Source organism: Vibrio sp. OPT20, from assembly GCF_963889365.1.
Lineage (GTDB): Bacteria > Pseudomonadota > Gammaproteobacteria > Enterobacterales > Vibrionaceae > Vibrio > Vibrio splendidus.
In genome coordinates this window covers 4,206-55,929 of record NZ_CAWPOA010000035.1, presented here as the reverse complement: position 1 = coordinate 55,929, position 51,724 = coordinate 4,206, and the positions used below count along the sequence as shown (strand labels likewise).

Sequence of the window (51,724 nt, the reverse complement as noted above, 5' to 3'; positions counted from 1 at the left end):
ATCGTGTGATTGTGTTGAGCAAGCGAACGCCAATCAATATCTTCACCATCTTTCTTTAGGTGACCAGTAATGAATTGAACGCTTTGTGCGTGATCTCGATGTGTTAGCGGAATGCCTGCGTAAGCCGTCGCGCCCGCCGCTGCCGTGATTCCGGGTACCACTTCAAACTTCACACCATTTTCAGCGAGAGTTTCACACTCTTCGCCACCACGACCAAAGATAAACGAGTCACCGCCTTTAAGGCGAACAACATGCTTGTTTTCTTGCGCTTTAGTCACGAGCAGTTGGTTGATCTGATCTTGTGGTACACAGTGATGGTCGAGCTTTTTCCCCACATACAGCATTTCTGCATCGGAGTTAGCCATTGCCAAGATATCTTTAGATACTAAGCGGTCATAAACGACCACATCAGCCTGTTGAATAACGCGTGCCGCTTTTAGGGTAAGTAAGTCTGGGTCACCAGGGCCCGCGCCTACTAATGAAACCAATCCTTTGGTTACTTCTTTAACATTCGATGACGATACTTCTGACATGCTGTGCTCCGAAGGTTTGCTTGTTTTATCTCAAGCTTCAATCTATGTGATAAGTCACTGTATTCATGATGACTTATCCAAATCCTTAACCCTTAGACTATCAGGTGTTGAGTTAAATATTCAGTCTAAATACTAACGAAGATAGAAGTAATTATAACAAAACAGTCTATTGCGGGTATTTTATACCAATCGTAGTAAATAACTGTTCATCCTAGCTGGTTAAAACGCTCGATAACTTCGTTAGAATTTTTGATTGTAGAATAACTACTTATCGAAAAATTCCGCCTTGTTCTCAAGCCTTTTTCCTGCGCTATTTCTGATCACTTACTTACTGTGATTGGTATTACTCAATAAAAATCAGCGCATTGATGATGTTTAAGGCTTTCGAACTAAAAAAGCCCCAAACATGTTGTTGGGGCTCTTAATCTCATACCAAATTACGTTTCACCGTATTCAGAATTACTTAGCACCTAAAGAAGGAGCGGTTCTAGCGTGTGTTAGGAACAAAGGTACACATGTTAAGAACAAACCACCTACGATGTTACCTAGGATTGTTGGGATAAGGTTGAAGTTCAACCATGTCGCGATACCGAAATCAGCGCCTAGAATCATACCCAGTGGGAATAGGAACATGTTTACTACTGTATGCTCGAATACTAGTGCGAAGAAGATGAAGATTGGGAACCACATCATTGCGACACGACCAGACACAGTACGTGCTGTCATGTTACCAATCACACCTAGACAAACCATTAGGTTACAGAAGATGCCGCGCACGAAACATGTGATCCAGCCGTCCATACCCATGTTTTCAAAACCTAGGCTGCGACCAGTAGAAACAGCGATGAATTTCTGCGCTACTGCATTTGGTTCTAGAGAGAAATTACCCGTTAATGAGATAGCAACCAGTACCGCAACGATTAGAGAACCGATAAGGTTACCAAGGCCAACGATACCCCAACAACGCAGTATACGACCCCAAGTCACACCTGGGCGGTTATCGAATTTCGCTAAAGGAGCAAGGCCGAATACACCTGTTACTAGGTCATAGCCCATTACGCTTAAAATGACAAAACCCACAGGGAACACAAGTGCGCCAACGATGCCGATACCTGTTTGCACGATAGCCGTGATTGCTACAACAACGGCAAGAGAAAGAATGATGCCTGCCATTGTGCTTCGAATCAGAAGATCACGAGTACTCGTTTTCGTTTTCGCTTCACCCACATCGATCATCGTTTGAACGAATTCAGCTGGTTTAAAATCAGGAGACATAAGGTTGTCCTTAAAAAGTTAAAATTAAAAGTTAAAATCGGATAGGAAAAGGTTCTAGTTGCCGAACTAAGGCAATGTCGATAACTAGAACCCTTGATCTATCAAATCTTGTTACGTATTCGATTATGCTGAGATTTCAACAGCACCTTTGGTAATACGAGCTTTATACGCTTTAACGCTGAAGTTCTCGTCTTCCATGCACACACCTGTTGCTAGGTTAAAGCGTTGTTTCTTAAGTGGGCTCGCCACCCAAAGCTCACCTTTGTGCTCAACCGTTAAACCGCGAGATAAAACGTTTGATTGGAAAAACGGGTCAGTATTACTAATAGCGAACACTTCTTCGGCTTTTGTTGGGCGGAAAATAGCAACTTGCTCACCACCAACCAATGCACAAACACCGGTACCTGGAATAATATCTTCGATCTTACAAACTTTGGTAAATGCCATGATGTCGTCTCCCAATTAAACCAGTTCAACGTGAAGGATGTCGCCCTTCGCTTCTGGGTGTTTTTCAGTAAATGTTGCTGGGCGGTGTTGTTCACGGCCATCGTTAACAAACACAACGTTTTCATCACGGTCATCAGCATTGATGAAGTGTGAGAAGCGCTTAAGTTGAGCTTCATCGTTGATAGTGTCAGTCCACTCACACGCAAAGTTACCCACTAGGCCAGCGACGTCAGCTTCAAGCTGGTCGTTGATGCCAAGTTTATTATCAACAATCACTTCACGTAGGTAGTCAACGCCGCCTTCTAGGTTGTCCATCCATACCGAAGTACGTTGTAGTGGCGCAGCCGTGCGGATGTAGAACATCATGAAACGGTCGATGTATTTCAGCAGTGTTTCTTGGTCTAGGTCGCTTGCCAATAAATCTGCGTGACGAGGCTTCATACCACCGTTGCCACACACATACATGTTCCAACCAGCGTCCGTTGCGATAATACCTAAATCTTTACCTTGAGCTTCAGCACACTCACGAGTACAGCCCGACACACCGAACTTCATCTTATGAGGAGTACGGATGCCTTTGTATCGGTTCTCGATCATCACGCCTAGGCCAACTGAATCTTGAACGCCGTAACGACACCAAGTTGAACCAACACATGTCTTAGCCATACGAAGTGCTTTTGCGTAAGCTTGACCCGTTTCGTAACCTGCAGCGATTAACTTCTTCCAGATTGCTGGTAAGTCATCTTTCTGAGCACCGAATAGACCGATACGTTGTGCACCAGTGATCTTCGTATATAGGTTGTATTCAGCCGCAACATCCGCAAGAACGCTTAGAGCTTGAGGCGTTACTTCGCCACCCGCCATACGAGGGATAACCGAGTAAGTACCATCTTTCTGAATGTTACCTAAGAAGTTGTCGTTGGTATCGTGCAGTTTTACTAGTTCAGGCTTAAGGATGTGGTCACCCCAGCAAGAAGCAAGGATAGAACCCGCTAGAGGCTTACATACTTCACAGCCGTAGCCTTTACCGTATTTCTCAAGTAGCTCGTCGAATGTTTTGATTTCTTCGATACGAATCAGGTGGAAAAGCTCTTGGCGAGAGTAAGCAAAGTGCTCACAAACGTCGTTCTTCACTTCTACACCCGCTTTTGCAAGTTCAGCGTTTAGTACAGAAGTTACAAGTGGAATACAACCACCACAACCTGTACCTGCGCCGGTCACTGCTTTGATATCACCAATGGTATGGTGACCTTCAGCGACCGCTTGAGCGATCTTGCCTTTGGTTACGTCGAAACAAGAACAGATAACGGCAGTTTCCGGTAATGAGTCGGCGCCAAGCGTTGGTTTTTCACCACCAGCGTGTGCTGGAAGAATCAATGCATCTGGGTGTTCTGGTAGGTCAATTTCGTTCAACATAAGTTGAAGAAGGTCACCGTAATCAGAAGTATCGCCAACCATTACTGCGCCAAGCAGTTTCTTGTTGTCTTCAGAAACGATTAAGCGTTTGTAAACTTCTTGCTCTTCGTTTTGGTAAACGTAGCTTTTACAACCAGGAGTACGACCGTTTGCATCACCGATTGAACCTACTTTCACGCCCAGAAGCTTAAGCTTCGCAGACATGTCAGCACCTTCAAATGTGCTTTCGTTACCAACAACGTGGTCAACGGCAACTGTCGCCATCTTGTAACCAGGAGCCACTAGCCCGTAGAACGTTTGGTTCCAAGACGCACACTCACCGATTGCGTAGATATCTTTGTCTGTCGTTTGACAGTGATCGTTGATCTCGATACCACCGCGAGGCGCAATACCTAGACCCATTTGACGAGCAAGTTTGTCTTGTGGGCGAATACCAGCAGAGAATACGATGAAATCAGTTTCTAGCTCAGTGCCGTCTGCAAAACGCATCACGTTACGAGCTTCAGTGCCTTCAGGAGCAATTTCAAGCGTGTTCTTGCTTGTATGGACATTGACACCCATACGTTCGATCTTTTGACGAAGCTGATTACCACCTGCAAGATCAAGCTGCTCTGCCATAAGCTTTGGAGCAAACTCAACAACGTGAGTGGTTACGCCAAGCGCTTTAAGTGCGCCTGCTGCTTCAAGGCCAAGTAAACCACCACCAACAACAACACCAGATTTAGAATTCTTAGCGGTCGCTTCGATAGCTTTTAAGTCTTCGATAGTACGGTAAACAAAACAGTCTTTACCTTCGTGGCCTTTAATCGGCGGTACGAATGGGAAAGAACCCGTAGCAAGGATAAGCTTGTCGTATTGAATTTCACGACCAGTGCTTGAGTAAACTGTTTTCTTTTCACGGTTAACGTTGATAGCACGTTCGCCGATCAGCATATTGATGCCGTGTTTCTCGTAGAAACCTTCTTTAACTAAAGAAAGTTCATCTGCAGTGTGGTGTGAAAAGTAAGAAGAAAGGTGAACACGGTCATACGCAACACGTGGTTCTTCACAGAACACCGTAATGTCCATGTTTGCAACATCTGTCTTCTCGACTAAATCTTCGATATAGCGATGGCCTACCATCCCGTTACCGATTACGACTAGCTTCATCTTGCTCATAAGAATTCCTGAAGGTTATATATTTCTTAACTACACGAATAATGAATTATGAAAGAAAATGAAAATATGATGTAAATCAATTACGAAAACGAACTACCCGAAAGGGGTAGAACAAAAGAGGTAGATCTGCTTATTTATCGAGCTAAGCAAACGAATAGCCTTGGTTTTGATAGGGTTTAGCGGGATTTTATATACACTTTGGCGCACTTGAGAGAGTGTTGTAAAGTTTCACAATAGGTTAGCAATAACGCAAGTAAATGACAATCATTTTCATTTACTTACTTAACACAACGCTGAAACTTACGTTAATTTCCAAATTCATGAAGAACTATGTGCAGTTATGAAAGGGTTTAGCCGAATGAATGATCAAAAAATGAACATTGAATCATAATGTCATCCATTTTATTAAATCCGAATCGTGACAAACAACTCGCAAAATGTCCTTAGATTATTAACGAGCCTTGAAGACAAAGCTTTCCCAGTTACCAAACTGTTAATTTAATTGATCCAGCACATATAGCGTTCAAATTCACCGAGGCTATATCAAATCAAGCTTTCAACCAAACGGTGAATAAATTAAAATTATTGGAAATAATTCTCATTTGATAGAGCCAACTACTATGCGTGTACTTCTACTGATCTTAACTATCATTGCCACTCCTGCACTTGCTGAAACAAAAGTCATCAAACAAGTGATGGACATGAATTCTGAGAACATCGACAAGATGTATCAATTTATTCCTGATTACGTAGAAATCGAACCTGGTGATAAGGTGCTTTTTAAAGGAACCGTTGGCTCTCATACAGCCCATAGTATTCAAGGGATGCTTCCTAACGGCGCTAAACCTCTTATGATATCCGGGTCAAACGCTCAGGAAGTCACTTTTGATAAGCCCGGAGTTTATGGCATAAAATGTAAAGTACATCACCGACACGGAATGGTGGCGCTAGTGGTCGTGGGTGACCCAAGTGTTAACTTAGAAGAAGCTCGCACTGCGGCCAAAAAACGTGTGAGTCGCCGAGCTCAGAAGAAGATGCAAGGCTTGCTCGATCAAGCAGAGCAAAAGGTTCAATAACCTTTGTCCCTACTTTTAAAGCACCGACTCTCCATTTGGTATTGAGATAGGAATGCCTGTCTGAAAACGATTTTCGGGAGTCAGTAACAAGAAACAGCGCCGAATTAGCGCTGTTTCTTGTTATCTACTTAGACATGGTCAAATATTTCGCACTAAACGTACAAACATATCAAACTAACCACCCCGTTCTAAATGAAACTCCGACAACCACAAACAAAATTGAAATAATAGTCACTGGCACAATGTGCAGCGCCATATCAACCAAGTTGTCCTTCGATAGTTTTGGAATCACACGAAAGCGTGCGTCTAGGGCTAGCAATACCGTCAGAGACAGCAACGTCAATTTAGCGGCAATGCCATGAGCCAATGGAATCGACATATCAAACCATAAGCTAACGTCCGGCAACATATGATAAGCGAGCATCAACCCGGTCACCACTTGAATCACCAAAGCAGGCATTCCCACTTTTTCGTACCCTTGCTCGAATTCCAATAACATTTCTGGAGAACGGTGTTTCAAGACTTTAGGAAGGATAACGACGCTGAGAATAATGTGCCCTCCCGTCCAAATGGTGGCAGCCAATACATGCAAAACCAATAATACGCCAAACATAAACTTCCCTTACACAATGTTACGTGGTGCAAAGGAGAACCCTTCAAACTCACGCTTATATTTTGATTCACCAATTTTCTTTATTTTGGCGACGCCCATTTTGTAGTTGTAGTTACCACTGATTTGGTCAACTACCCTTGTTGTTAAAGCATTCGCTGGGTTCTTCATGTCCATCATATTGCAATACAACACACCTTTTTTCGTGGCTGAGGTGACAATCGCAACGGCTTTAATCTCCGCGTAATCCAGTTGAATGTGACCATTTTTCATTAGGTTACTAAACTGGAAATCGTCTGACTCGATACCCAGAATCGTATCTTTAAAATTGGCCACCCGCTCCGAATACACCAGTACTTCATCTCCAGCTTCTATGCCCCGTTTTTCCGCATCTTCTGGGTGTACTTCAATCCAGTTTTCAGGCCAACGATGCGTGATGTAAGGCCTGCGCTCGGTATCATCAAAACCTGACTGCCAAATTTCGTTAATACGACCATTCGAAAACCATAACTCGTCCTGTTTTGGGGTAAGCCAAGCGTGGAAATCACTGAACAGATCCCAAGGGTGTTTTTGAAGATTGACCTTCCCCGTCTGACTATTAAATTGAGTAAGCTGTTTACGCATAATATTGGCGCCTTGAGGCCCATCTTGCAGCCCTTTGTCGACCAGATCACCCCAACTCATTTCAGTATCATGTAGGCGTTTAGTGCCAATCAGCTTTTTGGTGTCATAGTTATAAAATACAGGGCCTTGGATCCCTTCGGTACCAAATTCAGCGAGCTTTTGATGAAGTGTTTTTCCTTCAGAATGTGCTGCAACTTTGATCATATTGAAATCTTTACGGCTACCGCGACTAAATCGCGATGACTCTTCGGCTACGTCATTCGAGTTTTGCCAATCAAACCCGTCATACCCCATCCGGGAAGCCATTTGAGCAACGATCCACCAGTCTGGCTTAGCCTGACCCGGCGCATCAGCGAACTGTTGGTAAAGGCGCAGCCGACGCTCACCATTAGCGCGTATGAAATCCTCTTCCCCCCAAGTCGCAGCCGGAAAGATGATATCGGCAAACTGTTTACCTATAGGATCACGTAAGTAAATATCTTGATTGATGACGACCATTCCACCGGAATCTGCACGCCTTTTGAGTGTATCTATAATGTGCTGTTTATCACGTCGCGTCGCTTGGTGAGGGTTACGTGTCGTTAAGTCGGTGAATTTCTCTTTCAACCCATAACTACCACACATAGCTTGAATCCATGTTGTACCAATGACATGTGCCATACGGGTATGCCCGGAATAGAGGTACCTATCGGTGTCTATTGAGCGTCTGCGTCTGCCTGCCACTTTTTCAGGAGACTTGTTCCTTGGAAGTTTCCCACCCGCTAACCCACCGCGTTGATGCCCACCAAATCGACCAATAACACGCCCTTCTCGGCCACCAGTACCGATGATCGTTGCAAGGGAGGCGATGGCGTTGGTATTTCCGGTATTGTTCGACCAATAAAAGCCCTTCTCTATACCAATTGATGTTTTAACTCTTTGACCATTCACTGGCATTGCCAACATCTCGGCAGCTTTGTGGATCTTCTCGACGTCGATACCCGCTATCGACGCGGCATACTCAGGTGCGTATTCTTTCTGCTCTAAATTCCATTGCTTATAATCATCAAAGCCATCGGTTTGGAACTTGCCCCAAGTGGTTCTCCACTGCCATGGCGTATTACGAGTACCCTGACCAAAACCTGAACTCGATTCCCATTTATTATTAACCCAGTTTTCAATCCACTCATTGTCTTGCCAGCCTTGCTCTAAGATCACTCGAGCAATTGCACCAACCACAAGATTATCGCTGCCGGGATTAATATCGAGGTGCAATCCACCTTGAGATTTAAGCCACGCTATGCCTGCGGTTTCACGAGGGTTCAAAATTACGGTTTTCATTCCACGATGCACCGCAGGCATAATGAACTGCGTAAAAATGATGGTTTTGGTCTCATACGGATCCGTTCCGCAGATCATCAAAGTATCTGCCGCGCCCCAGTCATCATAACTTGGAGCAAAATTATCAAAACCCGCATCTCGAAAGCCCGGGGTTGCGGTGACATCTGACGGCGTGTCATGAAACGAAAAATTCGCGGTATTGACATGACGCAATGCATACTTTGTTATTGCATAGGTGTTTTCAATATACTGATAAGAATAGGTTTTTACGCAGTAACTGTTCGAACCGTGCGTATCAATCACGTGACGACCAACTTGGGCCGCAATATCCAGCGCAAAATCCCATTCTACAGGTTGTAACTGACCGTTAATTCGAACAAGTGGTTGTTTCAATCGATCTTTGGTTGGTGTTTCTGGGTTATAAAGCTTTCTTGCGAGCAGTCCACCACGAACCGAAGAGTCACCGCCTTTATTGACAACCTGTATGTCTTTATCTGCCACTACAACCACATGGTGTGGTTTGCCATTATGCGAAACAATATTATGTTGCTGTGGCGAAACCCAAGCTTGTAATGCATGAACCGGGAAGTCGACAGCAAACGCATTTTCGTTAGCGCGAGCTCCACCTGAAGGGCTATTTACAGGCCAACGATAAACCTTATAACCGCACGCCACGATACAATAGTCACAGGCTGTTGTGATAACTTCAGCATGAACAGGAGGCAGTAAAGTATTAGTCGGTTGGAGGTACTGACGGTTTAAAGGAGATTGATTGCTTGAAGAAGATTCACTCATTAATCTACCTCCACATCGATCAGGTTTTCCATGCGACCAAAGATCAACCCCATAACGCCAACTGCATAGATGTCGTCACCTTCGAGCTCGAGCAGTACTTGAGGTAAGCTCTCAAAGGCTTGACCAGAAACCATAATGCCATGACGTCGTAAATCAAATGTAGACAGGTGGAATGGACACTGCCCGACAATGCGATGCTCTCCTGTTGCTTTGTAAGCACCTGTTAAAGGCCCACCTTGATGAGTACACGTCATCGAGTACGCCACAATATCGCGCTGTAACCCTATCCCACCACCACATTCGATGTCGGATTTAACCAGCATCGCAATCGAGTTTTTCCCTCCATCTGGATATTGAAAGTGAACCGGAATGTGGTTACTAAGTTGGCTTAACTGGGCGATTTTCTTACGCGGGTAACCGACAACACGACCTCCAACTTGAGTTTCAGAATCAGTCCCAGCAAATAAGGTAAGAGGAACCATAGATACGGCAGTAGCCGCACCGGAATAAAGTAAAAAATCACGTCGTGACATCATGCATTTGTTGTGTCGTTTACTCGAATTTTGCTCTGAGTTGGCGATCATTTTTCTGCTCCAGCAAGTTCTTCTTTAGTAAATAGCGGTTGGTATTCTGGAATGGTTGGCTCTTCAATAAAAATCTGTTCACCTGAAAATGCTTCTACAAAGCTCAGTAAGTTCTTTTTATCTTGTTCCGTTAAACCAAGAGGTTGAATCAAAGCAGATTTGGTCTGAGGGTATCCAGTAGTGCGCCCATCATCTGCCACACCACCTCGATCGTAGAAATCAATCACCGCTTCTAAAGTTGGAATAGTGCCATTGTGCATATAGGGCGCAGTGTATTTTGTATAACGTAGGCTCGGTGTGCGGAACTTACCTAACATCTCTTTGCGTTTAGCTCGAAAGTAAGCACCGGGGTCGGCCTTTGTGGTGCGGTACATCTCTTCGGTGACACCTTTAGAATAAAGCTCAAATCGAAACGTTATCTGCGCTAATCCATCATCATTCCACCAAGGGCTTGGCGGCACGCCAATGTTGTAGAATTTCTGGTCAGATGCCAAAGCCCCGTTGTGACAAGCAATGCAATTCGCTTTGCCCTCAAACAGTGCTTTTCCCTTCAATTGGGACTCAGACAAAGCGGTTTTGTCACCGAGTAAATAGTTGTCTATTGGTGTGTCACGTTGAATCATCGTACGTTCAAATGCGGCTATAGCGCGCCAAGCGTTGTGTATTTTCGGAGTATCATCACCAAACACTCGCTTAAAACGTTCAACATACTCAGGTACTAAGGCCAAACGCGCTTCCATGATGTCATCTTCACCATTACCCGCGACCGCGCCCTTCGCTGCATCTTTGGCTTGCGCTTCCAATGACATAGCGCTGCCCGCCCAGAAAAATTTGTCGTAATAAGCCGCATTAATAATCGTTTGGCTATTGCGCCAATGTACCGTACCTGGGTACCCCATAGATAAGTCATCAGGAAAACCCCAGCCCTGAGATTGAATATGGCAACCAGCACATGGGCTCGTCGTATCACCGCTGAGTCGTCCGTCATAAAACAAGATCTTTCCTAAATCTACTTTTTCAGGCGTTTGTTTATTGTCCGCTGGCACAGGTACTTCCCCGAGAGGCTCAAGCTGTACCTTTGCATCAACAACCTTAGGAAGACCCGCCATCCCAATAAGAATAAAGAGTGCCGTCTTTAATACAGAGCGCTTAGTTACGAGCATTTGACCAATCCTCCGTGTATTCGTAGCCGAAGTCATAGTCTAACCATTCGTATTCTTCGCCTATAAGGGCGTCTCCAGATAACGATTCCAAAAAAGCCACCAGCGCCTTTTTTTCATAGTCCGTTAGGGAAAGCGTGGTGAGTCGAGAGTCTTTATATGAGTCTTCGCCACCGCCTTGATTATAAAACTCAACCACATCTTCAAGCGTAGCCAGCATACCATTGTGCATATACGGCGCAGTTTGAGTCAGCTCTCGCAGCGTTGGCGTAATGAACTTACCGCGATCGCTACCATCCGCTTTATGAGTTTGAACATGCGCACCAACATCGCGCTTTAACGTTAAGTAATCTTGCACACCCATAAACATGTTGTAGGCAAGGAAAGATTGATGCCGCATTGGGTCTAAAAATATCTCATGATTTTCTGGCACTCCGGTATTGTGTGCCTTTCCGTCCGAAAACAGAGCGCCACGATGGCATTGGCTGCACCCCGCTTTGCCTGTGAACAGCTTTTCTCCCTGGCTCGCTAAGTCGCTAAGCTCACCCTTGTCAAAAGGGACGTTTTTCGAAGTCAATGTTTTTAGATATTCAGGCAGGGCTTTGCGCACTCCGCCATTTGAAGGTTCTCCTAGATTAGCCGCTTTAAACATCTTGACGTATATAGGGTCTTGTTTGAGGCGTTCCTGCATCAAACGCATGTCCATATTCATCAGCCAGTCTTCAGTGATATTCTCCCGCACCACATCGTTTAGATTGGTGCCAATACGACCATCGTGAAACCACACCTCCTTATAGGCTGCATTAATAAGTGTTGGAGCATTGCGAAATCCATCACTCCCCGTATACGCAGGGCTTAACGGTTCAGGATAAGAAAAGCCATTCGCCGGAATATGGCAACTGGAACACGATATCGAGTCATCCCCGGACAAGCGAGTATCAAAAAACAGTCGTTTACCGAGTTCTGCTTGAGCTGGATCGATATCTAAAGGAGGCAAAGCAGCATGTAAATTCATCGTAAAAAAGGAGCACAATACTACGCAGACTTTTCGAGCGAAGCTTTGAAGTGTGGACTGTGCTCGTAAAACACTCATCGGCATTCCTTTTTAAGGATTATTATCAATGAAGCCTATTATTAATACGTGAAACATTAAAGATATGATTAGGATCATACAATTCGGAATGATAAGAGTTATTATTCAAACTTGTTAGTTCAGTGGTACTAAAACCTATGTCTCTCGATAAATTCCTTCTCTGTGTCGAACATACCTATCTTGCTGGGAACGTATCCGATCAAATTCTAGCAACTCAGTTTCTCGCTCAATTTTCGCAAACTAAACACCTCTTGCTTACAGGTTTAGAATCCAACGTTGTAGATGTTGTTATCACAAGCCTAGAATGTTTAGCTCAAGACAAGCATGCTCCTATCAAAGACATCATCCACTGCTTTCAACAGTGGGATGACAGCGAAGTAAAACTAGCCGCATTGAATGCTATTGAGCACAACAACGATTCAGAACAAGCGAAGGGATTATTGATAGACGTCGTTTGTGACGATATCGATTACTGGGAAGGTGAATGGAATGATGGTGATGATATCCGTTTGAATGCTGCGCGTATTTTGGATAACCATGAACTTAATTTAGATTACATTCAAGCGAGTCGTTTACTGCCCCTGCTTCGAAGTGACCCTGAGCCTGATGTTCAGGTCAAACTAGTCTCAGTGCTATCGCGTCACTCACCGGCACTGCTTAAAGAGAACTTTGCAGTAACGCGCACAAGTGATATGCGTATGTTATTGAAAAGCACACCGGATAAAATAACGTTATTCAAAGCCACGCAACACCAAGATCTACGTTGCCAGCAAATCGCCTTTAAACGCCTGTCTCAAATGAACAGTCGTGAGTATTTGCAAATGTTTTTAACTGGCCTTTCGCACTTAGACCCACAGATAAGACAAACATCTCTCAGTACATTGGAAAAATGGAATTACCAAGTCGACATTAAGCACCTTGGTCAGCACGACTTATTGCAAGAAATTCCAATCGATATCCTTTCGGCACTGCTTAGCGATAATCACAAGCAACAACTCGTGAATCAATGGCAAGATAAACGGCAGCCCCCTCATTCAATAACGTCGATACTTCAGTTAATTTCGAGCTTAAACCCGCAGAGTAAACAAGCCCAACTTAGCCGCTTTATGCCCGTCTTTTATGAGAAGTTTTCGAGCTTAGACGAAGCGACTCAACTTGATTGCTTGAATGTTTTACTAAGTGACATATCACAAACCCTAAGCCTTGCCTTTATCCGTCAGCAACTGCAATCGGGCACTTGCAGTAATTCAGTGAGGCGACAACTCATTGATCACCTATCTCATACTCTAGCACCGAGTTCTCAGGCCTATCTAAAAGAGCTAATTGTCGACTTACCTGTAATTATTACAACCAATCAAACCGTAAGAGAAAGAGAAAGAGAAACGGCGACAACAGAAGTACCACATCGACAACTTAACGGTCCGAATGATGACGCTAGTGCCACACAGCCTCCTATCACTTCCACGCTTGATTCGTTGAGGCAATCAGCGCATTCAAAACCTTCAACAAGACATGCTCGAACCAAACGAGTTGCAATCGAAAGCTTGTCAAACCTAGCGTTAGCGATTGAATACTGTCAAGACAAGCAATATCTGATGGAGCTTTGCTCGACTAAAAAATTTACCAGCCTATCCAACGCTGAATTTCACGCGCTAGTCATTGCCTTGCGTTGTCATCATATCAACTTGACCGACGTTGAGACGCCCTACTTCAACCAATCGGTATTAGATCTAGTCTTGAATGATGATTGTTCCAATCTCGAAAGTATCATCGATTGGCTTGGTACTCTCTGGATCGATCAACACCGTTTACAACTAATAGCCTCTGAAAGCCTCGCTCTACAAGTCTGTTTAGTGCGATATACCACTGACGAAACAGAATTACTCGGGCTACTAAAGCACCCTTATATTGGTATCCAAATCGCGGCGCTGAAGCAATTAAAACAGTCTGGTGGTTGTTCACATGAAGAGCTAGTTAGCTTGATCTTAAAAGAGCCCGTACTTTATCCTCAAATCACTCTTTTTGATGCCAATACAGTCTACAACGTACTTGCTGAGAAAATCCAAGGTTCACCTTCAATAGCTCTACAAGCTGCGCTTGCGTTCCTTTGTACACAAAATATGCAAATCACATAACCTATTAGCACTAACAATCGACCGATTTAAGGTTTGACACACTATTTTTCGATTGGTTGGCAGGTTAAAATAACAGAGCCAACAGATCACGGGCATTGTAAGACATTGTATGGGTATGTATTACGGCAACTGCAATCACCCAATATCACGCGACATCTCGGTATATTAGCACCACGTTCTAAATCATAAGATGTGTACCATGAAAGTGTTATCTTTAACTGCGTTCGCTGCCACTGTTCTTCTTGTCGGTTGTAATAGTTCAAGCCAAAGCAAGCCTGTGGCAAGCCAAGAAAATGTCAAACCATCCGTTGTTCACGGGATCACAATAGAAGCGGTCCCTTCTCAGTTCTCTGCGTATTCCAAAGCAGGTTATAACCGACATGTCGCGGTCAATGCCCCTAATGGCAAATCTATCCATATTCTAATTATGGATCGCCTGAGCAATTATCAGATAGTCAAAGCAGTCAATGTTCTCAATCACTATCTAACCCCCGTTGATGGCACTAAGTACGGGAGCGCTGACTCAAAACGCGATATTGCAAATGCTATGGCGAACAATGGCGCAATATTGAAACTAATGAATTATCACGATGAGCCCCAATATAACGACGATTTGGATGGCCAACCCTTGTTCGAAGAGGAAATTCAAGTAGAAGGCGGAGAATGGTATGTTCGACAGGACTATGAAGAGCACCGCGATGCGTCTTACGAAGAAATTCTCCACCTAGTCCATAACTATGGTATTGGTGTTCTTAACTCCCCTCAAAGTGGCGAATCGGCATTACCTTTATTTCAAAAAGAGCTGAATACAATACAGACTCAGGCTTTACATAATGCCTATACACCTCCAGTTGACACTTTGGTAGAGTGGCAAGAAGAAGTCAGTGTTGACCAAGAGTACTTTGCAGCCGTCATTGATAGCTATTACGGGCTTTGGGGGGCGTATAGTGGCGAAGGTATGTGGGGGTTATACAAAGTTAAAACTCGCGACGACTTTTCTACAAGAGATCCTAACGCGCAATATATTACTGAACAGATTTTCTCTCCAACACTGGCTTACGACGCATACATTGCTGATACATTCACCGGCACTTTTAAAATGCAATATGACCCAGCAACGCCCTACACTCATCACTCTCAATATCTGACGAAACTAACGCTATCGGGCAAGAATAACGCAAATATTGAGATCAATGGATATGATAATAAGGTAACCGGAAATTTAGGTGTTAATACGGTTGTAGTACATGGTCCTAAAAGTGAATACCAAATCCACAATCTTGGGGGCGGTAAATTTCAGCTCAATGACACCGTTACTTCGCGCGATGGCTTGAATATCCTATCAAGCATTGAACAAGTGCAGTTCACTGATCAGCGTTGGACTCTTTGACTAGCAACTTTCTCTTTGATTCAGCTCTAAATGTGTCTAACCTTTCGAAGGTAATGAATGGGTTTTACGGGCGTTCTTCTATCTGAAAAGGCAAAAGAAAAGCATTCAAAAGCCAAACCACTTTCCTGCAGACGTAAAAAAGCCCGACCATTTCTGATCGGGCTTTCTAAATAATGGAGGCGCCTCCCGGAGTCGAACCGAGGTCCACGGATTTGCAATCCGCTGCATAGCCACTCTGCCAAGGCGCCTTCAATAGTGTTTTAAGAGAACAACTCTTTTGAACATTACCAAACAAGATAACAATCAAATAGATGGTGCCCCGGGCCGGACTTGAACCGGCACAGCGCGAACGCCGAGGGATTTTAAATCCCTTGTGTCTACCAATTCCACCACCAGGGCACGCAATTCTTTATTGCGATGCCGATTACTGAAAAGTAAAACACCATCTTAATGTCAAAATGAATCAACATTACAAAATTTGGAGCGATACATCGGGTTCGAACCGATGACCTCAACCTTGGCAAGGTTGCGCTCTACCAACTGAGCTAGTATCGCAATTTCATTCTTTTAATTTCTCATTAATTAAATAAGAAAGAGAATGGAGGCGCCTCCCGGAGTCGAACCGAGGTCCACGGATTTGCAATCCGCTGCATAGCCACTCTGCCAAGGCGCCTTTATCAACATAAAAATATATTGAAGTGTTTAAAGAGAACCACTCTTTGTTCAACACTCTACTTAAAGTAGAAACTAGATAGATGGTACCCCGGGCCGGACTTGAACCGGCACAGCGCGAACGCCGAGGGATTTTAAATCCCTTGTGTCTACCAATTCCACCACCAGGGCAACGCAATCATGCGATGCTGATTACCGAAGAGTAAAACACCATCTCTCTGCGACCTAAGCCGTGAGAACGAGGTGTACTTTAACGGATAGAAAAAATTCGTCAATAGTAAATTTTATCTTTCAATTCAAGTGATTAATTATCGAACTCAAACGAATGAATTTAGTGCAGCTTGTACGGTTCTTATTCGTAGATTTTGAGTTTGAGTTGGAATTCAAAGGCCGAATTCCCATTTTCAGACTCACAAAATACTGTCAATTCCATTGAATTAGAGAAACACGCCTTCGTTTTCATGTGCTTTTCACATTCAAAGGCTAGAGTTTTAAGTAACGACTATTACGAAATGACAACGTGAAGCCACTAAAACGATACCAATATGAACGCTACGCTGTGCTCTGCAACCTCGCTTACCCTAGAGTTTTTAAACAAACTCGTTACGGTTTTGACCCTAATGGACAGCGCATCATAAAGAATCAGTTTGGCAAAACCATGATTCGAGTGTTGTGGAGCAGCGATAAAGATGAAGTGGTTGTGGTTATCAAAGGATCGCATAGTATCTCAGATTGGTTGCTTACCTTTGCTCTATGGACAAGAAGCTGTAAAAGAATTGGGCTCAACTATCGAGTGCATGCGGGGTTCTACCATCTGATGTTTCAAGAAAGCCAACCAAGCCGTAATGAAGATAAACTGGGACAAACCGTCATTGAACGCTTGGAAACCACTTTGATTCCTCTATTAGAACAAGGCAAAAGAATATCGATTACTGGCCACTCTTCTGGTGGCTCTATTGGTTGTGTATTCGCTGATTACTTGGACCAAAAATACCCAGGTTGTATTAAACGAATCGTCACGTTTGGGCAGCCCGCGGTCGGTGATTGGAGTTTCAAAAAGAACTACCGATTAAGCAAGAAAACCTACCGTATCTGTTGTGACATCGACATCGTGACCTTTATGCCCCCGGTTCCCCTATTGTATTGGCATGTAGGCAAAGTACTTTGGCTCTATAACGGCAGGATTTACGAAAACACACCGACGTTAATACGCCTAGGGCGATCAATATTCAGTTGGTTAATCCGGCCTTTCTCTTATCACCTAATGAGTAAGTATATTCGTAACAAAGACTTCTTTGACAAACATTGAGCATGTTCTATAAATAAAAAAAGAGCACACGCTTTAACAGCCAGTGCTCTTTTTAGTTTCTAATTGATCTTTGTGCTTACGCTAATATTAGCTTGCACTTAAAGCTTGAATCGTGACAGCTCTTGTTTCAAGTCACTCGCTAAATGACTTAGTTGATCGGCTTGTGAAACCGCATCCGTCGCATCAACTGCCATCACATCACTCACTTCACGAACAGATTCGGTATTCGCATTGATTTCAGCGGTAACCAATGACTGCTCTTCAGCAGCAGAAGCTATCTGAGTTGCCATATCGCTGATCATCTGAATTGCCTCACGTATTTGAGCCAAGCTCTCTCCCGCCATATCCACGTCATGTACGCTTGTTTTCGCCATATCGTGGCTTTGTGTCATCACTTTAACGGCACCACTAGTCGCTTGTTGTAAGCGCTTGATCTTGTCTTCGATCTCTTCTGTTGAAGCATGAGTTCGTTGTGAAAGTACTCGAACCTCATCGGCAACCACTGCAAAGCCTCGACCTTGTTCGCCTGCTCTTGCTGCTTCAATTGCCGCATTGAGCGCAAGTAAGTTAGTTTGCTCCGCTATTTCACGAATCGTAGCTAAGATAGACGCGATTTGTTGACCATGCTCTTCAAGCTCGCTGATGATAGACACAGCGCTTGTTAGCTCTGTTGCAAGCTCATTGATCGATGATTGGCTTTTAGCCATCTGTTGGAAGCCTTGTTCGCTCAACTCAACAGAGTGAGTCGCACTTTTGGCCGTACTATCAGCATTCGTAGCAATTTCTGCTGTTGCTGTCGCCATTTCTGTCACAGCTGTTGCAACCATTGTGATCTCGTCTTGCTGTCTGCTGACGCTATCGCTGCGTTTTAATGCGCTGCTGTTGGCGTGTTCAGCTCCGTTATTCATTGCCGTCGAAACATCAGTCACGTTTTTCATCATTGCATGAAGTCTATCTACGAACACATTAAACTTGTCGGCAAGTTGCCCTACTTCATCTTTACTCGACACTTGAAGGCGCTGTGTTAAATCACCTTCCCCTTCCGCAATATCAGCTAATGCTTCACTCACTCGACCCAGTTCAACTAATTGACGAGCCACAAACCATGAGGTTGCTGCAGCCATAACGATCAATACAATCAAACCTGTGGTGATTTGGCTAATCAACATATCGAACAACGGCTGCTCTAGTACGTCTTTATCCATTTCAATCACAAGTAGCCAGTCGGTGCCTTTAATAGGCTCAGCCATGATGACGCGCTCATCACCATCAACTTGTGTAAAAATTGTCGTTAAGTTTTGTGCAGCACTGTTTAATCCAGAAACACTTAATTCAGGTGCTATCTCTTTGACTTGCTTAAGGATGAAATCTTTATTCTTATGAGCAACGACCGTGCCTTGCTTATCAATTAGGATCGCTCGTCCATTACCTGGAACCTGAATGGCTAATACGTCTTCAATTAGCTTGTCTAAGGCAAGGTTAGATGCGACAACACCTATGATCGATCCATTCTCGGTCACAGGATCGGTCAATGTCACCACTAAGGTTTGCATGGTTACACTCACGTAAGGCTTGGTTGTTACTGCGCGGTTCTCAGCTAAGGTTTGTTTATACCAACCTCGAACTCTTGGGTCATACCCCGCTTTATTCAATGAAGGATCATGACGGAACATCTCACCTTCTTTGTTACCGTAATAACTCAATCCAAACCCACCAGATACCAAGGTTTGACGTAAATGAGGAACGATATCTATTGAAGGGTTAAGCTGTACTTGTTGTTTAAGCCCATGTACTGCTTGTTTCTTATCGTAAAACCAGTCACTGATGCCCTTTGCATGGGCTTGAAGTGTATTACGACTTTCACTTTCTATAGCTTGCCAGCTGTTTGTTTGAAAAGTCTTATAACCCATGAAAAGAAGAATGGCAGATGTAACAGCAATCGCCAAAACTACAGAGAAAACCATTTTTCTCTTTAGACTAAATTGCATATTTAAGAACCTCTTATAGAATAATTAAAGAAATATAAAGAGGGACACTATCACTCATGCGCATGTTTTAATTAGGGTTATCCCATAAAACAATGAAACAAATTGAGCATTGTGGTTAATTGTGACTTTGATTTATTTAGCGGTTTATCAACAAAGGCTCGGCTTAGGATTCCACCAAAACGGCGTTGGGCTTAGCAAATATCAAAGGGAGAAATGAAGAGGTAAGGATGAAGAAACAAGAAGCAAAGTACCAGAAACGAAAAAACCAGCCACGAGGACTGGTTTTTTCTAAATGATGGAGGCGCCTCCCGGAGTCGAACCGAGGTCCACGGATTTGCAATCCGCTGCATAGCCACTCTGCCAAGGCGCCTTCAATAGTGTTTTAAGAGAACAACTCTTTTGAACATTACCAAACAAGATAACAATCAAATAGATGGTGCCCCGGGCCGGACTTGAACCGGCACAGCGCGAACGCCGAGGGATTTTAAATCCCTTGTGTCTACCAATTCCACCACCAGGGCACGCAATTCTTTATTGCGATGCCGATTACTGAAAAGTAAAACACCATCTTAATGTCAAAATGAATCAACATTACAAAATTTGGAGCGATACATCGGGTTCGAACCGATGACCTCAACCTTGGCAAGGTTGCGCTCTACCAACTGAGCTAGTATCGCAATTTCATTCTTCTAATTTCTTACCTTATTAAAACGTAAGAGAAAGAGAATGGAGGCGCCTCCCGGAGTCGAACCGAGGTCCACGGATTTGCAATCCGCTGCATAGCCACTCTGCCAAGGCGCCATTTTTCAACACGTTAGAACCGACTAAACGTTAGCCCCGCTGTGTTCGGGTGCCTACTTTACGGATTGAGTGAAGATAGTCAAACAAAAATGTGAATTTAAATTCTGTTTGCTGACATTTAAATCAAATTGCTGCATGTTCGATCTCTTCAATCAAAAAACACACAGCAAAAACGATTTAAATAAGATGTTCTAGCGCTACCACTTCTTCATGAAGCGGCCAACGAGACTCGGATGATACGACCAACAGTGATCAAACATGGTCATAAGTTGAGGGTTACCATACTTAGAAAGACTAACCGCATGGAAACGGTTTTTGTGCTCTTTCAATTTTTCAACCTGAGCAATCATTTCATCAGATTGCTTAGGGGCAATAAAGTCAGAAAGTACGATCAAATCTGCGTTCTTGTATTTATCACCCGTCATCAGGTCAATCGACTTCATGAGTACAGGCTCAAGATCCGTACCGCCGTGGAATGAATAGCTTAAGAAGTCACTCGCTTCACGCAGGCCATCTTGCCTTGTTAACTCATAGGTAATTTGCTCAGAAGAGAACAGAATCACGTAACAATCTCTCTCTTCCGCAAGCGCGATTTGCATCAAAGCGTAAGCCATTGCTTTGGCTGACTGCTCTGGGAACCCACTCATAGAACCAGAGGCGTCTACACAGACGATGAACGGACCTTTTTCAATATCGACGTTTTTGCTATCGGGCTTTTGCGCTTTTACTTTACGTAACGTGCGTGACTTACCTTGCGAGCGATAGCTAAGTAAACGTTTGTCAGCCAAATGTTTATAAAAGATAACCTCAAGTTCAGGATAAGCTAGGAACATGGTCTCGTTCGGCAGCATTTTGTTGAGGTCATCACTTTCATGAATCCCAACAATATCATCGACCGCCTCATCACTTTTCTCTTCAACCATCTGCAGTTCTTCTACAGGGGCTTTATGCAAAGAAGGATCATCTTCCTCGCTAGCCATACGACCTAGCTTTTCAGCGATATCTTGCAGGCCTTTGTGCTTATTCAAGAACTCCGCATGACGCTTCATGATGGTGAGATCAGTTTTGCTTAATTTGGCAGATGCCATGTCCCACAAGCGCCCTACGCTACCCTCATCACCCGACTCCGTCACTTTATCCATGTTTTTCATGGTTTCCATGCGTTGATAAAGATCAGCTAAGACTTTTTCTTTGCTTGTTTCGAGTTCGGTTACTTGAGCTTGTTTAATGGCGTCTGACAGTGATTGGTACCATTGGTCGCAAAAATAGTGTGGAAACATCGCGTTATAAACGCCTTTGTTGTTTTCCATCAAGCGTCTTGCTTGTAGGTAGAACGCCGAGTGCCACTCCAGCTTTTTGATAACACTGTCTATCTCATCAAAGAACTGCGGTTCATCCCAATAGATCACTTCTTGGTAAAGTGCGATTTCCTCTTGGAAGCGATCAGTTTCACACACTTTAGTGACGCGTTTTTTTACTTTACCGCGCCATTTTACTAAGTGGTTTTTCACTGATGTTTTCACGCCTTTGTTCTCAGCAGCCATCATTACTTGAGAACGAGCGATGAGATCATTCATCGCGGTATCAATGATACCTGAATCAGCTACCATCAAAGCGAGGTTTAAGCCGTCTGCTCCTAACATATGCTCTCCCCTTACTCGAAGTACTGACTCATGAACTTAATACGTTGTGCGATCTTGCTACTCTTCACTTTTGTCGTTTCGAGATCTTGCGTTACCGCTTGCAAGCTTGATTCCATCGCTTTCGGTAAATCAGGGTCTATATAGTTATGAGGTAGCGCATCATGGAATTCAGTGCGAACTCGTTTTAACTTGAATTCAGCTTCAGTTAACTGCTCTAGGGCTTTCTCAGCACCACTCAACCACTTGTTGTATAATTCTTGGTCTAAACCGTCAGTTGTAACCACACTCACCAGTACAGAACGATTAGCAATATCTTTAATGACTAACTGGTTCGATGCATCCAAGTCGAGTTTTAAACGGCATAGGTTTTTATTTTCGTTAACGTAACCGTAAATGTCGCCATGGCCTTCTTTAAGAACTCGATCAAAATCGTCTTTGGCTACGTATACCCAACGGCTATCGCCTTTCTCAGATTCAGACACCGACATGTTGCTTTGCAGCATCACCAGTTTAACTAGGTTGTATGCACTGCCGACGCTGTACATTTTCGCGTTCTTGATGTCATTCTGATAAACGTCTTTACGCAACAAGCCGCTGGTTGACTCCATAGAGAGCGACACAGACAGCGTTGATTCAACATCGTCTTGAATCTCTTCGAGTTCTTCACGGGACATTTCAATTTGAGCTTTCGACTCTTGTTGGTCAAACGCTCGGTTCAATGCAAAGTCTTTTACCACACTACGAACCACATCACGCGATTCTGGGCTATGCCATAAACAATCTTGCAGTAGCATAATATCCAGCGGATTTACGCTATCACGACCACTGAAGAATGCGCTTGCCTTCAACAGCTTGACCGCTTTCTTCCAGCGTCTGTCCGATACGTATAGATCAGTTTCAGTAGCCGAACTTTGCTTTTTGACAGTCTCTTCAAGCATGGTTTTCAGTTCAAATAGCTTGTTGAACGAGTTATCTGTCAATTCCAGGTTATCGAGCTCTTTCTGCCATTGATGGTATTCAATATCAGTAATCGCCAATCCTTTTGGAATCACAGCTTCCTGAGAGGTACCCGTCGTCAGCATCGATTTAAAGTTTTGTTTGTTTTGAATACGGTTCACGAAGACACGAACGAGCATCCGGTCGTAAAGAGCTTCTAAGCCACTGTCTTCATCTGGAAGTTCGTTAGATGCAGACACTAATAAACGCATCGGCACGCGCTCGATGTCTGCGCCATTTTTGAATGTCTTTTCGTTAACGACCGTAAGCAAAGTATTTAGGATTGCAGGACCTGCTTTCCAGATCTCATCAAGAAATACAACTTGCGCTGTTGGTAGGTAGCCTTCGGTCAGTCTGACATAGCGACCGTTATCTTTTAATTCTTGAATACTTAGTGGGCCAAACACTTCTTCTGGCGTAGAGAAGCGGGTCATCAAATATTCGAAATAGCTACTGTTGTCAAAAGCTTGGATGAGGCGTTTAGCGATAAGGCTTTTTGCGATACCCGGAGGGCCTAATAGAAACACACTTTCGCCAGCCAGGGCCGCCAGTAAACAAAGCTTAATCGTGTCTTCTCTTTCATAAACGCCATCAGAGAGAGCATGTGCCAATTTGTTAATTCTTTCAGAGAGTAGCGCCTTGTCAGCATGTGAGGAAATAGAAGGGTTCATGCGTTACTCCGAAAATCTTTGAACAGTTGAGAGTGTAGATACGTTTTTATACATTTGTTAGCACTTTGTTACAAGTATCTTTTATTATTGAGTTGCCTTTATATCAGATGGTTACGCTGCAATTTTCGCGCAATCATAGATTTCAATTATGAGAGTAACATCACGAACGGCGTGAAATTAAATCTATCACTAAGCCTAATTTTTCTTTTATTTTCGACACCATAGACGTTATGGTGGTACACGTCTTCAGTTATACGAAAAATTGGCAAGGAATGTGGCCAAATTGCATGAGTAAAGTTATCCATCAATGGAAAAGTATTTCTCTCATCGAAGAGAATGTGACGCTCCCTACGAACGTCGTGGTAAAACATACAACAATACACCACCCTGGCGCGGCCGTTATTCTTCCTATCACTTCGTCAGGAAAAATCATCCTCATTAATCAGTTTCGTCCTTCTCTTAAGAAATGGCTTTTGGAGCTACCTGCAGGCACGATGGAAATTGATGAGACACCTCTTCAATGTGCCCAGCGCGAATTGGAAGAAGAAACCGGTTACAGTGCAACTTCTTTTCAGAGCTTAGGACAAGTCACACCTTTGGCTGGATTCTGTGATGAGATTCAGCATTTATTTGTCGCAAAACATCTTAGCCTCACTACCCGATTTGAATGCGACGAAGATGAAGTTATAGAAGTGATAGAGCTGAGCTTAGAAGAGCTGCACAACAAAATACGACACGATCAAATCACCGATACAAAAACTATCGCTTGTTTAAGCAAAGCCCAACTATGTGGCTATCTATAGCCAACTATATGACTACCTAAAGTACTCTAGGAGAGAAGCATGGACTTTCGTTCTGATACCGTAACTAAACCTTCGCAAGCTATGCGTAATGTAATGGCAAATGCAGAAGTGGGCGATGATGTTTATGGCGATGACCCAACCGTAAACGAATTGGAACAGTGGGCTGCCAATGAAACCGGCTTTGAAGCCGCTATGTTCACGTCTTCTGGCACGCAAGCTAACCTACTTGGTTTAATGGCGCACTGTGAGCGTGGTGACGAATACCTTTGTGGCCAACAAGCGCATAACTATAAGTATGAAGCCGGCGGTGCTGCAGTGCTCGGCTCGATTCAACCTCAACCCATTGAGAACAACCCAGACGGCACACTTGACTTTAAAAAGCTTGCTGCTGCAATTAAACCAGACGACAGCCACTTTGCTCGAACTAAGCTGCTTAGTTTAGAAAACACGATCAATGGTAAAGTGCTGCCAATGTCTTACCTAGCGGAAGCACGTGAGTTCGTAAACCAACACGGCTTACAAATGCACCTAGATGGCGCGCGCGTTTATAATGCAGCAGCGGCGCTGGATGTACACATCAAAGAGATCGCACAGCACTTCGACTCTATGACAATTTGCTTATCAAAAGGTTTGGGCGCTCCAATCGGTTCACTACTCCTTGGCAACAAAGCGTACATAGCTAAAGCTCGTCGACTGCGTAAAATGGTCGGTGGCGGTATGCGCCAAGCGGGTATTCTTGCCGCCGCAGGTAAAATGGCGCTGACTGAGAACGTAGCTCAACTTAAAAATGATCACGAGAACGCAAAAAACCTAGCGATTGGTTTAAGCAAGCTAGAAGGCTTCTCTGTTAACCCTGATTTCATTCAAACTAACATTGTATTTGCGAAGTTAGATGAGTCTGTTGATATAAACCGCATCGCAAGCGAGTTAAGTGAGCAAGACATTACTATGTCGCCTGGTAATCCAGTACGTTTTGTTACCCATAGAGATATCAGTTCAGAAGACATCGTTACTTTCCTAACAAAGCTAGAGAATGCGCTTTAACTCTTGACGAGATTAGCCTCTATAGCAATTGAGATTTGAGCTTCCCCTATGGGAAGCTTTATTTTTGAGCAAAATCATTAACCAACTCCACAGCCCAAATAGCCTTTGACACCTGTTAGTTTTCTCATAAACACACTTGATTGACTGGAACAGAACGCGATCTCGTTTTGGCCTATGAGAATACCCTCTGAGAATTATTCTCACATTTAAACATTAAATTATTGTTTAAGTTTAATTTATATTAATGGCTTATCCGCATTGTATTGTCACTAAAGGTAATTGACTTAGTCATAATAGCTTAAAGTGTTTAATCACCACGCAGACGGTAATTAAAAATAGAACACATCAATCCTAATAGATTCTTGTAAAGAACTAATTTCAATAAAGAAACAGTAGATAGTCGCTGTCCATTATTACAATTTAAAATCGCTACAATCAACTTAAAAATTAAATAATAAAATTAGTGTTTTCGTTAATAATGCTGTCACATTCATGATGACAGTAACCCATCAAAAAACCCAAAACGTCCGTGTAGACCATAGTCCTATTTTAATCAATTAAATAAAAAACCTCCGTTAATACTAGCATTGAGTAAAACCAACCTATCTAATTGAATATTAAATTATTCTCTAATAATTTCGCTTCTACCTCTCTGCTTAAAATCATACTAAAACTCATACTTCTCCTAAATAATAAACTTTTTTTACTACTTCACCATTTTTTAAAGCACTTATAGTTTTGAAAGTTAAGCAACAAGTTACATTCAATCAGTGAGAGGTGAAATTATGGTTAGAGTATTTCGGATTCTTCATAACTTCATCGTCTCCGTGTTAATTTTCAGTCTGTCACTTTCATTCTATGCTAGCGCTAACAACTTAACGTTAGGAATTAGTGGTCAGATCAAAGATCGATGCGAAATAAACTTTTTCTCTGGCAACATTATGAATTTCACGGAACACCGTGATGTGCAATCGCTGCCTTTTAATATGTATTGTAACCGTCCGTTGGGTATAACGATCAACTCAAAATATGGAGGCTTAAAATATCAACACCAAGGAGTTGATATTATTGAGAGTTACAATTTGTCATTACAAATAGACGAAATTCGTCTTTATGAAAGTAGGCACAGCAGCCAACTGACTTCACCGGTAATGATAAACAGTTCTGGTGTTATTCCTTTCGCTCAACATGGGAGCCTTAGGGTAGCACTCGAAAATAGCTTGCGTTTCGCAGGTTATTATCAAGACGTTATTGAGATCGAAGTTTACCCTTCGATTCATAGCGTGACAAAGTGAAAACTCTGCAATGTATCTGCAGAACAACAAACGCTCAGCAGTATTCGAGCCAATCATTTAAGATAAAGGAATTTCTAATGAAAAAGCTAACACTCTACGCAGCAACAGTCACTGCTATTTTTGGTGCTCAAGTCCAAGCCGCTCCTGGTGATGTCCAGTTAGTTGGTTTTGTTTCACCTGTATGTGAAGTTACTGGTCTTTCAACGCAACTGATGGACTTCGGTAACGTCTCTCAAATTCAAAACCTTTCTGTTAGTGGTCTTAACATGAAGTGTAATGACGTCGATGGTGCAACTGTGACACTGACAAGTGCTGAAGGTGGTCTAGAGTCAGACGATAGCGAAGACTACGCTCTTACCTACGATGCAACATTCAATCCTTCAGGTTTAGCTCCTTTCACGCTTAATGCACCAGGGGGCCCAGGTCTAAATGACGTTTCAGTCAGTAATTCTTATGGCGGTTCTGGAGCATTAGCGACAGGTGTTGCCGCATCTATTGATATTGTGACTACAGAAACCTCCCCGTGGGCAGGTGGCTACTCAGATACATTAACCGTAAATATCACCTCAAATTAGAGGTTAATAAGTCGGGGGCTATTATTTGGCCTCCGACTTAATCTCGATCTCAATATCAATATCAATATCAACGACATAAGTTTAATTTGGAGCTCTTCGCTATGTATAAATGGATCATGCATAAATGGATCGTTCTTTTCCTATTGTCATTCACTTGTCTGTCCGCTCATGCGTTCAAAGTCGAACCGATGTCTATGGAAATGACACCGCTTGGCAAAAGAGCTCAAATGACCATGAGGGTTGAAAATTCTTCAACCGAACCACTCACGGTTGAATTGTCTCCAGTATTTATGACCATGAACGAATATGGCAAAGAGACCACGACGCCTGCAGATGACGAGCTATTAGTGATTCCGGTGACCGCAATAATAGAACCTGGACGATCGCAATCCATTATGGTGCGGTATTTGGGCGATCCTTCCATCACAGAATCTAAAGCCTATCGCATTGCTGTTAAGCAAGTAAAAGTTCAAAGAGCGAGCAGTAATCAAGGGCAAGTAAGTCTTTTACTTCAGTTTAATACGCTTATCAACGTTCGACCTCAGAACACAGCTTCCCAGCTAGAAATTAAAAGCATCGAGCAAAATGACAAAAAGAACAAATGGGTTCTTGAAGTACTTAACAGTGGTAATAGTTATGGTCGATTAACCAATACAACATGGAAGATATCTGATGGTAAAAATTCAACCTATTTAAAAGGCGTAGAAATCGCTAAACGTATTCCGGGTACTTTGGTCCTTCCCTACTCCACTCGCTTTTTCGAAATGCAGCCTCTTAAAAATTATGACGTGAACACCCTGTCGATTGAAATAGAGCAGGATCAATAGCAATGAGACGTTATATCTTGGGTGGGCTCATTTATTGCTTTCTGTGTGCACAAACGTTTGGCATAACATTGTTTCCAACCGTCATCGAGCTCAACACAGATCACCGGGCAACATCGCAACTGGTCGTAACTAACAATTCAACACAAGCTCTCCCACTCGAAGCTAACGTTCGTCGTTTGAACTTCTTATCTGATGGCACGTTCCAAACATCAGATCTATCGAGTGAAGAGATGTTTGTGTTTCCACCAGCCGCAATGTTGGCACCCGGTGCACGCCAAGTATTCCGCATACAGTGGTTAGGAAACCGATCACTCGAAACCTCCCAGAGTTACTTCGTTCGCTTCAGTACCGTGAATATTGGCCAGAACAACGCGAGAATAGACAAACCCATCGGCTTAACAACCGGTATCAATTTACAAGTTCACTACAATGCGTTGTTACACATTCACTCATCCTCTTTAGAGCCTGACGTGAAATTACACATAGATGAACAAGGTAAACTGACACTCACTAATTCTGGGTCGCGATTTACCTATACATCGTTACTTCATTTTACGGGGCTCGAATCTCAGAGCCAAAAAGTACATGCGGCTTTAGGTGAGCAGTTTATTCCACCACGCTCCACTATTACTTTCCCTTCTTCTTTAAATTACTTACCAATGGGCACTTACCATGGGCATGAAAACTGAAACCCATCACAAGATGTGGCAAGTTTTGTATGTCTTGGGATTAGTACTTTTTTATTGTGCCGCCTTAAGCCCTGCAGCTTGGGGTCAAGAAATGGTCTTGAACCCGACAGGACGAGATATTCAACTTACCTCTTTGTTAAGGATAAGTGACACTATACTTGGGGAAGCGGACATTATCATTACTGCAAACAATGAAATCTTGTTACCGAAGGAAAGTACGCTTTCTCTCCTTTCGTCCGTCGTAACTCAAGAAGGTATTGGGAAACTCACTGACACAACAGACGATAAGATGCTGTCCCAGCACCATTTTGAGAGCGTAGGACTGGGCCTTAGTTTCGATTTCTCTTCATTAGAATGCATCGTGACGGTACCGCCTGAATTTAGCTTAACCCAGCAATTGTCTATGAACGGTGCAGATGATTTTTATAACTATGCCGAGCCAAGTTTGCTTAGTGGATACGTTAACTTTGCCCTTTCGGCTAATGAGAGCCAATATGTCGATCAGAATTCGTCAAGGCAGGACCTCTACCACGGTCAATTCGATTCCGCACTTAACATTGGTTTTCTAAACTTTGAGTACGAATCCTATTTAGAAAACAGCTCATCACAAGATTCGCGATACGTAAGAGAAGGATCTCGTCTTAATATTGACTTTGCAGAACAAGGCACACGACTTGTACTCGGCGACATGTACAACAGTGGTCAATCTTTTCAGGACAGCACCGACATACTTGGTATTGGCTTAACGCGAGATTTCACACTCATTCCAACCAGAAATGCGCGACCACGAGCTAATCAATCATTCACCCTTCAAAGGGCTTCAAATGTCGATGTCTATATAGATGGGATCGCAGTCCAACGATTAACCCTCGGCGCCGGTAGCTATAACCTTAGTGATATACCCCTGGCGCAAGGTAGCAATGATATTGTACTCGTCATCACCGACCGCTCAGGTAATGAAGAACGCATCGAGTTTTCTATTGCAACCGGTAACGATTTGCTCAATAGCGGTGAGTTTGAATATAGCATCATGTATGGAGCGCCTTCTGAATTACAAAATGGACAACTAGAGTACCTAACCGACGAGCGTATTCTCCATGGTTATATCGATGTGGGTATTAGCCCTTGGTTAACGTTGGGCACGAACCTTCAAACCCGTGAAGATCTTTATCAATATGGTGCCACCGCGTTATTCGCTTCTACATGGGGCGTTACTGAACTCACTGCTTCGCGTAGCGAACACCCTACATTTGGAACTGGCGACGCTTACAAATTTGCGTTCGATGCGGAGTTTTCCAATACGAATACGCTGTCCCCACAACTGAGTGTGAGCTATGAATATCTGACCAACAATTTTGCTGGGGTCTCAGAGTTTGATGCTTCCGATATCGATATCAACTTAACCACCCATTATGTATCTGCATTCAGCTCTATTTACCTTGGTCAGTCTTTACGCGCGGCCATGACCCTCAATTATCGCTCGGGAGTAGACAAAGAAAACGATTATTGGCTGATTAGCCCGAGTTTATCGGACGGACTGTTTGATACTCCCGCCACCTGGAGTGCACGCGTTAACTATCGGCATAACGCAACCGAAGACGATGATATCAGCACTACTGTCACCATAAGCTGGCCTCTTAGTCGACAAACTCGTGTTGTCGGTCGTTACACCACAGAGCTTAATGAAGCCGCCTTAGATTACAGCTATCAGAATAATATTGGTAACACAGGAGGGATGTCGGCGTTTGCGAGTGTCATTACTAACGAAGAAACGGATGCCGATATGGATGCTGGGATTAACTACACGGCTAACCGTTATGAATTAAACGCGACCCACGCTTCGCGGCTTGAAGACATTAATGGTGAAACACGAAATCACAGTACTGATGTGACGATAAGTAGCGCCCTTGCTTTTGCAGGTTCATCTGTGACGATCGGCAGACCGGTGCGCGAAGCATTTGCTATTGTTAACAAGCACGAAAGCCTCGCAAAAAATGACGTAGCTGTAGACCCAACAAAAGATGGTGAGTACGCGCGCGTTTACCTTAAAGGAGATGCAAGTGCCATGGTTCCTGACCTTGTTGCTTATAATGGCCAAGTAGTCGGTTACGAGGTCGATAACTTGCCACCAGGGTATGACTTAGGTGATGGTGCTTTTTGGATTAAGCCTGGTTATAAACGGGGATTCCAGCTACAGATCGGATCTGATGCTGTATTAACTGTTATTGGCAAGCTATTCGATCATCAAAGTCACAACCCTATTTCACTTGTCGCTGGTGTAGCACATTACCTTGGTGAGGCAAAACAGTTGCCGATTGACTTCTTTACCAATCGTAACGGCATATTCGCAATCTCTGGATTAAAGCCGGGGAAATATCAATTGGTACTCGACACCAAAGAACAAGAATCAGTCATCATTACCCTCAGTGAACGCAGTGACAACTTGATAAGACTAGGAGATGTTTATGTGGAATAAACAAGTTCTTTGGGGATCCTTGTTCCTCATCGCCATAAACCATGTACCTTCGGCATTGGCGTGTGAAGCCAGTTCCTTGGCTATTCAACCCGTCTCATCGAAATCACAATATGATGTTTTCAGCGCAGGAACGTTCGCAACAATAAACACTTACCGTATAGATGCGATCATAATTGGCGAACCCTGCAAATTAGACTTAATTTTACAACTTAACGATACCAGTCGATCGTTAAAAGGGGTAAACCAAGCAAAACTCGGCTTTGAATGGAGTGGACAGATTGGTATGTCAGTGGCTAATCAATGGCACTTATCATTAACCGAAAACCAACCTTCGGCAACGATACAAATGCGTTTCCCAAGTAAACAATGGTTAGCGTCAGGAACCTATCGAGGGTTATTGGAAGTCTCGCCTTCTTATACCTCAGATAGTAAACAAATAGAAATTAGCCCTAGTTCACTCCCGGTATCTGTTAACGTTCCGCCTGCTGCAAAAATTCATTTTTATGGATTGACCCAACAACATTATGACCTTGATCTAGGGACTTTATATTCCAACAAGGTTATTCGTTCCGCACCTAACCTATGGGTTCAAAGCAACACAGCTTATACCATCGTATTGGAATCATCCCATCAAGGAATGCTACGTCATGAATCTAATGAGGCAAAATGGGACATTCCATACCAACTTTCCCTCGAAAACGACAGAGTAAACCTTGAACAACTTGACGCTAGAATTCAACGTCTTTCCGCTACGATTGGTCAGCCTATTCCTTTGAGTTTTGTCATCGGTGAGACAGAGAACAAACCAGGAGGACAATATGACGATACATTACAAATTTCTATCGAACCCCAACTTTCACAACAACCATAATTATGTAATTATATAAAAAGTGAGATATGCAACTCAATTATATAAAATCCATCATCATACAATCAAACACGATTTTTCAGTTTCGGAGTAAATTATGTATGAAAATAAAAATAATTTAAAGCACATACTCCTGGTAGGTGACAACGGTATTAACAACCAGTTTATTCAACGAGAAATAGGGAAATACAGTGATTTTTCTTTTAGCCGAGAATGTATTTTAAGCATTGAGCGCTCTCGTAATCATAAAACGTTCGATGTCGTTCTCATTAGCTACTTACTCTTGGAAAATATCGAAGATATCAACATCATCTTATCAAAAATAGAGTCCAGTAAATGGGTAGTCTATGACGTTCCCTCAGATATTACCGGACAGAGTATTACCGTAATGCAGTTATTCAACCTGTTTAATATAAAAGGGATGATTTATCAAGATGCTCCTATTGAACACCTTACACGTTGTTTAAAAACAGTATGTGATGACGATCTATGGCTACCTAGAAAGTTAATGTCACATATTTTATCCAATGCGTGCTCTTATACTTTCAAGTCTCAGGTAATATTGTCTAACCTGACGAAAAGAGAGGCTCAGATTTTTAAACGAGTTGTCAGAGGAGATTCAAATCTAGAGATATCAAGCGAACTATTTATTTCAGAAAGTACGGTAAAAACGCACGTATACAACATATACAAAAAAATAAATGTCACCAATCGAAAAGAAGCGATAAGAAAAGCACATTTTATCAATAGTTTAGAGACTATTATACAACCAGACATATAGTTGAAATTATGAACATAAATATAAAAATGCCGATTGCAGTTCTTTTTCAAACTGACGTATTAGAATTTAAGCCCTTGGAAGGTGACCTGATATTATTCAGTTCCTCATAGAATCACTGTCAGGGCAATAAACGAAGTTTAAATCGAATCGTCTGTGGTTTAATCACACTTTAAAAAGTAGAAAAACATCCCGCCCTCTAAAATACGAGTCGAATTTGTCAACTCTCGGAAACATCACTTCTGCAGCCCCTCTACTTACCTAACAGAGCAAAAAGTACGCTTTAACTGTTAACACCATTAGCATCTATAGCAATTCAGACTTGAGCTTCCCCTTAGGGTAAGCCTTATTGTTATGTTTTTAACTGGAGTAAAAACATGACTCATCAATCCTTCGCTTTACTATTACTCACTCTTTCCCCTAGCCTTCATGCCTTTGATTTTGGCGATCCTGAACTGGGTAAAATGAAATCACCAAGTTGCGTTTTCTGCCATAGCCCCACGGGTGAAACAAGTAACACTGATTACCCCAAACTTTCGGGTCAAGATTCAACTTACCTCTATAACACGATGAAAGCTTACCAAAGCGGAGATAGACAAGGCGCTTACGCAGAAATGATGCGAGCACAACTCAGTAAGCTCGATGATCAAGACTTGAGAGATATAGCGGCTTTTTATTCATCTCAGAACAAATAATATCTTTTATAGATACACAACGATACATCGCCGTTTCTGCAATCAAACGTTATGGTAACCATGGCACTGTTTCCGATACTTATTTGAGTCATTTAGCAGCCGCAACCCACCGTTATATATCAAGGATGAACAAGCCCCTAGAAGGTGGATCCTTCAAAAGTAGCGCTAGTCTGATCGAGCAATTTATATGTAGCCCCTTGGACAGGTTCCCCATCAGAATAAGAAAGAAACAGATCAACCGTATACGTCCCTTCTTGCTCTTCTGTCACAGAAACCGAAGGGTTTTGGGCTCCGCCTAAACGCATGGTGTTGGCTTTGTTCAGAGTCATTAGGTCAGAAAGGCGGTATACACCTATACCTTCGAACTCAACGGTAGGAGAAGCTAATATGAGTTCCGCCTCGGCTTCAATGGTGCCAGAAGCAACGCCCTTTTTATCACCACCGGCATCCATAGAGACAGTCGTCGTGCCTCCCGCTAAATCGGCGGACTTTGCATTATAACCATAAGGGATAGGAACAACAGGTTTGCCGACTGTTGTCAAACAAACATCAGGAAGTGTTGCGTTCGATTTATTTACAAATAAATCCTAGTATTAAATGAAAAGCGTCTTTCGGCGCTTTTTGTATTTGAATTACCTGAATAAAATAGGTCACAAGCTCAACTGTCTATGCATCACAGTTACTGGTTTACAGTTAATTAACGCATTGACTAGAGCTTCAGATAAATACAATCCACTTTCATCATATGTCATGTGAGAAGTGCCATCCGATAGCTGTGCTTTCGGTACAGCCTGAATGAATTCATACCCATAATTTTCCTTTGATGTGACACTTACCATTGCGTGGTGTGACTCAAATACTTCATCTAGGTCCAAATCAACACTTACATATAGCCTTGGGTATATTGTAAAGTCGAAAAGAAGGTCTGGATTTTTAAGCAAGTTATCTACTTTTAGATTATGTGAGAGCAGCTCGGCCCCTAAGTATGTTTGTTTTTTCCAGTTCATTTACACCACCTCCACTTCATTAAAAGCAGCGCCCGTAAACCCATTTGATTCAAACAATGTTTTTACTCTTTCATAAGCTTCATAATCTTCATTAAAATCCCCCGCCTCGGACTCACTGATATTTAAAACTGGATAACGAGAAAAGACATTCATAAACCAATAATCATTATAGATAGCATGAATACGATACCTAATTTCTTCTGTAGAAAATGACACCTCATCTTCTATAAACTTCCATTCCATATGGTAATAGTTCATTTTATTTGCCAGTCTATGTTCCGCAGCCCCTTTCAAACCAGGTAACCAGCAATATCCGAGTTCAAGGACGAGTTGACTCAAAGATCACCTTCTCGTTAACCGAGCTGAATTACACCAACAAAGAAGCACTAGAAGCTTATTTAAATCGCGAGTTACCACGAACGGGTAGCTTGGTTTCGGGTAAGTCATGGGCCGTCGATGATGATGAAATCTTCATGTACCTAACCCTCGCATTCGGCGAGAAAATGGGCGTTGTTCTTAAGCGGCGAGAATAAGTGTTAGAGTAATCACTGTTACTGATTGCTACCATAATGGATAGGAACAACAAGTTTACAGACTGTCGTTAAGCAAACATCAGAAGGCGTTTTGTTCGATTAACTCGAAAATTGCAACACAAACTAGATGAAAAGCGCCACGGGCGCTCTCTAAAGACATGAATATAAAGATTATTTTCGAATTAAGAATTAATACTCGTCGCCAAGTTGATATGTTTCTAATGAAAAGAAATTTACGTAAGGTACTTTTTTTTCTATTTTTCTTTTTATTTTTTCATGAACAATGAAAGGAGATAAGTCATCCCCCCCCATTTTAAATATTAACCGTTCTGACTCTTTTATTTTATCTAAAACGTCGACGTCCAAATGATAGTTAATAACGTGGGGATCTTCATCAGGATCCTGTTGTTCGTAGGTTGATTTACTTCTATCCCAACAATCTAACTCTTCATAGATGTTAATCAAAAAGTAATTATCACATTCGTCATTTATTATAACGGGGTATAAACTCCCTCCATAAATATTGTCATCAATTAACTCTTTTAATGATTCAGATATTATGACACTGGGAGTGCAAAACAGCATAGGCATTGTATTATCAATAATCTTATTACCTTTACTATAAAAACGCAGAGCTGGCTCACCGTAAATTTGTTTTCGATAATGAAACCGTCTTAAAGCTGTTGATTCTGTTGGAATCACTTTAAACCCTACCATGTCAAAGTTGGGAGTCATTACGTAATATTCGTTGTTATAGTTCATGCTACTTACCTACCATCAGGAAGTGTTGTGTTCGATTTATTTACAAATTAACCTTAGTCTTAAATTAAGAAGCAACGAAAGGCGCTTATTTCACTGATATAAAATATCCGTGAGCTTAATCCCAATACTCAAACTCATTGGGCTTTACGTGCTTTATCTTTAATCTAACATTAGGATCCAGAGCTGTTTCAGTTCCCATTTCGCAGAAGTACTCTACAGCATCTTCGTCTTCAATCATCTCAACGGAGTTCGCAACGACAATCAACCGTCCACCACCTCTTGTCAATGAAAAGTACGCATTCTTGTTTTCATTTACTTCAAATTTCAAAGGAATGAATTCAGGTTCTTTAAGAGAAATATCTATCCATTTATAGTTATCTAAACTCTTCCCTTGTCGTAGGGTATAAACTGTTTTCAACCTATTTTCGTCAACAATGAAGTACATCGAATTCACGGCTTGATTATAACAAGCTTTCAAACCGCCACCTTTATTTTCTAAATCACATGTGAATACGACAGTTTCTTGATCACAGCTTGCATTTACAAAAAATGGGAAGCATAAAACACTTATTATGCTTAACAAGCAAGGATGTCACCTTTAAATATTAACTCTGAAAATATTTTCGCATGCGTATAAAACTAACTTTGAATTCCCTTATAAGAATGATTAAACACAACCCCACTACTTTTATAACCATGCAAGCATTAAATTATCAATCCTTACATGTTAACTTAAAAATTTACCCTTATTCGTTCAGGTACTATACTTGCCATATTGCCATTCATATAGTTCACAGAACGCCCACTAAGTCTTCAGTTCTCAAGCCGAAAAAAGAAACGTACTATTTATAAAATTAAGTATTAAAACAAACACCCTCATTGTTATTAAAAAATGTTTTACATTATTAATATATATGCACCTTTGTCAACAGTGATATTATACAAAAAGTTAGCAGAAAAATTATCATATACTATCTAATCTAAATTATGATTTTAAAATAAGCACTTACTCATTATAATTAAAACTAGTCAACTCTTCAGTATCAAGTACAAATTTTCTAATGTAAATAATTCGGTCAAGATAACACTGGCGTTGTAATAGTTGTCCCGCTTGACCACCTTGATAAATGTCAGTATAAATTTCACATGACTCAGAAGCGACCCTATATTCTTTTTCTACATTACTAGAAATAGTCTTTAAAATTCTACCAATATCTGAATTGGTTGTATTAGTGTCAAAAACCTCATTGATCAACGACTGATTAAATTCAATTTCCTTGTCAATACAACTAAAAGCCTTATCAATAGAACCGGTGGAGTTATTCGTGCATTGCTTGTAGCTATCAGTATAATCGCTAGCTATCGATGAAAATGAAAAAAGTAATGCTAGTAAGCCAAGTAATTTCATTAATTTTCCTCTATAATTGCATTTTGCTCTAAAAGCGCTAAAAGTTTAATCTTCTCACTAAGAGCACGTTGTCTTAAACCGCCCCACCATGTAGGAGAGCTCTTAAAAAGTAAGTCCGTTTTATCATGTTTATAGTTTTGAACAAGCTCAATAATCTCTCTGCTAGAAAGCCCAGTTCTTTTACCAACAGCTCTTGATATTAAAGATGTTCTTGCACCAAACTGAACGCTAGTTGACCATATCATGTCAAGTATTGCAGCTTCGTTAGTATTTTTGATAATACCTTCTGAGATAAGCTTATTATAAAGTGGGTCAAAATGTGTTTCTTTTATAAACTCGTGCTGTGCATTTCTAAAACCGACCGCATCACTATTTGCTAAACGCTTCCAAGTTTCATCAAACGCATCACTACCCACGGTCAAATCACCAAACTGGCCTCTATATTTAGAATTTTTTACAAAACGATGCACAACTTTAAGATTAGACGACAACTGGTAAACACCATATGATTTACCACCATGATCCCCTCTACCTGACGAAATAACCCCCGGGCCTCTTCCACCTGATTCATAAATTTCAGATGTTTTACCCAGTTGTACGACGAGTTTTTGAGACAGCTTGAATAAGGAGAACGGCCAATAATGCCAAAGACTCTTATCATCGCCTAGTTGTAAATCACCTTGCAAATCTTGCATCCATGAGAACTTATCTGCTCTTTCCAATTCGAATTGAGAGAAAAGATCAAAGCTCTCCATAACTTGATCGCGCCATGGAGAGTTGCGGTAATCCTCTTCAGTTACAAAACCGGCCGAGCACTTGATATCCAAAGCTTCCTTCGCAGTCTGATGGATGGATTCATACAGACTTTGTGACGCTTCTGTATGCCAATCTGTGGGGTGTTTCACGATAAATCGCTCAAAGTGTTTACGCTTACCATCTAAGTATACTTTGGCATCGCGTGCGGTGAACGAAGAGAAATCCGTTACTTGGTCTTCTGTCACAGATTCGAGTAATTGCTGAATAAACGAATTACTCATATCAATGGCACCGGTACTATCGGCTCCATCGAGAACAACCAGTGGATTTTTTTCCGCATTATGGGGAGAAATCTGTTTTTTGAAAAATTCGGGCGGCTCTTCAAAAGAAAACATCTCGATATGCACACGGTTATCGTCTTTTTTAGTTCCAAGTGCATCGTTACTGTATTCATGCAATCCCATGTAGCCTATATCTTCTCCAGCAGAAACCTTTATTCCCTCTCTAAATACAATCGGAAGTAAAGAAACCACACTACCATCCCTAATCATTGCCGCGTTGTCCGACATCCATTTAGGTTCTGAAACTGGCTCTGATAATACAGCAGAGGAATCTTCCAAAATGTCAAAGTCACTATTGAGACCCGAAGCAAACCAAACAATCTTGTTTAACATTGCTTTTTCTCCGCCACTTGGTGACTCGCCATTCTCTACGACACGGCACTTTATCATTTTGTAAGTATTTTTGCCGATCTGGTATGGGTGGGTTTCCTTCTCTTCGGCATACAAGTATTCAAGTGTTGTTCCTTTAGACATCGACTGTTTTTTTTCACCAGAATTAGTAGGTACATCACTATGTTTGAAAGTGCGTACATTTCTCGCTTCTTGTAAACGGTAACGCGTGGTTATAGATGAATTGGCGCCAATATCTGAAGGTGGCGCAAGGTGCATATAAAGTGTATGGAATTTGAATACATCTTCACTATCTTCGGGGTTTACAACCTCATGCTCTATAAGAGCAAAGTTATTACTGTATTTAAATTCTTGATCTTGATAGGCGGCAACTTGGTAATCGGAATGAATCCGAAACGCTACAATTTTACCATCAAGCATCGCTTGAATAGGTCTGAGGCCTTTACCCCAAGGTAGCATTTTTGATGTTAAATGAACCCCACTACGCCAACCATAGCCTTGCCCTATTAAATAACGACCGCTCTTAGCTTGATCAAACAACTTAGTAAAATCACTAAGCGTATGGTAAGCATCATCTTACATTTTGCTACACCATCCACTTCTTTTGTAATGACATTAATAATACCTGTTACGACATTGCCACCCCATACCATGCCGACCGGGCCAAGTACGATTTCGATCTGAGAGGTATTCTCCATGCTGACTGGGATCAAATCCCAATCGTCACCTGAAGACATTGGGTTAAAAACGCTACGGCCATCGACCATGACCAAAATTTTATTGTTCAATGTTTCGTTATTGCCACGCACCATCATCACTCCCCAATCGAAGTTGGAGTATTTTGCGACATGAAGACCGGGTGCCAAAGATAACGCATCAGCCAAAGAGCGCAGTGGCATTTCAAGTAGAGAATCAAGGTCATAGTTAGCAGAGGCAGGAGCTACCGCACCAAACGTGGATGCAATCACGAGGTTTAACGACAAACGCATAGGGGTATTTCTCAACGTTTGAACACTAATATGGTACTCAGGGAAGAGGCTCAAACGCTAAATCACAGTGTATCTATATAAATACAGTGTGCCATTTTATTTTTGTCGAGGCGATTAATTTATATTTCAGATAATGGGTGTTAAGTGTTGGATGTAGAGAGTAAAAAGCGCTTAAAGGCGCTTATTTAACTAATATAAAATCCCTATCCTTAATCCCAAGACTCAAATTTATTGGGCTTTACGTGCTTTATTTTTAATCTAACGTTGGGAGCCAGAGCTGTTTCAGTTCCCATTTCACAGAAGTACTCAACAGCATCTTCGTCTTCAATCATATCAACGGTGTTCGCAACGACACTCAACCGTCCACCACCTCTAGTCAATGAAAAATACGCATTCTTGTTTTCATTTACTTCAAATTTCAAAGGAATAAATTCAGGCTCTTCAAGAGAAATATCTATCCATTTATAGTTATCTAAACTCTTCCCTTGTCGTGGGGTATAAACTGTATTCAACCCATTTTCGTCAACAACAAAGTACATCGAATTCTCGGCTTGATTATAACAAGCTTTCAAACTACCATTTTTTATTTTCTAGATCACATGTGAATATGACAGCATTTTGATTACAGCTTGCACTTACAGAAAGTGAAAGAGACAAAGATGATAAAAAAATTATGATGCTTATATTCATAATGGTCAAGGCAAGCCCTCATTAAGGCATTGAATATTAAAAACTTCTGCACAACAACCAGAGGATAGTTATAAGCTAACGCATTTGCTGCAAACTCAGTGAAACTCAGGTTCACTTGGGTCTTGAAATTGTTCAGGAAACCTTTTAATTAGCTCATCTTCTAACATCACCGAGCCTGATGATTGACCTCCACCAAACGTGTTCAGCTCGGAAGTCTCCTCGCAAGATGAGCTAAATACAACCTCACTACCTTTATAAACATGCAAGCTACAGTTATCAGCTAAATAGCCGATACTATATCTGTAATCCCCTGAATAGAAAAAAATATTTCTACCTTGTAACTTACCAAGTCTTATATGATAACTTAAAAATTTACCTTTTGGGGTTTCTGCACTTTTTGGGTATTCTAATTCTACTTTATCGCTTGTCCCATATCGATACTTTACATAACCAGTACTTGGACTTCTATGCTCAGCCCCACACAAGGAAACATATTTTTGGTTATCTAACTTTGCATTAAAGTAAATATCCTCATTATTCTCACACAAAGTTACCGTTGTATCGCTTAGTTTTTTGTCTATCTGTGGGTGTACTGCTAAAACTGGGAAGCTTATTATGAGAACGCTTGAAATAGCCTGAAATTTAATATTTTTCATCATTAGTTAAATACCTTATTTTCGCATAAAAATTTGAAGTTTTCTCTACGCTTCCGGTAAGAATTTTTGCTAGTATAACGGTTTACCTTTCGTGTTATCTCATTCACAACTTTATCGTTGGCTCCTTTACCTGCCCTCTCAGGACCTTTAATATCTAGCCAAAACCAAGCTGCAGAGCGAGTCGCATATTTAGCCTCTAATATAAGCTTTGGTGTATTTAAAAAATCTACTACGTCCAATGGCCACTCTGATTGATTTTGTAAATGCCATTTATTGAAACGCTCATAATTGTCTCTACCGGTAAGCTGTTTTAACCCACGCCCCCTAAAAATCCACCCATCATCAGTTGTCAAAAAATCACCATTCTTCATTTCGCTTCTACCTCCATACATAACGTTAAACAATATCCTTTTGTCATCAAGAGTAGGAGAAGTACCATCTTTTTTAATGAATTTACCATTTTTCTTGTCTGCGATACCATGAACATCAATATACCGCTTACCTGCATATTTAGGGTGTTCTAAAGGGTATCGACGTGACCTAGCAGTATTAAATTCTGATGTATCCAGCGTAGAAATACGATAATTGGTATATTCAGCCATATTTAGGTTCTCACCTGTTTCTTGCATAAGCTGAGCAAAAAAGTGTGTTCTACGTAAAGGCGTATCGAGCTTATAAAAAAGCATGTGATCATTTAGTTCATTGACAATACCTTGTAAGACATCCCGCTTAGAGTCTTTAACTCTAGGGTATACCTTCTGCAACATTTCTAGAGTAAACTCAAAGCCACTTTGAGCTTGAGGGATAAAAGGCCAATAATGCCAAAGACTCTTATCATCGCCTAGTTGTAAATCACCTTGCAAATCTTGCATCCATGAGAACTTATCTGCTCTTTCCAGTTCGAATTGAGAGAAAAGATCAAAGCTCTCCATAACTTGATCGCGCCATGGAGAGTTGCGGTAATCCTCTTCAGTTACAAAACCGGCCGAGCACTTAATATCCAGAGCTTCCTTGGCTGTCTGATGGATTGATTCATAAAGACTTTGTGACGATTCTGTATGCCAATCTGTAGGATGTTTCACAATAAATCGCTCAAAGTGTTTACGTTTACCATCTAAGTATACTTTGGCATCGCGAGCAGTAAACGAGGAGAAATCCGTTACTTGATCTTCTGTGACAGATTCAAGTAACTGCTGAATAAACGAGTTACTCATATCAACGGCACCACTACTGTCCGCTCCATCGAGAACGACCAGCGGATTTTCTTCTGCATTTTTGGGAGAAATTTGTTTTTTGAAAAATTCGGGCGGCTCTTCAAAAGAGAACATCTCGATATGCACACGATTATCGTCTTTCTTAGTTCCTATTGCATCATTGCTGTATTCATGCAGTCCCATGTAGCCGATATCTTCCCCAGCTGAAACCTTTATCCCCTCTTTAAATAAGATCGGGAGTAAAGAAACCACACTACCGTCCCTAATCATTGCCGCATTGTCCGACATCCACTTAGGCTCTGAAACTGGTTCTGATCGAACAGCAGAAGAATCTTCCAAAATGTCGAAGTCACTATTGAGACCCGAAGCAAACCAGACAATCTTGTTTAACAGTGCTTTTTCTCTATCACTAGACGATTCGCCATTCTCTACCACACGGCACTTTATCATTTTGTAGGTATTTTTACCGATCTGGTATGGGTGGGTCTCTTTCTCTTCAGCATACAGGTATTCAAGTAATGTTCCTTTAGACATCGACTGCTTTTTTGCACCCGAATTAGTAGGCACATCACTATGTTTGAAAGGGCGTACATTTCTCGCTTCTTGTAAACGATAACGCGTGGTTATAGATGAATTGGCACCAATATCTGAAGGTGGCGCAAGGTGCATATAAAGTGTATGGAATTTAAATACATCTTCACTATCTTCGGGGTTTACAGCCTCATGCTCAATAAGTACAAAGTTATTACTGTATTTAAATTCTTGATCTTGATAGGTGGCAACCTGGTAATCGGAATGAATCCGAAACGCTACAATTTTACCATCAAGCATCGCTTGAATAGGTCTGAGGCCTTTACCCCAAGGTAGCATTTTTGATGTTAAATGAACCCCACTATGCCAACCATAGCCTTGCCCTATTAAATAACGACCGCTCTTAGCTTGATCAAACAACTTAGTAAAATCACTAAGCGTATGGTAAGCATCGCCTTCTCGTTGCGCTATCGGAAAAACTGCATCCATGATTTACTATCCTAGTCTGAAAAGTTATCGTCAAAAATGACAAACGATGGGCGGTTCAAGTTGTTTGATTTCGTGTAAACCACGGCATTAACTCTACCAAGGTTAGTTGTAAACCCTGATTGGCCTGTGATGTTAACGATGCTTCCAACGGCCATCGCAGATATAGAAATTAGAGTGTCATTTTTGTTCGAGAAAATTTGGCTAACTACGTCAGGTAATGCCTGTTTGAAATGGTTAAGTGCTTTTTTATAACCTTCAACTCCCTCTTCAACTGAACTCAACGATCTCGCTGAAGCCTGGTTTTGTATGAAATCCAAACGATCGATGATTTCATTATTAAGCTCATCGATGTATGAACAGATTTGATTGTTTATCAACGTCCACAAGACTAACTGCAAATACCTAACGGTATTTCCTGTCCCCAAAAGGCGAAGTTTTGCAAGTAGCTCATAAGGAGGCTCAAACACATCAGCTTGATATAGGACCCTCAATATGTCGCCATTTTCGTGTACTTGTTCTAACAGTAGTTCAATTAAGGGTTCATACTTATCAAGCGAAGTGCTATCAGTTTGAATGTGATAAAGTGCCGAGACATAAGCATCAGAAAAATCTTTAGAGTGGTTTTGACTGATCGCGTAAGGAGTCAGAATACGACTTTGTTCTAATACGATATCTCTAAAGTCATCATCACTGAAGGATGGAGACATCAAGATGCCCCAATCATTGGCAACTCCGACACGGTCCTCCCAAAATGGTGATCGACGACCCGCTACAAACGTGCAAAAGTCATTTGGGTCAGGATATGTTTCCGTCACTACACTTTCAGCTAAAGATTGGTTTGGAGTATAAGAGTCTGGAGTTTCGCAGAGTACCAGCTTGCATTCTTTTAAAGCTAGCCCACCAACCGTTGCTTTTCCGCTAGAATCCAAAGCCCCACTCCCGATGACAGATCCAGAAGGCTCGACTAAAGAAAATGGCGCATTAGAATAAGGCATCCCATTTGGATACTTGCACTCTATATCCAACGTATACGTCCCTTCTTGATCTTCAGTTACAGAAACCGAAGGGTTTTGCGCGCCGCCTAAACACATGGTGTTGGCTTTGTTCATAGTCATCTGGTCAGAAAGGCGGCATACACCGACACCTTCGAACTTAACGGTAGGAGAAGCTGATATGAATTCGGCCTCGGCTTCAATAGTGCCAGAAGCTACGCCCTTTTTATCACCACCGGCATCACCAGTACTGGCGCTGAATTTACTGCCTTTAATAGCAATGCTGTTACCGCCATCCATAGAGACAGTCGTGGTGCCTCCCGCTAAATCGGCAGACTTTGCATTGTTACCATAAGGGATAGGAACAACAGGTTTGCCGACTGTTGTTAAACAAACATCAGGGAGTGTTGCGTTCGCTTCTCCTCCTGAGCCTTGATGAACTACGCTGAGTCCATTCGCACAAACTGTTACGCCCATAGTAAATCCAATTAAATTCCAATAGATGTATGATAAAAGAGATCGCAGGCTGCAATCTGTCTAAGTACGTAGTGAAAATGAAGGATGAGACTGTTACTTCGAGTCTATTTTTAAAAACGGACAGAAGATCTCACAATTAAATCTAATGCTATTGATAAACATCCAGTAACTGCTGAAATTTTAGGTCAATGACCAAGTAAGTCGCGGCATACATAACACCAAAGATTACTGTACTGACGCCAAGAATTAACTTAGGAGAAATAACCCGTTTGAGCGGTTTTTTTAAATACTTCGCCTTTAAGTTAACTAACGTTACTTTTTCCTGTTCGGCTAAACGCTCGTCTCGGACTAAGCGATAAATTGTGTTTCCTATGTCTGAAAGCTTTTCGTTACCGCGCTCTTCTCGGCCGTACTTGCCTTTGAACCCAAGTTGAAGCAATAAATAAAGGAATTCGATAACGTGTCTGTATTTTCGTGGATCAGCTTTCAAGCGCTCTAAAATAGTAAAAAACTTATCGCCGCCAGATGTCTCGTTATGGAACTCCGACAATAAGCTGTTTGTACTCCAATGGCTGTTTGCCCCCCACTCTTGCCTACACACAGACTCATCTATTGCTGCACATAAGCAATAGCGTATAACCAATATTGATGCCCGATCCAACTCCATTTCATTGAGCTTTCGTTCACCTTTACGAATTTCTCGTGCAACTTGTTCTCTAAAAGGACCAGGATCGTCCAACCAAGGAATCGAAGACATACATGAGAGACTGGCTATTAACCAAGTAAACTGATCGACCAACGGGTTAACACCCATGCTCTCCACGTTTAGGTCTCTTACCGCAATATTTCTAGATAAATCAGGTGCAGGCATAACCTCCATTGGTTTGCCTGGTTCTGGTTGAAATAGTACTACGGTGACGTCGTTTTCGGCGTAACTCATAAACGTACAGCCCAAAGCTGTAGTGATAAGTTCGCGAAGTCGCCAGCAATATGGACTGCGATTGCTGCGGTGTTATTCAATGCATTCCATTCGTCACTTGCTTTATCGAGCTCAAAATAGGTATATCCGGCATGATAAGGCAACGCTCTAGGTACCACTGGCATTGGTTTCATTTCAATACCCGGCAATTGTAAGTTGATCAAATCGCGAATATTGTCGATCGAACCAATCTTGGTTTGGCTTACAAACTGCGTATGCAGAATATCAAGTGGTACGTCTGCTTTAACAGCAAGAATAAACGTCGTAGATTCGACAATTTTACTGTCTGGAATTGCTGCAGTTCGAATTCCATAGCTTTGCTCTCTCAATGTTAAAGGTATTGCACGTTGTTCTGACATAACACTTAATGTCATTTTCGCGCTATCAAGCGTACGAGATAAACAATCGGTCAGTTGGCTATGGTTGTATTTTGTAAACTCTTGTGGTCTACGAGATGCGGAACACAGTGTAGATAATTCACCTTCCGCTTGTAACAGGATCCGATAAAATGACTCTGGGTGAACGCCTTCCACACTTGCAAAATGCCAGAACAACGGCTCATAACGATTCAAGGCTTGTAACAACATAAAATCAGCAACAGACGATACGCCCTGCTGGTCAACCACACCTAAACGCTGAACAATCGATTCGGCTCTGTGTTTAAGCATTGACGCGAATTCCGTCGCGAACTTGCTCAAAACTGTAGATGCGTGAATATCAATGCACGTCGGAATATAGTTGTCATCCAGAATGATGCTTCCGTCTGGCTTCACTTCCGAAATTTTCAAAATGGGAATTGATGTATATGCGCTCTTATCTTCATGATCGTACATTAAGAAAAAGTTAAGCTTACCCACCACAATACTTGCCATATCTTCTGATTCATAACATGCATCTACGGCTTCTTGGGTTTCCATGTTATAGCGAGCACCGTCTCCATTTCCGCCAAAGAGTTCAGATCGTTCTGATGGCAGTGGACAGCATAAATACACCACTTTATCCGCAATAGAAGGGTCAACATCTCTTACTTCTGGAAGCTCAGCAAGAAGCGGTAAATCAAATGGAGTACGGTCTTGTAAGATACCTTCTGCTCGTGTGATCCCGATTTTGCCAAGTGCCAGTAGCTCAGTGTTAATCTCAATTTTTTTCACTCCCCAGTGTAAGGGAGAGCTATTAGAGCTAAGCATGTTAGATAACTTGCCTTGAGACCTATCGAGTTGCTGAAAGTGTTGAGGCTTCATGAACATACCATCTTGCCAAACAACTGGGTTATATAAAGACATTCGTCAGTTCCTTAAAAATACGTCTGTTCAATACCGCGAGTATTGTTCGAAGATAATTCACTACCCTCTACTTTTAATCTCAGAAAGTACTCACTTTTTTCTTCGATCACTTCAACCTTCCGCCAAGACGAGCCATCAATATCTCTGAATGCCACAGAAAAACCTAATGCACGCGTCGTTGGATCTAACTCTAAAATCTCATGTAGCTCATCACCCGGCTGCAGTTGGTATTCATATCGTTTAATATACTCATCACCTAAGGACGCTTTATCATTTTCGAATAGAGCAAAGAAATCCAAACTACGAAATAAAACAGGTGAAGTGAGTTCATGAACTCTCAGAATGACCGGCGAAGATTGTCCCTGCTCTCGTACATTGAGAAGTTCTGACGCTTCTATCACGAGTTCAATTGAAGATGTTTCTGGTGTAATTCCAGATGATTCTTTAAATTGCTCCCACATAGAGCAACCTGATAATAGAAACAAGGTAATGGGGATTATAAGTTTACGCATGATCAGCTTTTGCAACCTTACTGTATCTGTCTTTCATCAACGCTTTAAATGTCGACTCATTGAATTGTCGAGTATTCTGCTCATAATGTTCGCTGTACTTTTGCCATAGCTTTGACTTACTAAGGAAGCGCGTTTCCTGGCTTAAAGTGTTTGCAAACTGCTGAGGATCATTCGCTTTTAGTTGCTCCAATACCAAATCGTTAATTGCCTTCGCATATAAGGTATCGTGCTCGCTAAGTTCATCCAGTATCTGTTCAATTAGCTCATTTGGAGCCAATAGATTTTGACTATTTAGCGTTAACATCAATGTAGTTAGGCTAAGATCATTGTGAGCAAAGGAGCTTTCGTCAGTAAGCTCTTCAACACTCTGTAAATCTTTGTACAAATTATCGATACACAATCGCAAACAAGCGCCCATTTGTTTAAAAAATAAAGCGTCATGTTTCGTGTCAGACTCTAAATCAACACCCAGTCCTTCAAAGAATGCATGTGTTACATTTTCATTTTCGTAAGAAGTTTCACTCAATGCAGTATTACTCTGAGTTCTACTCTCACTTTCAACAGGCTGCTCTTGTGGTTCGGTATGAGGGACAAACTCTTGTGTCACCTCTTCCCACTTGTGGCTTTGTATATTTGCGGAATTAGGGATAATAGTAACAGGCGGTACTTTTGTCGGTTTACGCTTGGGAACATCTGAACTGCCGGTAAGCGTATCTGACTTAAAATCGGTACCTTCAATGTTTGTTGGTTTTAAACGGTTCGGTATCTTAGTTTGATCATCAGCGATGTCTTGAGCATTCAGGTTCGCCTGCTGTTCTTCTTCCATCCCCATCCAATCTTCAGGAATCAGACTAGGGAGGTCGAACTCAGAATGGATGCTTAAACTGTCATCAACAACTTGCCTTTGTGGTTCTATCGATGACTTCATAAGATTTTTTTCGTTACTTTCGTCTCGGACCAAATAATCATCATCTCTCTGCATTGAGAATTTTAAGTGCTCGACGGGATCATGAGTATCTACTCCATCAGGTTTCGTTTCCATGAAGAGATCTTCAAGCGCGCCTGTCTCTGCTTCTTCCTCAACAACGGATTCTTCCAAATTCATCAAAGGATCTGTAGAGTCTCTTTCTGGCGCGATTTCTGAAGCAATGTCATATGAAGTCGTTACCAACTCAATAGAAATACTCACTTCATATTGACCTAAAGACACTCTATCACCGTCACACAATGAGACAGGTTGATTCTTCAGGATTTTATTCCCATTAACCAACGTTCCATTGGTGCTGATATCGCTAATGTAATAGGTATCTCCATATATGCTTAAAAGGCAATGTGTACCTGATATAAAACGATTATGATCAGTCAATGAAACTGTACATCCAGCTTCACGGCCGATAGAACCACCTTCTTCAGGCATTTCTATGCTCTTAGATCCAACGTATTCTTCTGGGCACTTTGAGATCACCAAAACCAATTGATTAATTCGCATGAATAGCCTTTAGAACAGAAGAGAAACACTAAACTCAACACCACCTAACCCTTCGTTATAAAAAGGTAAGATGTATGAAGCTTGGGGAATAATTTGTAAGTGGGCGTCTGGATTGCTGCCTAATTTGATCACGCTCCCTAGAGTAACCACAGCGCCGGCTTCAAATTGGTCGATATCTTCAAGTTGCTCGCCATACCTAAAACCTTGGTCATCAACTTTCCAACGGTTAGAGTATTGTGAGTAACCTAAAGACAAACCTGCACCTATGTAAGGTGTAAACACCGACCAACTTCCTAAAGCATACTGAGGGACAATACGAAATTCGTAATTGGTGACCTCGTTATACACACCATTCTTGGGAGCTTCGATATCGTCTTCTGCCAAATAATTGAACCCTAACCACCAACGCCATCGGTTGTTACTTTCATCAATTGGACGTGTATGGACGAACCCGTAACGTAGAGCATCTACTTGTCCACTCGGCCCTTCTTCATATTCTATAGTGTCTATGCTCAGCATATTTACTGAACCACCATATCTTTCACCCTTCGCGATTGCGATGGACGAAAAAAGGCACATTGTGGATATTAGACCGATTTTACTTAGGTTTCGCATGCTTCCCTCTGAGTTCATCCATATATTAACTAGATGCGCAAGATAGCAAGTATTATGTTTTTTACAATAAGGAGACTCTCTCGCCCTCTAATTACGACATTATAACTAGCAAAAAAATCGATATATCTACAAGAAAGTGCATTACGCACATTTACCGGTTTAATCTAATTATAAAATCAAAACTATCAATAATTCGAGCGCCATCGAATGCTAAACATCATATAGAATTAGCATTTACCAAATTAAAAATTCAAGAATGCCTATTTATTCACCTTTATTTATACCATATTGTAACCTAAATAAATTTCACTAATTTAGCACCAAGTAATATAACCATAAACGATTGACGCCATCAATTATCGATCAACAAATGACCAGTAATATCAATATTAGCATGCATAACATTTTTCGTCATTGACGCTATAAATGAGAAGTCAGTCACTGATTTTTTATAAAAGCTAACAAGACAAAGTATCTAGCCCCAGCCTTACTGTGAACAGTGTCACATATTATTTAATTTAAGAACTTTTCAAATCTTTTAACATTCAAATTATCCTGTTTGACTATAGAATCGCTAAAAAATATAAAAATATAAAAATGTAAGAGCGACTTTATTAGTCAATGCTACTTTTCGATTTCATTATATATACAGTTGGATATCAAAATTATGTTTTCCTCGGATTTCACAAGGCGACCTATTGATGAAGAAAAACCTAGCGGAACCAACCCAAACGCGTTAGATGATTTCACTGAGATAAAACGTCAGATTAATAACTTGAATAAGGTTACAGGTAGAGTTTCTTGGAAAAAAGTTCAGTCTTTATCTAAAGCAATACTCTCCAAAAATAGCAAAGACTTTCGATGTAGTTGCTACTTTACCGTCGCAGCAACACATAATGATGGTTTAAAAGGTTTAGCCGAAGGACTTAGCTCTGTCTTAGATCTGTGTGTCGTTTATTGGTTCACCGCATATCCTGAAGTCAGTAAATCAAACGCTAGGATTGGAGCGATTGATTGGATGGTCGAGCACACTGAAAAACGGATTAAGAACATTAAGACTAGCTCCGACGACATTCTGTTGATCGAAACTTGCCACCGTTTATGTTTGAGAATTGAAGAGGAACTTAGGCTCCATTATGGAATAAAAGCACCTTCACTAGGTGGCGTTCGCCGGATCTTAAAGCAATGGGCAGATGAGCATAAAGAAAATGAAGCGAAGCTCCTCGAAGCAGCAAGTCAAACAAGGCGCACGGAACAAGAGAAGAGAAAGGTACCGCCTATTACTCAGTCAGCCGCGATTAAAATTGATGTGTCTAACAGCAAGCCAACTGAGACTCTCAAAATAGATGAAAAATCAACGTCGAACTATTTAGTCATCTACTTATTAGCTGGATTTCTTGTACTGGCTCTGTCCTCTCATTTCCTTTATGAACAGTACCAATTGAAAGTGCTCACCAGGAAAGTAGTTACATCAAGCATTCCTCAGTTAAGCGAAATAGCACACTCGTTAAAATATGAATATGCTTCAATTTCAGACGATGTGAGACCTAATGTCGTAAACCAATTAGACAACCTAATGAAAGATTGGGCGACTAACCCTGTAAAAGTGTATGAGATTGATGCCCTTGATAAATTGACCATTGACCTAACAAAACTCTACCCAGACTCATCATCTGTTTTACGTTTACGTCAAGAATTCGCCAGCCAACAAGAAAAGTTAGATTCAGATTACATGCAACTTCACCGACGTTTCTCTGATGCAAGAACCGTATTTGCAAATGTGGTAAGAGGAAGTGAAAGTCAAAAAACAGCGCAAGCTTACGAATACAGCAACTCCCTTTTTCCTTTGATCGGTCGCATTGAGTATGCAGAGAAAGAAAAACAACAAAAAGAACTTCAGAAAT

The 51,724-nt window shown here is 41.7% G+C and carries 42 protein-coding genes, 9 tRNA genes and 3 pseudogenes; 16 read left to right on the top strand and 38 right to left on the bottom strand.

The features are described 5' to 3' along the window. The 4 genes from cobA to nirB all read right to left on the bottom strand — a co-directional run. Window positions 1-533: uroporphyrinogen-III C-methyltransferase (gene cobA, locus AACR09_RS07575; RefSeq protein WP_228011026.1), on the bottom strand; the 533-nt coding region annotated here is incomplete at its 3' end. A gap of 459 nt (window positions 534-992) precedes the next feature. Further along, window positions 993-1,808 (bottom strand): formate/nitrite transporter family protein, encoded by an 816-nt coding sequence (locus AACR09_RS07570; protein ID WP_193836279.1) that lies wholly within the window; start codon window positions 1,806-1,808, stop codon window positions 993-995. Between the two features lie 123 nt (window positions 1,809-1,931). After that, window positions 1,932-2,255 (bottom strand): nitrite reductase small subunit NirD, encoded by a 324-nt coding sequence (gene nirD, locus AACR09_RS07565; RefSeq protein WP_004731122.1) that lies wholly within the window; start codon window positions 2,253-2,255, stop codon window positions 1,932-1,934. 15 nt (window positions 2,256-2,270) lie between these two features. Then, window positions 2,271-4,829 (bottom strand): nitrite reductase large subunit NirB, encoded by a 2,559-nt coding sequence (gene nirB / locus AACR09_RS07560; protein WP_004731120.1) that lies wholly within the window; start codon window positions 4,827-4,829, stop codon window positions 2,271-2,273. A gap of 620 nt (window positions 4,830-5,449) precedes the next feature. Between nirB and AACR09_RS07555 the strand changes: the two genes are divergently transcribed. Then, entirely contained in the window at window positions 5,450-5,905 is a 456-nt protein-coding gene (locus tag AACR09_RS07555; RefSeq protein WP_228011024.1) for a plastocyanin/azurin family copper-binding protein, read from the top strand. A 169-nt stretch (window positions 5,906-6,074) separates the two neighbouring features. Here the strand turns inward: AACR09_RS07555 and AACR09_RS07550 are convergent, their stop codons facing one another. The 5 genes from AACR09_RS07550 to AACR09_RS07530 are packed head-to-tail and all read right to left on the bottom strand — an operon-like array spanning window position 6,075 to window position 12,091. Next, a complete protein-coding gene (locus AACR09_RS07550) occupies window positions 6,075-6,518 on the bottom strand; it encodes a CopD family protein (RefSeq protein WP_102491153.1) in 444 nt (147 codons plus the stop codon). A gap of 9 nt (window positions 6,519-6,527) precedes the next feature. Next, window positions 6,528-9,254 (bottom strand): molybdopterin-dependent oxidoreductase, encoded by a 2,727-nt coding sequence (locus AACR09_RS07545; RefSeq protein ID WP_193836278.1) that lies wholly within the window; start codon window positions 9,252-9,254, stop codon window positions 6,528-6,530. Continuing rightward, complete coding sequence (locus AACR09_RS07540) at window positions 9,254-9,838, bottom strand: arsenate reductase (azurin) small subunit (protein WP_193836277.1); 585 nt, start codon at window positions 9,836-9,838, stop codon at window positions 9,254-9,256. The genes AACR09_RS07545 and AACR09_RS07540 overlap by 1 nt, the downstream gene beginning before the upstream one ends. Beyond that, entirely contained in the window at window positions 9,835-11,001 is a 1,167-nt protein-coding gene (locus AACR09_RS07535) for a cytochrome-c peroxidase (RefSeq protein ID WP_193836276.1), read from the bottom strand. The genes AACR09_RS07540 and AACR09_RS07535 overlap by 4 nt, the downstream gene beginning before the upstream one ends. Beyond that, on the bottom strand, window positions 10,988-12,091 hold the full coding sequence (locus AACR09_RS07530) for a cytochrome-c peroxidase (protein WP_193836275.1): 1,104 nt from the start codon (window positions 12,089-12,091) through the stop codon (window positions 10,988-10,990). The genes AACR09_RS07535 and AACR09_RS07530 overlap by 14 nt, the downstream gene beginning before the upstream one ends. A gap of 137 nt (window positions 12,092-12,228) precedes the next feature. Between AACR09_RS07530 and AACR09_RS07525 the strand changes: the two genes are divergently transcribed. After that, window positions 12,229-14,226 carry a hypothetical protein gene (locus AACR09_RS07525; protein WP_193836274.1) on the top strand — a complete coding sequence of 666 codons (1,998 nt, stop codon included), beginning with the start codon at window positions 12,229-12,231 and terminating at the stop codon, window positions 14,224-14,226. A 199-nt stretch (window positions 14,227-14,425) separates the two neighbouring features. After that, window positions 14,426-15,616: a hypothetical protein gene (locus AACR09_RS07520; RefSeq protein WP_193836273.1), complete on the top strand. Its 1,191-nt coding sequence runs from the start codon at window positions 14,426-14,428 to the stop codon at window positions 15,614-15,616. Between the two features lie 174 nt (window positions 15,617-15,790). Here AACR09_RS07520 and AACR09_RS07515 read toward each other — a convergent pair. The 5 genes from AACR09_RS07515 to AACR09_RS07495 all read right to left on the bottom strand — a co-directional run bounded on the left by AACR09_RS07515 (window position 15,791) and on the right by AACR09_RS07495 (window position 16,459). After that, window positions 15,791-15,864: transfer RNA gene (locus AACR09_RS07515), tRNA-Cys, on the bottom strand. Window positions 15,865-15,928: 64 nt separating this feature from the next. Further along, window positions 15,929-16,015 (bottom strand) — tRNA-Leu (locus tag AACR09_RS07510). Between the two features lie 80 nt (window positions 16,016-16,095). After that, window positions 16,096-16,171: transfer RNA gene (locus AACR09_RS07505), tRNA-Gly, on the bottom strand. A 44-nt stretch (window positions 16,172-16,215) separates the two neighbouring features. Next, window positions 16,216-16,289 (bottom strand) — tRNA-Cys (locus AACR09_RS07500). An 83-nt stretch (window positions 16,290-16,372) separates the two neighbouring features. Next, window positions 16,373-16,459, bottom strand: a tRNA-Leu gene (locus AACR09_RS07495). Between the two features lie 349 nt (window positions 16,460-16,808). On the opposite strand from AACR09_RS07495, the gene AACR09_RS07490 reads away from it, so the two are divergent. Next, a complete protein-coding gene (locus tag AACR09_RS07490) occupies window positions 16,809-17,597 on the top strand; it encodes a lipase family protein (protein ID WP_017077331.1) in 789 nt (262 codons plus the stop codon). A 98-nt stretch (window positions 17,598-17,695) separates the two neighbouring features. Here AACR09_RS07490 and AACR09_RS07485 read toward each other — a convergent pair whose 3' ends face one another. The 7 genes from AACR09_RS07485 to AACR09_RS07455 all read right to left on the bottom strand — a co-directional run bounded on the left by AACR09_RS07485 (window position 17,696) and on the right by AACR09_RS07455 (window position 23,696). Beyond that, the gene (locus tag AACR09_RS07485; RefSeq protein ID WP_076648494.1) at window positions 17,696-19,585 is read right to left on the bottom strand and encodes a methyl-accepting chemotaxis protein; all 1,890 of its coding nucleotides are present in this window, start codon (window positions 19,583-19,585) and stop codon (window positions 17,696-17,698) included. 296 nt (window positions 19,586-19,881) lie between these two features. After that, window positions 19,882-19,955 (bottom strand) — tRNA-Cys (locus AACR09_RS07480). Window positions 19,956-20,019: 64 nt separating this feature from the next. After that, window positions 20,020-20,106, bottom strand: a tRNA-Leu gene (locus AACR09_RS07475). An 80-nt stretch (window positions 20,107-20,186) separates the two neighbouring features. After that, window positions 20,187-20,262, bottom strand: a tRNA-Gly gene (locus AACR09_RS07470). Window positions 20,263-20,312: 50 nt separating this feature from the next. Next, window positions 20,313-20,386: transfer RNA gene (locus AACR09_RS07465), tRNA-Cys, on the bottom strand. Between the two features lie 197 nt (window positions 20,387-20,583). Continuing rightward, the gene (gene viaA / locus AACR09_RS07460; RefSeq protein ID WP_065682476.1) at window positions 20,584-22,029 is read right to left on the bottom strand and encodes an ATPase RavA stimulator ViaA; all 1,446 of its coding nucleotides are present in this window, start codon (window positions 22,027-22,029) and stop codon (window positions 20,584-20,586) included. Window positions 22,030-22,040: 11 nt separating this feature from the next. Continuing rightward, entirely contained in the window at window positions 22,041-23,696 is a 1,656-nt protein-coding gene (locus tag AACR09_RS07455; RefSeq protein WP_017078724.1) for an ATPase RavA domain-containing protein, read from the bottom strand. Between the two features lie 287 nt (window positions 23,697-23,983). On the opposite strand from AACR09_RS07455, the gene AACR09_RS07450 reads away from it, so the two are divergent. From AACR09_RS07450 to AACR09_RS07405, 10 genes are all read left to right on the top strand, one after another. Continuing rightward, window positions 23,984-24,499: an NUDIX hydrolase gene (locus tag AACR09_RS07450; RefSeq protein WP_029222202.1), complete on the top strand. Its 516-nt coding sequence runs from the start codon at window positions 23,984-23,986 to the stop codon at window positions 24,497-24,499. Window positions 24,500-24,538: 39 nt separating this feature from the next. Continuing rightward, a complete protein-coding gene (gene ltaE, locus AACR09_RS07445; protein WP_193836272.1) occupies window positions 24,539-25,543 on the top strand; it encodes a low-specificity L-threonine aldolase in 1,005 nt (334 codons plus the stop codon). A 770-nt stretch (window positions 25,544-26,313) separates the two neighbouring features. Further along, the gene (locus AACR09_RS07440; RefSeq protein WP_017082128.1) at window positions 26,314-26,838 is read left to right on the top strand and encodes a hypothetical protein; all 525 of its coding nucleotides are present in this window, start codon (window positions 26,314-26,316) and stop codon (window positions 26,836-26,838) included. 77 nt (window positions 26,839-26,915) lie between these two features. Beyond that, complete coding sequence (locus AACR09_RS07435) at window positions 26,916-27,413, top strand: hypothetical protein (RefSeq protein ID WP_017080976.1); 498 nt, start codon at window positions 26,916-26,918, stop codon at window positions 27,411-27,413. A 101-nt stretch (window positions 27,414-27,514) separates the two neighbouring features. Next, window positions 27,515-28,240, top strand: a complete 726-nt coding sequence (locus AACR09_RS07430; protein ID WP_029222589.1) for a molecular chaperone — start codon at window positions 27,515-27,517, stop codon at window positions 28,238-28,240. A 2-nt stretch (window positions 28,241-28,242) separates the two neighbouring features. Continuing rightward, window positions 28,243-28,929 carry a fimbria/pilus periplasmic chaperone gene (locus AACR09_RS07425; RefSeq protein ID WP_102548548.1) on the top strand — a complete coding sequence of 229 codons (687 nt, stop codon included), beginning with the start codon at window positions 28,243-28,245 and terminating at the stop codon, window positions 28,927-28,929. Next, a complete protein-coding gene (locus AACR09_RS07420; RefSeq protein WP_373454012.1) occupies window positions 28,913-31,405 on the top strand; it encodes a fimbria/pilus outer membrane usher protein in 2,493 nt (830 codons plus the stop codon). The genes AACR09_RS07425 and AACR09_RS07420 overlap by 17 nt, the downstream gene beginning before the upstream one ends. Next, window positions 31,395-32,276 (top strand): hypothetical protein, encoded by an 882-nt coding sequence (locus tag AACR09_RS07415; RefSeq protein ID WP_108162552.1) that lies wholly within the window; start codon window positions 31,395-31,397, stop codon window positions 32,274-32,276. Before AACR09_RS07420 ends, AACR09_RS07415 begins: the two co-directional genes overlap by 11 nt. 94 nt (window positions 32,277-32,370) lie before the next feature. Continuing rightward, window positions 32,371-33,054 carry a response regulator transcription factor gene (locus AACR09_RS07410; protein WP_004731200.1) on the top strand — a complete coding sequence of 228 codons (684 nt, stop codon included), beginning with the start codon at window positions 32,371-32,373 and terminating at the stop codon, window positions 33,052-33,054. 374 nt (window positions 33,055-33,428) lie between these two features. Next, a complete protein-coding gene (locus AACR09_RS07405; RefSeq protein WP_108086107.1) occupies window positions 33,429-33,746 on the top strand; it encodes a c-type cytochrome in 318 nt (105 codons plus the stop codon). A 146-nt stretch (window positions 33,747-33,892) separates the two neighbouring features. Here AACR09_RS07405 and AACR09_RS07400 read toward each other — a convergent pair. From AACR09_RS07400 to AACR09_RS07390, 3 genes and pseudogenes are all read right to left on the bottom strand, one after another. Beyond that, window positions 33,893-34,318 (bottom strand): annotated as a pseudogene (locus AACR09_RS07400) (DUF4150 domain-containing protein); the annotation flags it as partial. 78 nt (window positions 34,319-34,396) lie between these two features. Continuing rightward, window positions 34,397-34,753, bottom strand: a complete 357-nt coding sequence (locus AACR09_RS07395) for a hypothetical protein (RefSeq protein WP_108162550.1) — start codon at window positions 34,751-34,753, stop codon at window positions 34,397-34,399. Continuing rightward, window positions 34,754-34,996, bottom strand: a complete 243-nt coding sequence (locus AACR09_RS07390) for a hypothetical protein (protein ID WP_228011021.1) — start codon at window positions 34,994-34,996, stop codon at window positions 34,754-34,756. It abuts the gene before it with no gap. A 50-nt stretch (window positions 34,997-35,046) separates the two neighbouring features. On the opposite strand from AACR09_RS07390, the pseudogene AACR09_RS07385 reads away from it, so the two are divergent. Continuing rightward, window positions 35,047-35,286 (top strand): annotated as a pseudogene (locus tag AACR09_RS07385) (hypothetical protein); the annotation flags it as partial. Between the two features lie 189 nt (window positions 35,287-35,475). On the opposite strand, the gene AACR09_RS07380 reads toward AACR09_RS07385, so the two are convergent. The 14 genes and pseudogenes from AACR09_RS07380 to AACR09_RS07315 all read right to left on the bottom strand — a co-directional run bounded on the left by AACR09_RS07380 (window position 35,476) and on the right by AACR09_RS07315 (window position 49,820). Next, the gene (locus AACR09_RS07380) at window positions 35,476-36,048 is read right to left on the bottom strand and encodes an imm11 family protein (RefSeq protein ID WP_050546650.1); all 573 of its coding nucleotides are present in this window, start codon (window positions 36,046-36,048) and stop codon (window positions 35,476-35,478) included. Between the two features lie 115 nt (window positions 36,049-36,163). Then, entirely contained in the window at window positions 36,164-36,631 is a 468-nt protein-coding gene (locus AACR09_RS07375; protein WP_228011020.1) for a hypothetical protein, read from the bottom strand. 423 nt (window positions 36,632-37,054) lie between these two features. Further along, complete coding sequence (locus AACR09_RS07370; RefSeq protein WP_102504248.1) at window positions 37,055-37,456, bottom strand: hypothetical protein; 402 nt, start codon at window positions 37,454-37,456, stop codon at window positions 37,055-37,057. Further along, on the bottom strand, window positions 37,456-39,444 hold the full coding sequence (locus AACR09_RS07365; protein WP_228011018.1) for a VgrG-related protein: 1,989 nt from the start codon (window positions 39,442-39,444) through the stop codon (window positions 37,456-37,458). Before AACR09_RS07365 ends, AACR09_RS07370 begins: the two co-directional genes overlap by 1 nt. Before the next feature lie 41 nt (window positions 39,445-39,485). Continuing rightward, a pseudogene (locus AACR09_RS07360) lies at window positions 39,486-39,893 on the bottom strand (TonB-dependent receptor plug domain-containing protein); the annotation flags it as partial. A gap of 209 nt (window positions 39,894-40,102) precedes the next feature. Further along, entirely contained in the window at window positions 40,103-40,432 is a 330-nt protein-coding gene (locus AACR09_RS07355; protein WP_193836271.1) for a hypothetical protein, read from the bottom strand. Between the two features lie 246 nt (window positions 40,433-40,678). Then, window positions 40,679-41,242 (bottom strand): hypothetical protein, encoded by a 564-nt coding sequence (locus AACR09_RS07350; protein ID WP_193836270.1) that lies wholly within the window; start codon window positions 41,240-41,242, stop codon window positions 40,679-40,681. Continuing rightward, window positions 41,242-43,473 (bottom strand): glycoside hydrolase family 19 protein, encoded by a 2,232-nt coding sequence (locus AACR09_RS07345; protein WP_193836269.1) that lies wholly within the window; start codon window positions 43,471-43,473, stop codon window positions 41,242-41,244. Before AACR09_RS07345 ends, AACR09_RS07350 begins: the two co-directional genes overlap by 1 nt. A gap of 11 nt (window positions 43,474-43,484) precedes the next feature. Further along, on the bottom strand, window positions 43,485-44,942 hold the full coding sequence (locus tag AACR09_RS07340) for a DUF4150 domain-containing protein (RefSeq protein ID WP_193836268.1): 1,458 nt from the start codon (window positions 44,940-44,942) through the stop codon (window positions 43,485-43,487). Window positions 44,943-45,090: 148 nt separating this feature from the next. Beyond that, a complete protein-coding gene (gene icmH / locus AACR09_RS07335) occupies window positions 45,091-45,882 on the bottom strand; it encodes a type IVB secretion system protein IcmH/DotU (RefSeq protein WP_029224648.1) in 792 nt (263 codons plus the stop codon). Further along, entirely contained in the window at window positions 45,879-47,204 is a 1,326-nt protein-coding gene (gene tssK, locus AACR09_RS07330) for a type VI secretion system baseplate subunit TssK (protein WP_017062572.1), read from the bottom strand. Before tssK ends, icmH begins: the two co-directional genes overlap by 4 nt. Before the next feature lie 11 nt (window positions 47,205-47,215). Continuing rightward, on the bottom strand, window positions 47,216-47,716 hold the full coding sequence (tssJ, locus tag AACR09_RS07325; protein ID WP_029222546.1) for a type VI secretion system lipoprotein TssJ: 501 nt from the start codon (window positions 47,714-47,716) through the stop codon (window positions 47,216-47,218). After that, on the bottom strand, window positions 47,709-49,205 hold the full coding sequence (gene tagH, locus AACR09_RS07320; RefSeq protein WP_102504245.1) for a type VI secretion system-associated FHA domain protein TagH: 1,497 nt from the start codon (window positions 49,203-49,205) through the stop codon (window positions 47,709-47,711). The genes tssJ and tagH overlap by 8 nt, the downstream gene beginning before the upstream one ends. 9 nt (window positions 49,206-49,214) lie before the next feature. Further along, a complete protein-coding gene (locus tag AACR09_RS07315) occupies window positions 49,215-49,820 on the bottom strand; it encodes a hypothetical protein (protein WP_102504244.1) in 606 nt (201 codons plus the stop codon). Window positions 49,821-50,487: 667 nt separating this feature from the next. Here AACR09_RS07315 and AACR09_RS07310 point away from each other — a divergent pair. Continuing rightward, window positions 50,488-51,724: type VI secretion system ImpA family N-terminal domain-containing protein (locus AACR09_RS07310; protein WP_228011016.1), on the top strand; the 1,237-nt coding region annotated here is incomplete at its 3' end.

Bases quoted from the DNA above. Each gene is read 5' to 3' on its own strand.
- AACR09_RS07570 (WP_193836279.1), bottom strand. From the start codon at position 1,808: ATGTCTCCTGATTTTAAACCAGCTGAATTCGTTCAAACGATGATCGAT.
- nirD (WP_004731122.1), bottom strand. From the start codon at position 2,255: ATGGCATTTACCAAAGTTTGTAAGATCGAAGATATTATTCCAGGTACC.
- nirB (WP_004731120.1), bottom strand. From the start codon at position 4,829: ATGAGCAAGATGAAGCTAGTCGTAATCGGTAACGGGATGGTAGGCCAT.
- AACR09_RS07555 (WP_228011024.1), top strand. From the start codon at position 5,450: ATGCGTGTACTTCTACTGATCTTAACTATCATTGCCACTCCTGCACTT.
- AACR09_RS07550 (WP_102491153.1), bottom strand. From the start codon at position 6,518: ATGTTTGGCGTATTATTGGTTTTGCATGTATTGGCTGCCACCATTTGG.
- AACR09_RS07545 (WP_193836278.1), bottom strand. From the start codon at position 9,254: ATGAGTGAATCTTCTTCAAGCAATCAATCTCCTTTAAACCGTCAGTAC.
- AACR09_RS07540 (WP_193836277.1), bottom strand. From the start codon at position 9,838: ATGATCGCCAACTCAGAGCAAAATTCGAGTAAACGACACAACAAATGC.
- AACR09_RS07535 (WP_193836276.1), bottom strand. From the start codon at position 11,001: ATGCTCGTAACTAAGCGCTCTGTATTAAAGACGGCACTCTTTATTCTT.
- AACR09_RS07530 (WP_193836275.1), bottom strand. From the start codon at position 12,091: ATGAGTGTTTTACGAGCACAGTCCACACTTCAAAGCTTCGCTCGAAAA.
- AACR09_RS07525 (WP_193836274.1), top strand. From the start codon at position 12,229: ATGTCTCTCGATAAATTCCTTCTCTGTGTCGAACATACCTATCTTGCT.
- AACR09_RS07520 (WP_193836273.1), top strand. From the start codon at position 14,426: ATGAAAGTGTTATCTTTAACTGCGTTCGCTGCCACTGTTCTTCTTGTC.
- AACR09_RS07485 (WP_076648494.1), bottom strand. From the start codon at position 19,585: ATGCAATTTAGTCTAAAGAGAAAAATGGTTTTCTCTGTAGTTTTGGCG.
- viaA (WP_065682476.1), bottom strand. From the start codon at position 22,029: ATGTTAGGAGCAGACGGCTTAAACCTCGCTTTGATGGTAGCTGATTCA.
- AACR09_RS07455 (WP_017078724.1), bottom strand. From the start codon at position 23,696: ATGAACCCTTCTATTTCCTCACATGCTGACAAGGCGCTACTCTCTGAA.
- AACR09_RS07450 (WP_029222202.1), top strand. From the start codon at position 23,984: ATGAGTAAAGTTATCCATCAATGGAAAAGTATTTCTCTCATCGAAGAG.
- ltaE (WP_193836272.1), top strand. From the start codon at position 24,539: ATGGACTTTCGTTCTGATACCGTAACTAAACCTTCGCAAGCTATGCGT.
- AACR09_RS07435 (WP_017080976.1), top strand. From the start codon at position 26,916: ATGAAAAAGCTAACACTCTACGCAGCAACAGTCACTGCTATTTTTGGT.
- AACR09_RS07430 (WP_029222589.1), top strand. From the start codon at position 27,515: ATGTATAAATGGATCATGCATAAATGGATCGTTCTTTTCCTATTGTCA.
- AACR09_RS07425 (WP_102548548.1), top strand. From the start codon at position 28,243: ATGAGACGTTATATCTTGGGTGGGCTCATTTATTGCTTTCTGTGTGCA.
- AACR09_RS07420 (WP_373454012.1), top strand. From the start codon at position 28,913: ATGGGCATGAAAACTGAAACCCATCACAAGATGTGGCAAGTTTTGTAT.
- AACR09_RS07415 (WP_108162552.1), top strand. From the start codon at position 31,395: ATGTGGAATAAACAAGTTCTTTGGGGATCCTTGTTCCTCATCGCCATA.
- AACR09_RS07410 (WP_004731200.1), top strand. From the start codon at position 32,371: ATGTATGAAAATAAAAATAATTTAAAGCACATACTCCTGGTAGGTGAC.
- AACR09_RS07405 (WP_108086107.1), top strand. From the start codon at position 33,429: ATGACTCATCAATCCTTCGCTTTACTATTACTCACTCTTTCCCCTAGC.
- AACR09_RS07395 (WP_108162550.1), bottom strand. From the start codon at position 34,753: ATGAACTGGAAAAAACAAACATACTTAGGGGCCGAGCTGCTCTCACAT.
- AACR09_RS07390 (WP_228011021.1), bottom strand. From the start codon at position 34,996: ATGGAATGGAAGTTTATAGAAGATGAGGTGTCATTTTCTACAGAAGAA.
- AACR09_RS07380 (WP_050546650.1), bottom strand. From the start codon at position 36,048: ATGAACTATAACAACGAATATTACGTAATGACTCCCAACTTTGACATG.
- AACR09_RS07370 (WP_102504248.1), bottom strand. From the start codon at position 37,456: ATGAAATTACTTGGCTTACTAGCATTACTTTTTTCATTTTCATCGATA.
- AACR09_RS07355 (WP_193836271.1), bottom strand. From the start codon at position 40,432: ATGTACTTTGTTGTTGACGAAAATGGGTTGAATACAGTTTATACCCCA.
- AACR09_RS07350 (WP_193836270.1), bottom strand. From the start codon at position 41,242: ATGATGAAAAATATTAAATTTCAGGCTATTTCAAGCGTTCTCATAATA.
- AACR09_RS07345 (WP_193836269.1), bottom strand. From the start codon at position 43,473: ATGGATGCAGTTTTTCCGATAGCGCAACGAGAAGGCGATGCTTACCAT.
- AACR09_RS07340 (WP_193836268.1), bottom strand. From the start codon at position 44,942: ATGGGCGTAACAGTTTGTGCGAATGGACTCAGCGTAGTTCATCAAGGC.
- icmH (WP_029224648.1), bottom strand. From the start codon at position 45,882: ATGAGTTACGCCGAAAACGACGTCACCGTAGTACTATTTCAACCAGAA.
- tssK (WP_017062572.1), bottom strand. From the start codon at position 47,204: ATGTCTTTATATAACCCAGTTGTTTGGCAAGATGGTATGTTCATGAAG.
- tssJ (WP_029222546.1), bottom strand. From the start codon at position 47,716: ATGCGTAAACTTATAATCCCCATTACCTTGTTTCTATTATCAGGTTGC.
- tagH (WP_102504245.1), bottom strand. From the start codon at position 49,205: ATGCGAATTAATCAATTGGTTTTGGTGATCTCAAAGTGCCCAGAAGAA.
- AACR09_RS07315 (WP_102504244.1), bottom strand. From the start codon at position 49,820: ATGCGAAACCTAAGTAAAATCGGTCTAATATCCACAATGTGCCTTTTT.